Origin of the sequence: Flavobacterium sp., assembly GCF_049240005.1 — a bacterium.
In the GTDB taxonomy this organism is placed as follows: domain Bacteria; phylum Bacteroidota; class Bacteroidia; order Flavobacteriales; family Flavobacteriaceae; genus Flavobacterium.
The window spans coordinates 22,898-80,568 of sequence record NZ_JBMLTK010000074.1 but is presented as its reverse complement, the minus strand read 5'-3'; the positions used below and the strand labels follow the sequence as shown (position 1 = coordinate 80,568).

48 protein-coding genes (1 of these 48 cut by a window edge) are annotated in these 57,671 nt (G+C 38.3%); 43 read left to right on the top strand and 5 right to left on the bottom strand.

Annotation, left to right across the window (positions count from 1 at the left end; all coding sequences use genetic code 11):
- The 7 genes from ACOVQQ_RS08125 to ACOVQQ_RS08095 all read left to right on the top strand — a co-directional run.
- A protein-coding gene (locus ACOVQQ_RS08125; protein ID WP_421817754.1) for a SusC/RagA family TonB-linked outer membrane protein crosses the window boundary here: on the top strand, nucleotides 1-2,833 show its 3' portion. The gene continues 338 nt to the left of window position 1, outside the view; only the last 2,833 of its 3,171 coding nucleotides appear in the window; its start codon lies off the left edge, out of view; its stop codon occupies nucleotides 2,831-2,833.
- A 12-nt stretch (nucleotides 2,834-2,845) separates the two neighbouring features.
- Nucleotides 2,846-4,435 carry a RagB/SusD family nutrient uptake outer membrane protein gene (locus tag ACOVQQ_RS08120; RefSeq protein ID WP_421817753.1) on the top strand — a complete coding sequence of 530 codons (1,590 nt, stop codon included), beginning with the start codon at nucleotides 2,846-2,848 and terminating at the stop codon, nucleotides 4,433-4,435.
- Nucleotides 4,436-4,449: 14 nt separating this feature from the next.
- Nucleotides 4,450-5,499, top strand: coding sequence for an IPT/TIG domain-containing protein (locus ACOVQQ_RS08115; protein WP_421817752.1), 1,050 nt, complete (start codon nucleotides 4,450-4,452; stop codon nucleotides 5,497-5,499).
- Between the two features lie 86 nt (nucleotides 5,500-5,585).
- Nucleotides 5,586-6,791 (top strand): glycoside hydrolase family 27 protein, encoded by a 1,206-nt coding sequence (locus ACOVQQ_RS08110; RefSeq protein ID WP_421817751.1) that lies wholly within the window; start codon nucleotides 5,586-5,588, stop codon nucleotides 6,789-6,791.
- 3 nt (nucleotides 6,792-6,794) lie between these two features.
- Complete coding sequence (locus tag ACOVQQ_RS08105) at nucleotides 6,795-7,742, top strand: glycoside hydrolase family 5 protein (protein WP_421817750.1); 948 nt, start codon at nucleotides 6,795-6,797, stop codon at nucleotides 7,740-7,742.
- Nucleotides 7,743-8,463: 721 nt separating this feature from the next.
- Nucleotides 8,464-8,691 carry a hypothetical protein gene (locus ACOVQQ_RS08100; protein WP_094484831.1) on the top strand — a complete coding sequence of 76 codons (228 nt, stop codon included), beginning with the start codon at nucleotides 8,464-8,466 and terminating at the stop codon, nucleotides 8,689-8,691.
- 2 nt (nucleotides 8,692-8,693) lie between these two features.
- Nucleotides 8,694-9,005: a type II toxin-antitoxin system RelE/ParE family toxin gene (locus tag ACOVQQ_RS08095; RefSeq protein ID WP_094484832.1), complete on the top strand. Its 312-nt coding sequence runs from the start codon at nucleotides 8,694-8,696 to the stop codon at nucleotides 9,003-9,005.
- Nucleotides 9,006-9,275: 270 nt separating this feature from the next.
- Here the strand turns inward: ACOVQQ_RS08095 and ACOVQQ_RS08090 are convergent, their stop codons facing one another.
- On the bottom strand, nucleotides 9,276-10,775 hold the full coding sequence (locus ACOVQQ_RS08090; RefSeq protein ID WP_421817749.1) for a sodium:solute symporter: 1,500 nt from the start codon (nucleotides 10,773-10,775) through the stop codon (nucleotides 9,276-9,278).
- Between the two features lie 87 nt (nucleotides 10,776-10,862).
- Here ACOVQQ_RS08090 and recR point away from each other — a divergent pair, with 87 nt between their 5' ends.
- The 34 genes from recR to ACOVQQ_RS07920 all read left to right on the top strand — a co-directional run bounded on the left by recR (nucleotide 10,863) and on the right by ACOVQQ_RS07920 (nucleotide 49,532).
- Nucleotides 10,863-11,480 (top strand): recombination mediator RecR, encoded by a 618-nt coding sequence (gene recR / locus ACOVQQ_RS08085; protein WP_421817748.1) that lies wholly within the window; start codon nucleotides 10,863-10,865, stop codon nucleotides 11,478-11,480.
- A gap of 114 nt (nucleotides 11,481-11,594) precedes the next feature.
- Entirely contained in the window at nucleotides 11,595-12,377 is a 783-nt protein-coding gene (locus tag ACOVQQ_RS08080) for a polysaccharide biosynthesis/export family protein (protein WP_421817747.1), read from the top strand.
- 1 nt (nucleotide 12,378) lies between these two features.
- Nucleotides 12,379-14,856, top strand: coding sequence for a polysaccharide biosynthesis tyrosine autokinase (locus tag ACOVQQ_RS08075; RefSeq protein WP_421817746.1), 2,478 nt, complete (start codon nucleotides 12,379-12,381; stop codon nucleotides 14,854-14,856).
- A gap of 65 nt (nucleotides 14,857-14,921) precedes the next feature.
- Nucleotides 14,922-15,902 carry an SDR family oxidoreductase gene (locus ACOVQQ_RS08070; RefSeq protein WP_421817745.1) on the top strand — a complete coding sequence of 327 codons (981 nt, stop codon included), beginning with the start codon at nucleotides 14,922-14,924 and terminating at the stop codon, nucleotides 15,900-15,902.
- A gap of 1 nt (nucleotide 15,903) precedes the next feature.
- Nucleotides 15,904-17,175: a nucleotide sugar dehydrogenase gene (locus ACOVQQ_RS08065; RefSeq protein ID WP_421817744.1), complete on the top strand. Its 1,272-nt coding sequence runs from the start codon at nucleotides 15,904-15,906 to the stop codon at nucleotides 17,173-17,175.
- Nucleotide 17,176: 1 nt separating this feature from the next.
- Complete coding sequence (locus ACOVQQ_RS08060; RefSeq protein WP_421817743.1) at nucleotides 17,177-18,571, top strand: nucleotide sugar dehydrogenase; 1,395 nt, start codon at nucleotides 17,177-17,179, stop codon at nucleotides 18,569-18,571.
- Nucleotides 18,561-19,589, top strand: a complete 1,029-nt coding sequence (gene rfbB, locus ACOVQQ_RS08055; RefSeq protein ID WP_421817742.1) for a dTDP-glucose 4,6-dehydratase — start codon at nucleotides 18,561-18,563, stop codon at nucleotides 19,587-19,589. Before ACOVQQ_RS08060 ends, rfbB begins: the two co-directional genes overlap by 11 nt.
- A gap of 19 nt (nucleotides 19,590-19,608) precedes the next feature.
- On the top strand, nucleotides 19,609-21,411 hold the full coding sequence (locus ACOVQQ_RS08050) for an ABC transporter ATP-binding protein (RefSeq protein WP_421817741.1): 1,803 nt from the start codon (nucleotides 19,609-19,611) through the stop codon (nucleotides 21,409-21,411).
- Nucleotides 21,411-21,956: an acyltransferase gene (locus ACOVQQ_RS08045; RefSeq protein WP_298148586.1), complete on the top strand. Its 546-nt coding sequence runs from the start codon at nucleotides 21,411-21,413 to the stop codon at nucleotides 21,954-21,956. The genes ACOVQQ_RS08050 and ACOVQQ_RS08045 overlap by 1 nt, the downstream gene beginning before the upstream one ends.
- Complete coding sequence (locus ACOVQQ_RS08040) at nucleotides 21,949-22,635, top strand: cytidylyltransferase domain-containing protein (protein WP_421817740.1); 687 nt, start codon at nucleotides 21,949-21,951, stop codon at nucleotides 22,633-22,635. Before ACOVQQ_RS08045 ends, ACOVQQ_RS08040 begins: the two co-directional genes overlap by 8 nt.
- Complete coding sequence (locus ACOVQQ_RS08035) at nucleotides 22,632-23,675, top strand: polysialyltransferase family glycosyltransferase (protein ID WP_421817739.1); 1,044 nt, start codon at nucleotides 22,632-22,634, stop codon at nucleotides 23,673-23,675. Before ACOVQQ_RS08040 ends, ACOVQQ_RS08035 begins: the two co-directional genes overlap by 4 nt.
- Nucleotides 23,676-23,680: 5 nt before the next feature.
- Nucleotides 23,681-24,694, top strand: coding sequence for an N-acetylneuraminate synthase family protein (locus ACOVQQ_RS08030; RefSeq protein WP_421817738.1), 1,014 nt, complete (start codon nucleotides 23,681-23,683; stop codon nucleotides 24,692-24,694).
- On the top strand, nucleotides 24,676-25,938 hold the full coding sequence (locus ACOVQQ_RS08025) for an EpsG family protein (RefSeq protein WP_421817737.1): 1,263 nt from the start codon (nucleotides 24,676-24,678) through the stop codon (nucleotides 25,936-25,938). The genes ACOVQQ_RS08030 and ACOVQQ_RS08025 overlap by 19 nt, the downstream gene beginning before the upstream one ends.
- Nucleotides 25,939-25,943: 5 nt before the next feature.
- Entirely contained in the window at nucleotides 25,944-27,344 is a 1,401-nt protein-coding gene (locus ACOVQQ_RS08020) for a glycosyltransferase (protein ID WP_421817736.1), read from the top strand.
- Nucleotides 27,334-28,443, top strand: coding sequence for a hypothetical protein (locus tag ACOVQQ_RS08015; protein ID WP_421817735.1), 1,110 nt, complete (start codon nucleotides 27,334-27,336; stop codon nucleotides 28,441-28,443). The genes ACOVQQ_RS08020 and ACOVQQ_RS08015 overlap by 11 nt, the downstream gene beginning before the upstream one ends.
- On the top strand, nucleotides 28,443-29,462 hold the full coding sequence (locus ACOVQQ_RS08010) for an NAD-dependent epimerase/dehydratase family protein (RefSeq protein ID WP_421817734.1): 1,020 nt from the start codon (nucleotides 28,443-28,445) through the stop codon (nucleotides 29,460-29,462). The genes ACOVQQ_RS08015 and ACOVQQ_RS08010 overlap by 1 nt, the downstream gene beginning before the upstream one ends.
- The gene (locus ACOVQQ_RS08005) at nucleotides 29,459-30,556 is read left to right on the top strand and encodes a glycosyltransferase (protein ID WP_421817733.1); all 1,098 of its coding nucleotides are present in this window, start codon (nucleotides 29,459-29,461) and stop codon (nucleotides 30,554-30,556) included. The genes ACOVQQ_RS08010 and ACOVQQ_RS08005 overlap by 4 nt, the downstream gene beginning before the upstream one ends.
- Nucleotides 30,557-31,744 carry a glycosyltransferase family 4 protein gene (locus ACOVQQ_RS08000; RefSeq protein WP_421817732.1) on the top strand — a complete coding sequence of 396 codons (1,188 nt, stop codon included), beginning with the start codon at nucleotides 30,557-30,559 and terminating at the stop codon, nucleotides 31,742-31,744. It abuts the gene before it with no gap.
- Between the two features lies 1 nt (nucleotide 31,745).
- Nucleotides 31,746-33,092, top strand: a complete 1,347-nt coding sequence (locus tag ACOVQQ_RS07995; protein WP_421817731.1) for a polysaccharide pyruvyl transferase family protein — start codon at nucleotides 31,746-31,748, stop codon at nucleotides 33,090-33,092.
- A gap of 1 nt (nucleotide 33,093) precedes the next feature.
- Complete coding sequence (locus tag ACOVQQ_RS07990; RefSeq protein ID WP_421817730.1) at nucleotides 33,094-34,209, top strand: glycosyltransferase; 1,116 nt, start codon at nucleotides 33,094-33,096, stop codon at nucleotides 34,207-34,209.
- Nucleotides 34,210-34,214: 5 nt separating this feature from the next.
- A complete protein-coding gene (locus tag ACOVQQ_RS07985) occupies nucleotides 34,215-34,730 on the top strand; it encodes an acyltransferase (RefSeq protein ID WP_421817729.1) in 516 nt (171 codons plus the stop codon).
- Nucleotides 34,731-34,833: 103 nt separating this feature from the next.
- Nucleotides 34,834-35,838: a hypothetical protein gene (locus tag ACOVQQ_RS07980; RefSeq protein WP_421817728.1), complete on the top strand. Its 1,005-nt coding sequence runs from the start codon at nucleotides 34,834-34,836 to the stop codon at nucleotides 35,836-35,838.
- A gap of 19 nt (nucleotides 35,839-35,857) precedes the next feature.
- Nucleotides 35,858-36,436: a sugar transferase gene (locus ACOVQQ_RS07975; RefSeq protein ID WP_421817727.1), complete on the top strand. Its 579-nt coding sequence runs from the start codon at nucleotides 35,858-35,860 to the stop codon at nucleotides 36,434-36,436.
- Nucleotides 36,436-37,734, top strand: a complete 1,299-nt coding sequence (locus ACOVQQ_RS07970) for a CoF synthetase (RefSeq protein WP_421817726.1) — start codon at nucleotides 36,436-36,438, stop codon at nucleotides 37,732-37,734. Before ACOVQQ_RS07975 ends, ACOVQQ_RS07970 begins: the two co-directional genes overlap by 1 nt.
- Nucleotides 37,731-38,798, top strand: coding sequence for a hypothetical protein (locus ACOVQQ_RS07965; protein WP_421817725.1), 1,068 nt, complete (start codon nucleotides 37,731-37,733; stop codon nucleotides 38,796-38,798). Before ACOVQQ_RS07970 ends, ACOVQQ_RS07965 begins: the two co-directional genes overlap by 4 nt.
- A 3-nt stretch (nucleotides 38,799-38,801) precedes the next feature.
- Nucleotides 38,802-40,238 (top strand): MBOAT family O-acyltransferase, encoded by a 1,437-nt coding sequence (locus tag ACOVQQ_RS07960; protein ID WP_298148602.1) that lies wholly within the window; start codon nucleotides 38,802-38,804, stop codon nucleotides 40,236-40,238.
- 3 nt (nucleotides 40,239-40,241) lie between these two features.
- Nucleotides 40,242-41,138 (top strand): DUF1574 family protein, encoded by an 897-nt coding sequence (locus ACOVQQ_RS07955; RefSeq protein ID WP_421817724.1) that lies wholly within the window; start codon nucleotides 40,242-40,244, stop codon nucleotides 41,136-41,138.
- On the top strand, nucleotides 41,135-41,827 hold the full coding sequence (locus tag ACOVQQ_RS07950; RefSeq protein WP_421817723.1) for a copper homeostasis protein CutC: 693 nt from the start codon (nucleotides 41,135-41,137) through the stop codon (nucleotides 41,825-41,827). The genes ACOVQQ_RS07955 and ACOVQQ_RS07950 overlap by 4 nt, the downstream gene beginning before the upstream one ends.
- Nucleotides 41,828-41,830: 3 nt before the next feature.
- Nucleotides 41,831-42,565 (top strand): YdcF family protein, encoded by a 735-nt coding sequence (locus tag ACOVQQ_RS07945; protein WP_421817722.1) that lies wholly within the window; start codon nucleotides 41,831-41,833, stop codon nucleotides 42,563-42,565.
- On the top strand, nucleotides 42,562-43,176 hold the full coding sequence (locus ACOVQQ_RS07940) for a sugar transferase (RefSeq protein ID WP_421817721.1): 615 nt from the start codon (nucleotides 42,562-42,564) through the stop codon (nucleotides 43,174-43,176). The genes ACOVQQ_RS07945 and ACOVQQ_RS07940 overlap by 4 nt, the downstream gene beginning before the upstream one ends.
- Before the next feature lie 28 nt (nucleotides 43,177-43,204).
- Nucleotides 43,205-44,344 carry a DegT/DnrJ/EryC1/StrS family aminotransferase gene (locus ACOVQQ_RS07935; protein WP_421817720.1) on the top strand — a complete coding sequence of 380 codons (1,140 nt, stop codon included), beginning with the start codon at nucleotides 43,205-43,207 and terminating at the stop codon, nucleotides 44,342-44,344.
- 18 nt (nucleotides 44,345-44,362) lie between these two features.
- Nucleotides 44,363-46,294 (top strand): polysaccharide biosynthesis protein, encoded by a 1,932-nt coding sequence (locus ACOVQQ_RS07930; RefSeq protein ID WP_421817719.1) that lies wholly within the window; start codon nucleotides 44,363-44,365, stop codon nucleotides 46,292-46,294.
- Nucleotides 46,295-46,428: 134 nt separating this feature from the next.
- Nucleotides 46,429-47,121: a polysaccharide biosynthesis/export family protein gene (locus tag ACOVQQ_RS07925; protein ID WP_421817718.1), complete on the top strand. Its 693-nt coding sequence runs from the start codon at nucleotides 46,429-46,431 to the stop codon at nucleotides 47,119-47,121.
- A gap of 5 nt (nucleotides 47,122-47,126) precedes the next feature.
- Entirely contained in the window at nucleotides 47,127-49,532 is a 2,406-nt protein-coding gene (locus ACOVQQ_RS07920) for a GumC family protein (RefSeq protein WP_421817717.1), read from the top strand.
- 71 nt (nucleotides 49,533-49,603) lie between these two features.
- Here the strand turns inward: ACOVQQ_RS07920 and ACOVQQ_RS07915 are convergent, their stop codons facing one another.
- From ACOVQQ_RS07915 to ACOVQQ_RS07905, 3 genes are all read right to left on the bottom strand, one after another.
- Nucleotides 49,604-50,311, bottom strand: a complete 708-nt coding sequence (locus ACOVQQ_RS07915; RefSeq protein ID WP_421817716.1) for a tyrosine-protein phosphatase — start codon at nucleotides 50,309-50,311, stop codon at nucleotides 49,604-49,606.
- Nucleotides 50,312-50,400: 89 nt separating this feature from the next.
- Nucleotides 50,401-50,610, bottom strand: coding sequence for a hypothetical protein (locus tag ACOVQQ_RS07910; RefSeq protein ID WP_421817715.1), 210 nt, complete (start codon nucleotides 50,608-50,610; stop codon nucleotides 50,401-50,403).
- A gap of 205 nt (nucleotides 50,611-50,815) precedes the next feature.
- Nucleotides 50,816-52,402 (bottom strand): peptide chain release factor 3, encoded by a 1,587-nt coding sequence (locus tag ACOVQQ_RS07905; protein ID WP_421817714.1) that lies wholly within the window; start codon nucleotides 52,400-52,402, stop codon nucleotides 50,816-50,818.
- Between the two features lie 128 nt (nucleotides 52,403-52,530).
- Between ACOVQQ_RS07905 and ACOVQQ_RS07900 the strand changes: the two genes are divergently transcribed.
- A complete protein-coding gene (locus ACOVQQ_RS07900) occupies nucleotides 52,531-53,169 on the top strand; it encodes a response regulator (protein WP_421817713.1) in 639 nt (212 codons plus the stop codon).
- 11 nt (nucleotides 53,170-53,180) lie between these two features.
- Here the strand turns inward: ACOVQQ_RS07900 and ACOVQQ_RS07895 are convergent, their stop codons facing one another.
- On the bottom strand, nucleotides 53,181-56,195 hold the full coding sequence (locus tag ACOVQQ_RS07895) for a sensor histidine kinase (RefSeq protein WP_421817712.1): 3,015 nt from the start codon (nucleotides 56,193-56,195) through the stop codon (nucleotides 53,181-53,183).
- Nucleotides 56,196-56,508: 313 nt separating this feature from the next.
- Here ACOVQQ_RS07895 and ACOVQQ_RS07890 point away from each other — a divergent pair.
- A partial coding sequence (locus ACOVQQ_RS07890; protein WP_421817711.1) for an Ig-like domain-containing protein occupies nucleotides 56,509-57,671 on the top strand: 1,163 nt, incomplete at its 3' end.

Here is a 57,671-nt window from a genome sequence, read left to right as displayed (position 1 = left end):
AGTAGTACTAATTGGGTATGGTTCTGTGAAGAGAAACGATGTCAATTCTTCGATTTCTTCCATAAAAGGAAAAGATATCGCAAATCTTCGCCAAACTTCAGTAGATCAAATGCTACAAGGAAAGCTCGCTGGAGTTTCTGTAACAAATGGTAGCGGTCAGCCTGGTGCTGCAGCGAACGTTCGTGTTCGCGGGGTAACTTCAATTTCAGGAACGAACGAGCCTCTTTATATTATAGATGGAGTTCAAATTTCAGGCGATGCAACGGGTAGAGCTACTAGTGGACGACCAATCGCTGGAAACGATTTTACCTCTAGCGGCGGTTCTGGAGCGGTAGCGGCCAGCCCATTGTCGCTTATTAATCCTAGTGATATTGAGTCCATTGATGTTTTAAAAGACGCATCTGCAACAGCAATTTACGGATCGAGAGGTGCAAACGGTGTTATAATTATAACAACGAAGTCTGGAAAAAAAGGAACTGGAAAGATCTCTTATGAAGGTTCATCTTGGGTAACTTCAGTTGCAAAGAAACTAGATGTTCTAAATCTCAGACAATATGCGGAGCACCAAAATGCATTGGCAGGAGTCTTTCAGGTTCCTACTCGCGCGGAATTTGCTTTTCCAGAACTATTAGGTAATGGGACTAATTGGCAAGACGAAGTGTATCAAACAGCACAGGTTACCAGTCATAATCTCTCTTTCTCTGGCGGTAAAGATGGTACATCGTACTATATGTCTGGTGGGTATATAAATCAAGAAGGTATAATTATTGGATCAGGATATAAGCGATACACAGCGCGAGTTAACGTAGATTCTAGAGTTAAAGATTGGCTAAAAGTGGGTGCCAACGTAAACGCAGGTATCTCAAATGAGCGCATTACGGTGAACCAAAGCTACGTTGGTTTGATATCTAACACTTTACTCCAGGCTCCAGACATTCCTGTAAGAACACTTTCAGGAGATTTTGCCGCGCCGCCAGCAGGTCAAAACGTTGCTTATTTTAATCCAGTTGCTGAAGCACTAATAAAAGACAATAAATTAATTCGCAAAAATTTCTTAGGTAGCGCTTTCGCAGAAGCGACCCTTTTTAAAGGTTTGCGATACAGATTGGAAGGTAATGCCAATACTGAATTCTCTGAAAATACCGAATTTACGCCTTCATACGATCGCGGTTCTCAAGTTAATTTAACGGCAGATTTAGTAGAGCGCAGACAAAATTGGTATTCAACGAATATCACAAACACGCTAACGTACGACTTTTCAATTCGCGATCATAAATTTACTGTTTTAGCAGGTCATGAAGCAAACGATTCGCACTGGGAAGGTATTCTCGCTAATGCAGAAGGTTTTCAAACAAACGATATTTATGGTTTGAATTTATCTGATCCGGATCTGCGTCAAGTAACCAGTTATAAAGGTAGCCAGTCGCTTTTCTCATATTTTGGACGGATCATGTACGACTTTAAAGACCGCTACAGTATTTCTGTATCGATTAGACAAGATCAAAGTTCCAAGTTTGACCCAACAACAGATAATCAAAAAGGGTATTTCCCTGCCTTCTCCTTTGGTTGGAAAGTTTCGAATGAAAAGTTCATGGAATCAATAAAACCTTACGTAGATAATGTAAAATTCCGTCTTGGTTATGGAGAAACGGGAAATCAGCAAATACCTAACAACGCTTATTCCGCGCAATTGGCTCCCCAATCGGATAGCTTCTTACCTTCAAATTTCCCAAATCCAAATTTAGTTTGGGAATCAATGAAACAAACAAATGTTGGTTTAGATTTTACCACTTTAAAAAGTAAGCTCTCTGTCGGGATGGACTATTACAGAAAAGTATCTGACGGCTTCTTATTCCGAGTTCCTTTGCCAGATTATTTAACAGGCGGTTCTTCATTTTATGGAGGTATTGATGCACCATTTTCAAATTTGGGAGAAGTTCAAAACGTAGGTTTTGATCTTACTGTAAACTTTGATTTAAAATCTAATTCCAACTTCAATTGGACATCCAACGTAGTTCTTTCAACCTACAGAAACCGCGTAAATGCGATTACTGATGGTTTACCATTAACGCAAGGTGTAAATACAAATGGTTTCTTACCGGTAGATGTAACCAATACTGTTGTTGGGAATCCGATCGGGATGTTCTGGGGCTATAAAACCGACGGTTTATTTACGTCGGAAGATCAATTTGTTGGTGCTCCTCCGCAATTCGGACAAACATTTGGAAGCGCTCCAGGACAAACTTATTTAGGTGATGTAAGATATGTCGATGTAAATGGTGACGGCGAAATAAACGATCGTGACAAAACATTTATCGGTAATCCACATCCAGATTTCACTTTCGGATTTACCAACAATTTTACCTACAAAAATTTCGATTTATCGGTTTTTTGCCAAGGTTCTGTTGGAAACGACATCATGAATTTAACCTACAGAAATGGTACTGCTAACAACCAGTTGTATCAGAATGTTTTAACCGACGCATTGAATTTTTATTCGGCTGATAACACCAATACCAATATTCCTCGACCAATTAACTCCTTAGCAAATCCAAACCAAGAAATATCGGATCGCTTCATTGAAGATGGGTCATATTTGAGAATTCAAAACGTTACCTTGGGTTATAATCTGCCTACTAGTATCCTTTCTAAAGTAAAGCTTACCAGACTTAGAGTTTTTGCTTCGGCACAAAACCTCTATACATTCACAAAATACAGTGGCTACGATCCAGAAATAGGTTCGTTTAATCAAAATGTATTGCTTAGCAATATCGACAACGGGCGTTATCCTTCGCCGAGAACTTATTCAATCGGTGTTAATCTTGAATTTTAAATTATTACTTGTATGAATCCATTATATTCTATCAAAAAACAGTTCTTGCCGATTCTAGCAATAGCTTTATTTCTAGGAGCGTGTAGCAATGATTTTACCAATAGACCCTCGGAGGATACGATTCTATTAGATTCGTATTACGCTACGGATCAACAGGTTTCAACAGCTACAAATGCTATGTATAACCGAACTTGGTTTCAATTTCACAATAAGTTTTTCTTTGCGATCGCCGAGATTGGTTCGGGTAACATGATGTCGTATTCGTCGGATGTGAATGCCATGCGAAACTTCTCAATCACGGGAAGTGATGCCGAATTGTTGGCTGGATGGCAATCTTTATGGGCCAATGTGGCTCAAGCCAATTCTATTATCAACTATTTGGAACAACGTGTGGGTCCGAATGTGAGCGAAGATGTTTTGCAAAACACTATCGGAGAAGCCTATTTTATGCGTGCAACAGCCTATTTCTATTTAGTTAGATTGTGGGGGCCTGTGCCAATCATCGAAAACAATGTAAATTTTGCAAGTGCTCCATTAATTAATACCAATAGAGTTGAAGATATATACCAGCTCATTGAGCGAGATTACCAACAAGCTATCGATCGCTTGTATGATCGTGTACGTACTGGAAACTATACTGATAATGCAAAAGTGACCAAGGGTTCTGCTAAATCGATGCTTGCTAAAGTGTACTTATATCAGCAAAAATATTCAGATGCTAGAGCCATGGCAGAAGATGTGATCAGCTCTGGTGAATTTAAATTATTAGGCGGTTCACAATTGCCGGGCAAATCTTTTGCTGATCTTTTTACGTATCCAAACAACAATAATGAAGAGTCTATTTTTGCTCTACAGTGGAAAAATGTTGGTGTGTATGGAAACGCCAGTAACTGCAACACCCAATTCGGAATCAGCAACGGAACTGTAAGCACTTCTAATGCGTCCTACGGTGGGGTTTTCGGACCTTCCCAAGATATCCTTACACTATACACAACTGATGACTTGCGCAGAAGAGAAACCATCATGTTTCCAGGTGCTACATATCCAAACGTATTAGCAAAAATCGGTTCTGCTTTCGGTCCGCTTGTTGTGCCACCTGCCGATCAAATTGGAGGTCAAAATGCTGGAGCAGCAATCAAAAAATACTGTATTGGTATCGTAAATGGTGCTGCGACGGGTAGCGCTGATCCATGGGCTATGATGGAAAACAATACCTACATCATGCGCTATGCCGAACTTCTTTTAATTCATGCAGAAGCCATCCTAGCCGGCGGTGGTAGTACTTCTGATGCTTCTGCACTTAGCTCGTTCAACGCCGTAAGAACCCGTGCAGGTTTATCACCTGTTACTTCAATAACGTTCAACGATATTTTCACCGAGCGCAGAAAAGAGCTTGCTTTCGAAGGTGATTACTGGTTCGATCTTGGACGAATCCCTCGTGCACAAGCTATTGCAATCATGGCGGCACAAAACCGTGGGGATCGTCTTACCGCACAATCTTTCACTCCAGAAGAAAGCGATTTTATCTTGCCTTACCCAACGAATGAATTGGCTAAAAATCCAAAACTAGCCGAGCCACCAGTTCCTTATACTTTTAATTAAATTTTCTAATTATCATGAAGAAATCAATTTTTAAATTTTTGAGTTGGATGCTTGTTTTTGGAGTGCTTTTCCAAAATGCATCCTGCTCGTCGGACGACTCGTCAAGCTCTGCGGCGCCAGTGATCGAAAAAGTTAGTGCAGCAGTAGATGAAGACGGAAATCCAACGAACCTTGAACCTACTAATGTCGGATTTGCAAATAACGTTTACGTAATCCAAGGAAAAGGATTTACCGGTTTGCAAAAAGTGTTTTTCAACGATTTTGAAGCGGCGTTTAACCCCACTTTAGTTACTGACACAACAATCTTTGTTACCGTTCCACTAACCACGCCATATCAAGATCAGAGCAATAAACTCCGAATTGAGACAGCTAACGGTTCTGCTGAGTACGATTTTACCATCGCACCGCCTGCACCACAAGTAACAAGCATCAATCCCGTAAATGCGCAAACAGGCGATACTGTAACCGTTTATGGATCTTTCTTTATCAATCCAGAAGTTACCGTTGGAGGTATACCTGCAACAATTGTATCAGTTGCATTCGACAGAATTACTTTCACGCTTCCTCCGAACTCACAATTCAAACAAGTTACTGTAACAACTCTTTCTGGCGACGGAACTGCACCGCAAGTTATAGGAACCGCAATCTACGATGACGCTCCAGCATCTTTTGTAGAGAACTGGCTAGGCCCGTGGGACGGTAGCGGTTTTACCGCCAGTACTGCCGAAAAAAGCCAAGGCGAATCTTCTATCGAAGCCAATTATGGCGGTTACGTAGGATTCAAATTCCCAATGTTCGCAGCTCCAGCAAGCACTGCAGGTTTTGCAGGTTTGAGAGTTTCGCTCAAAAGCACTCTAGAAACCGGTAAATTCAAAGTTGTTGTAAACGGAAACTACGGCGCAGGTAAAGAAATATCGTTTAATAATCTAGGCTGGACAACCTTCAACATTCCATGGTCGGAAATAGGGGGGAATCCAGGAACCATCAACGAAATCGTGTTCCAAGAGTTTAACAACGGTGGCGGCGATAAATTATATATCGATGATCTTGGTTTTTACCAATAAGTATAAATTCATTTCATTTTAGGTTGAAATTTTTTATTGAGTTAGTTTTTTGAAACCCTGTTCTACAGGGTTTTTTTCTTGAAATTATGAATAAACTATTTAGAATATTTGTTTGCTGCTGTTCGATATCCATCTTCGCACAGAAACCCGCTGGTTTAGCTAAAACACCTCCGATGGGATGGAATTCTTGGAACACCTTCGAAACCAACATCAACGAAGAGCTAGTTAAGAAAACCGCCGACGCCCTCGTCGCTTCAGGAATGAAAGACGCTGGTTACCAATACCTTGTCCTCGACGACGGATGGATGGCCAAAGAACGCGACGAAAACGGAAATCTAGTTCCCGACCCAGTGAAATTTCCAAGCGGACTACCAGCGCTCATCGATTACGTGCATAAAAAAGGCCTGAAGTTTGGTTTATACAACTGTGCCGGAACAAAAACCTGCGCCGGTTATCCGGGAACACGTGGCTACGAATATCAAGATGCCCGTTTTTACGCCAAACTCGGAATCGATTTTCTTAAATACGATTGGTGTAATACCGAAGGCATTCAAGCTAAAGAAGCCTATACCACCATGCGAAATGCACTCGCAGCAACCAAAAAACCAATTATTTTTAGCTTATGCGAATGGGGCGACAATCAGCCGTGGCTTTGGGCAACAGATATCGGACAAATGTGGCGAATCTCTGGCGACATCTACCCGTGTTTTGATTGCGAATACAACCACGGAACTTGGTCGTCCTGGGGCGTATTACGAATTTTAGAAATGCGCAAAGACATACGGAAATACGCCGGTCCGGATCATTTCAATGATTTCGATATGCTCGAAGTGGGCAACGGGATGACAGCAGCCGAAGACCGATCGCACTTTGCACTTTGGTGTATGATGGCTTCTCCGCTTATTGCTGGAAACGACATCACTAAAATGAACCAACAAACACGCGATTTACTCACTAACCGCGACCTGATTGCTATTAATCAAGACGAACTCGGATTGCAAGGCTTTAAGTTTCATTCTGAAAATGGAATCGACTATTGGGCCAAACCGCTCGCCAATAACGAATGGGCTTTTGCGTTTCTTAACAGAAGTGAGTCGGCCGCAGAACTAAACTTCGATTTCTCGAAATGGCAAATAACCGATCCGGATTTCGGACACCAATTCAATGCAAAACAACAGGTTTACGAGTTCAAATTCCTATTCGAAAATAAAACGGCAAATACAAAACGAAATCTCAAAACTAAAATCGAAGCGCACGATATTTGTGTGATACGCTTGCGCGAAAAAAAGTAAATCATGAAAAAATATCTTTTCCTAGCTCTAATGCTCTGCAATTTGTGTCAGGCACAAGTTGTGAAGAAGCACAAATCCTTACAAGTTATCGGCACACAATTGTGTAATCAGGCAGGAGAGCCTATACAATTGCGAGGCATGAGCTTTGGCTGGCACAATTACTGGCCGCGTTTTTACAACCAAAAAGCAGTAAAAACACTGGTAACCGACTGGAAATGCAACGTTGTGCGCGCCGCTATGGGTATTGAAGGGAACGAGTTTACCTACACGCAAAATCCGCAGTACGCTACCGAGAAATTAGAAACGGTGGTAAAAGCCGCAATTAAAAACGACATTTATGTTATTGCCGATTGGCATAGCCATAACCTCAATCTTAAAGAAGCACTAGTGTTTTTCGATTGGTTGTCGAAGAAATACGGACACACGCCCAATCTGATTTATGAAATTGTAAACGAACCCGACGAAGAAACTTGGCCGGAAGTAAAAGCCTACGCCGAGCAAGTTATTGCCGTAATTCGCAAAAACGATCCCGATAACATCATTTTGGTGGGATCTCCACGCTGGGATCAAGACGTACATTTACCTGCCGCCGATCCGATTACCAGCAGTTCTAACCTGATGTACACCATGCACTTCTATGCCGGCACACACGAAAAATGGCTGCGCGATCGAACCGACGAAGCGTTGAAAAAGAATCTACCGATTTTTGTGTCCGAATCGGCAGGTATGGAAGCCACCGGCGACGGTCCGCTCAACGAACAAGCTTGGCAAGAGTATATCGATTGGATGGAAGCCCGAAAAATAAGCTGGATTGTCTGGTCGGTTTCCAACAAAGAAGAAACCTGCTCGGTCTTAAAAGGCGATGTCTCCGACGGCGGACCGTGGAAAGAATCAGAACTTAAGCCGTCAGGCGTCAAAGCCCGCAATTACATTCGCAGTTTAAATAAATAGTTGTTGAAGGTGGTTTGACTGTAAAAATTGAAGATACAAATCATCCAATTGGTTAGCATATAGCTGTTCGCGGGTTCAGGCGGCCATAACGATACGTCAAGTGGTGAACGTCACGATTCCGATAGCTATCTGAACTCGTTTTCCGCTTCTCGTTATTAGCTTTCGAGGGTTCGGGCGGGCAAAGCGATACGTCAAGTGGTGAGCGTTACTAAGTCTATTCCGATAGCTATCGGAACTCGTTTCTCGCCTCTCGCTTCTTTCTAATGCAGCCACTCCCGTCTTCCGCTATAGTCCTCAAAAAATACGCTGTTTTCACACGCACTGCGGCGGGCTTCTGGCGTCGCCACCACAGTTGCGGTTCAAACAAGCGTCTTTTTCTCCGGGCTGCCGCTGCAACCGGGGCTGGGAAATACGTTACTAAACCACCAATCGCCTCTTTGCGCACATTCCACTCGCTCTCCGAAGTCTCCCGACTTCGGAGTATTCTTCTAAAACTTAAAAAATAAGCTAGATAAATCCTTGCGTGATTGCGCTATCTTATAAGTAAACAATCAGAAAATTTCGCAATTCACTTTTTCAAGCATACCTTAAATTCGGGATACTTTGCAAAGCGCGAGTTCGAGCCATAACAAGCTAAGATGAGAATGCTTTTGAAAAATCTGCTCACAATCAACAATTGCCAAAAGTTAATTTGTAATTTTGATAAAAAGTGAAATAGATTATGGATTTGCAAACACGAAAAGTAGCTTTTATTCAAGAGTTCCTCAAAATTCAAAGTGAAGAAGCTATTAGCCAATTTGAAAAACTTTTGAAAACGAGCACAAGTTTCAAGAACAATACTATCACGCCAATGACGATAGAAGAACTGAACGAGAGGATAGATAAATCAGAAGCAGATTTCAAAGCCAATCGTTGTAAACCAAGTTGTGAGATTTTATCAAAGTATTGAAAATGAAATACGTGGTTGTTTGGTCTGCGTTTTCTCAAGAAAAACTAGATGAAATATTTGAATATCACAAATTTAAAGTGAGTTACAAAGTTGCTAAGCAAATCATCACAAAATTAATTAAAGGAGCAAATATTCTGGAAACGAATCCGTTCGCAGGGCCGATTGAGCTTCTACTCGCCAATAGAAAAGAAAAGTATTATTATTTGGTTTGCGGTAACTACAAAGTGATTTACTCGGTCGATTCAACAAACAAGCAGGTCAAAATTGCCGACGTTTTTGACACTAGACAGAATCCAACCAAAATGGGAAAATAGAAATAAAACCAATGTTATTCTCGTGACGATTTCAAGAAGCACTTTTCCTTAAAGACCTTCAAACTACTGTAGTAAATAAGTCGTCTCTTTGCGTACATTCCCCGCGTTAGGGGTTGCAGCGGAAATCTTGTTTTTTGATCAACGTCGGGCAAAAAACCCCGATAGCTATCGGGGCAGCGAAAGACCCGACGGCGCCTGAAACAGCTTTCCAGCACTGAGGCGCCGGAACGCCCAAATAAAAAAGAAGATTTAGTTAGTCACACCCTCAAATTAGTGCGTAATTGCCTCACCTTTTCTCGGTTTACTTACCGCAACTAAGCCCAAAAGTGTCAGCAAACCGTTAACGATAATGAGTTCTTCGGCAAACTCGTAAGCGCCGAATAAAAGCCGACTGTTGGCTGAAATCACATACGTAGCCACCACCGCTAAAACGCACACTACCGGCGTAAGCTTATCGGTTACTACACGATTTTTTACGAAAAGTCCGAAACTGTAAAGGCCCAATAACGGACCGTAAGTGTACGCTGCAATTTTGAAGATAAGGCTCACCACCGAATCGTCGTTGTAGCTGTAAATGAACAAAATAACCACAAACATGAGCAATGAAAATCCGATGTGTACGCCGTGTCGGGTAGCCACACTGTTTTTTCCGGCAACCGTTTTATCCATGTTTAAAAAGTCGATACAAAACGAGGTTGTAAGTGCAGTTAAAGCCGAATCGGTCGTGGCAAAGGTGGCAGCGGTGAGTCCGAGTAAAAACACAATCGCCGGAACTATACTCAAATGGTTAAAAGCAATTTCCGGGAAAAGTAGGTCGGTTCGCGTTTTTCCCGTAGCTAAATCGACAGGTATGCTCACGCCATTCTTCTCGGCATACAAGTATAAAAGTGCGCCAACACTCAGAAAGAACAGATTTATACAAACGAAAATCGCCGTAAAGGTGAACATGTTTTTTTGTGCTTCGCCGATGTTCTTACACGATAAATTCTTTTGCATTAAATCTTGATCGAGCCCGACCATAGCAAGCGTTACAAAGATGCCACCGATAATTTGCTTGAGGAAGAATGTAGATTTTAACCAATCTTCAAAGAAGAAAATTTTGGAATAGCTGCTGTTTTTAACGGTTTCGAATGCTTCGGTTGCCGATAAGTTTAAACTCTGACAGATAAAAATAATCGTAAGGATAACCGAAGAAACCAAGAATAAGGTTTGAAGCGTGTCGGTTAAGATGATGGTTTTTAAACCTCCGCGGTAGGTGTACGCGAAAATAAGTAAAAGCGAACCCAAGACCGTTGCGGCAAACGGAATACCAAAAGCATCGAACACATAGCGTTGCAGGACCAAAACGACCAAATAAAGTCGGGCAGCCGAACCAATAGTGCGACTAATCAGAAAAAACGAGGCAGCTGTTTTGTAAGAAACTGTTCCGAGTTGCTGTTCGATGTAACTGTAAATAGAAACCACTCGCAAACGATAGTACAACGGCAATAAAAGCTTTGCGATGATGATAAAACCGATGGCGTTTCCTAAAACAAATTGAAAATACTTGAATTGAATATCGGGATTTCCTACTTGGCCCGGAACGCTGATGAACGTAACGCCGGAAAGCGCGGTACCTATCATTCCGAAAGCTACTAAATACCATTTTGAGTTGCGGTTGGCGGTAAAGAAACTGTCGTTGCTTTGGTCGTTTTTGCTCACAAAGTACGAAATGGCAAATAAGAGTCCGAAGTAAACGGTTATTAGAAGTAAAATGGTGGTTGGTGTCATGACTTTCTCTAAAATAGTTACAAGTATCGGTTTTTTTGTGGAATTACAGGCTGCTAAAAATGTAGTTTATTGGCTTATTTTTGCCCTATGGAATTTTCTTCGAAGTTGTTGGAACAAGCCGTTAACGAAATGGCGGGTTTACCCGGAATTGGCAAACGTACCGCACTGCGGTTGGTGTTGCATTTATTACGCAGACCCGAAGAAGAAACCACTGCTCTTACCGCAGCATTGCAGCGTTTGCGCACGGAAGTTAAGTTGTGCGAAAGTTGCCATAACATTTCCGACCAGCTGTTGTGTCAGATTTGTGCAAACCCGAAGCGCAACCACGAATTGATTTGCGTTGTAGAAGACATACGCGATGTGATGGCCATTGAAAATACGGGTCAGTTTCAAGGAATCTACCACGTTTTGGGTGGGAAAATTTCTCCGATGGATGGTGTGGGGCCGAGTCAGCTCAAAATTTCCACTTTGGTAGAAAAAGTACGTTCGGGTTTGGTTAGCGAACTCATTTTTGCCTTAAGTGCCACGATGGAAGGCGATACTACGAATTTCTACATTTACAACCAGGTTAAAAATTTCAATTTGAAAACCTCGACGATCGCGCGCGGGATTTCTGTAGGCGACCAGCTCGAATTTGCCGATGAGGTAACCTTAGGACGAAGTATTTTACACCGCGTGCCGTTTGAGGATAGTTTGCGCACCTAAGTTTGAAGCATAAAACCTATTTTGAGTTTTATTCGTATCCTACGTAAAAGCTTCGGAGGGAATAATTTTTAATCTGTCTTATTCCTTTTATATTTGTTCGCTAAAGACTCATTCATGCGCATTTTCCTAGTTTTTGTTCTGATGTTGTGTTTGCAATCGTGTATTTCTGTAAAGGATATGGTTTATCTGCAGAAAACCGACAATTCGATTGTAAACCCTGTTAATCAAATTAACGACAAGGCTTATAGGCTGCAGAGCAACGACATATTGATGATTAACATCAAGGCGGTAAATCCAGAATTGGTTGCTATTTTTCAACAAAACGATGGTAGTTCGGGCGTTGCCACGCAAAGTGAACAAGGCGTTTACTTTAATGGTTTTCCGGTAGATCAGCAGGGAAATATCCGGATACCCATAGTGGGAAATGTGAATGTTATTGGTTTGACTTTAGACGAAGCACGTTTAAAGATTGAACAAGAATTGTTAGACAAGTATTTTACTGAGCGAGCGAATATCTTCGTGACTGTAAAGTTAGCGGGTTTGCGAATTACCGTGAATGGCGAAGTAGGTTCGCCGGGAACTGTAGTGCTTTTTCAGGAAAAGGCAAATATTTTAGAAGCTTTAGCTAATGCAGGAGATATTGCTACTACCGGTGATCGCAAAAATGTTATCGTTATGCGCCAGTATCCTACAGGTATGGAGTTGCATACGATCGATTTAACAGACATCAATGCGCTCCAGTCGCCGTATTTTTATTTGCAGCCTAACGATTATATTTATGTAAAGCCCCTACCTCAGAAGTCCTGGGGAACGGGAAAAACAGGTATAGAATCCTTGACATCGATTTTTACTGTCTTAACATTGTTAACAACGGTATTTATTTTAGCGCGAAATTAAAATGATAGATCAGTCCGATTTTAACTCCTCTGAATCGCAAATCAGTTTCGATTTTAAGGGATTCCTTATTAAAACGCTCAGCTATTGGAAGTGGTTTTTGCTAAGCTGGGCGATTGCTTTTACGTGGGCTTACCAAGTCAATATACGAAAGGAGAAAATCTATGCGGTTGACACTACGATTTCTGTGAAAGAAGAGAGTAATCCCTTTTTTACGGCCAACACCAGTTTAGTTTTTAATTGGGGAGGAACTAGCGATCAGGTGCAAACTATTATTTCATTGTTAAAATCGCGTTCGCACAACGAATTGGTTGTAGACGAGTTGGAATTCTACATTCAATACCTCGAGCAGGGTAAATACAATAAAATTGACGTATACGGCAGCGCACCTTTTAAAGTGAACATCGATAAAGACAAACCGCAATTAGCCGATAGAGAAATCAAAATTAAGTTTGTTGATGCTAATTCGTACGTACTTACAATACCGTTTGAATCCAACACGGCAGGAGCATATTTGTACAGCAACAAATCGCGAACAGATGTGGCGGTTCCTCAAGGAACGTTTGTAAGGCGTTATCGCGTGGGCAGCAAAGTAGTTTTGCCCTTTTTGTCTTGGACGCTCGATATTACCGACATGTCTGGAAAGCAGGTAGGAAAGGAGTACTTTGTGAGCTTTTCGAATTTTGATGGCGTTGTGGGAAGCTACCAAGGCATTAATGCCGAGCCGGATGCTAAAGGCGGATCAATTTTAAAATTGAGTTTGCAAGGTCACAATAAAGCGCGAATGGTAGATTATTTAAATACGACTGTTCGGATTTTAAAGGAAACACAACTAGCTGCAAAAAATCAGTTCGCAACGAATACCATTAACTTTATTGATAGTACGATGCGTGCTATGGAAGAATCGTTGCGCAAAACAACCGATGAATTAAAGAGTTTTAGTCGGGATAAAAACGTAAGCGCTTTAGAACAAGGCGGAGAAGCAATCAGCACCAAACTCACCGAATTGGATGGTGAGAAAGATCGCATTCAGCGAAAAATCGCTTATTTGAATAATTTGGCTTCTTATCTAAAAAAGAGCGTCGATTATTCGAAACTACCTTCGCCATCGGTTGTAGGCATTGAAGATCCGAATATCTTAGTAAATGTTTCTAAGCTAATAACGCTATCGACGCGGCGAGCTCAAATGCAGTTTTCCGTAAAAAGCGAGAAGTTATACAGCGATTTTGACGTGGAAATCTCGGCAATTAAAAGTGTTTTGTTAGAGAATATTATGACGGCGCGTTCGGGTTTAAATTACGATTTGAATATGGTAAATGCGAAGTTAAATGCAGCCGAATCGGAACTAAAGCAAATACCAGAAGACAAGCAAGATTACCTAAAAATTCAGCGCAAGTTTGATTTAGGGAATGAAATTTACACCACCTTTTTGCAAAAACGAACCGAAGCCAATATTGTTAAAGCGGCAAATGTCTCGGATATTCGATTCATAGACAATGCTAAAGATGTTGGAGGCGGTTTGATTGGTCCAAAAACCAGCGTAAACTATATTCTTGCGCTGTTTTTAGGTTTTATCATTCCGCTTCTTGGTGTTTTCGGATTGTTTTTCGTGAATAATTCGATTCAGAACACCGACGATGTAGCTAAACTTACGTCTATTCCCTTAATTGGTGTAATCGGAAAAAAGAAAACAGAGAGTAATTTGAGCGTATTTGAACGACCGAAGTCGGCATTGTCGGAATCGTTCCGTGCGATACGTTCATCCTTACAATTCCTTTACAAGCGTCAGAATTTAGCAGGAGCAAAAACACTGATGATAACTTCTTCCATTAGTGGAGAAGGAAAAACGTTTTGCTCTATAAATATTGCTACTGTTTTCGCCTTGAGTGAAAAGAAAACTCTAATTGTTGGTTTGGATTTACGCAAACCTAAACTCTTTAACGATTTTAAAGTTTCAAACGACGTTGGTGCTGTTGATTATCTTGTTGGCTTAAAGTCTTTAGATGAGGTGATTCAAAAAACAAATATTGCGCACTTGGATGTAATTCCGTCGGGCCCCAATCCGCCCAATCCGGCAGAATTAATCATGAGCGATGCGATGACCACGATGCTTGTGGAGTTGAAGTCGCGCTACGACTATATAATTTTGGATACACCTCCAGTTGGTTTAGTTTCTGATGCACTAGAACTTTCACCACTTGCAGATGTTACTTTGTATGTAGTGCGCCAGAATTTTACCAAAAAGGATATGATTACATTACTGAACAACCGTCAGAAACGCGGAGAACTGTCAAATGTTAGTATCGTTCTAAACGGATTTGAAAGCAAAGCCAAGTACGGCTACGGTTACGGCTACAATTACGGTTATGGATATGGGTACGGAAATTACTCGAGCGGATACCATGAAGATGATAAGCCAGAGGGTGTTTTTGCTTGGATTCAGAACGTCATAAAGCTAATAAAATCAAAAATCAAGAAATAAGTTAAAACCTTCTTAATTTTAATAGATTATATTTGCGCTGAAAAAAAAATTAAAATCCGAAATCTATGTCTACTAACCTACCAAAAATTTTGGTTACGGGTGGAGCTGGTTTTATAGGCTCCAATTTATGCGAATATTTTTTGTCTAAAGGATATTCTGTGGTTTGCCTCGATAATTTGGCAACGGGACACAAAAAAAATCTTGATGGATTTATAGAAAATCCAAATTTTGAATTTATCGAAGGCGACATAAGAAACCTCGAAGAGTGCCGAAAAGCAGTTTTAGGTTGCGAATTTGTATTGCATCAAGCCGCTCTTGGCTCGGTTCCGCGTTCAATAAATGATCCAATTACAAGTAATGATGTAAATGTAGGTGGCTTTGTAAACATGCTAGTTGCTTCGCGCGACGCCGGTGTTAAGCGATTTGTTTACGCGGCGAGCTCGTCGACTTACGGTGATTCGGAAGCGCTACCTAAAGTTGAAGATAAAATAGGTAAGCCGCTTTCTCCGTATGCAATAACTAAGTATGTAAATGAGCTTTATGCCGATATTTTTAGTAGAACTTATGGAATTGAAACCATTGGTTTGCGGTATTTCAACGTGTTTGGTCGCCGACAAGATCCGAATGGAGCTTATGCTGCGGTGATTCCAAAGTTTGTTATGCAGTTTATGAAGCACGAAAGTCCAGTAATTAACGGCGATGGTAATTTTAGTCGCGATTTTACTTACGTAGACAATGTGGTTCAGATGAATGAATTAGCTATAACTACAAATAACCCTGAGGCTGTAAACACGGTGTATAACACAGCTTTTGGCGATAGAACAACACTCAACGATTTAGTACGTTACCTCAAGGAGGCTTTAGCAAAAAAAGACGCTAAAATAGGAAACGTTGAAGTGATTCATGGACCAAATCGGGCGGGTGATATACCTCATTCCCTCGCTAGTATCGATAAAGCAAAACAATTATTAAACTACAACCCCAAGTATTCGCTGCAACAAGGACTTGAGATCGCCGTGGATTGGTATTGGGAAAACTTAAAGTAATATGAAAATAGCAGTAATCGGATTGGGCTATGTGGGTTTACCATTAGCCAGACTTTTTGCCACGAAGTACAACGTCGTAGGATTCGACATCAATAAAGCTCGTATAGCAGAGTTAAACTCGGGAGTAGATAAAACTTTAGAAGTGGAGTCGGATTTGCTAAAGGCGGTATTAGTACCAAAGAGCCACCAAGGTCAAGGTCTTTATTGTTCGGCAGATTTAGACGATATAAAAGATTGCACCATTTTCGTAGTTACAGTTCCAACGCCCGTTGATAAAAACAATCGTCCAGACTTAACGCCGCTTTATAAATCATCTGAAACAGTAGGTAAAGTTCTGAAAAAAGGCGATATCGTAATTTACGAATCGACCGTTTATCCAGGAGTTACCGAAGACGAATGTGTTCCAGTTTTGGAACGCGTAAGTGGATTGAAATTTAATTCCGATTTTTACGCGGGTTACAGTCCGGAGCGCATAAATCCAGGTGATAAAGAGCACACGGTTGAGAAAATTCTAAAAGTTACCGCTGGCTCTACACCAGAGGTAGGAACTATAGTCGATAATCTGTACAAAAGCGTTATTGTAGCTGGAACACATTTAGCTCCGACAATCAAAGTTGCCGAAGCTGCGAAAGTTATCGAGAATTCGCAACGAGATATCAATATTGCTTTTGTGAATGAATTGTCTAAGATTTTTAACTTAATGGGTATTAATACTCATGATGTTTTGGCTGCCGCTGGAACAAAATGGAACTTCCTTCCTTTTAAGCCAGGTTTGGTAGGTGGTCACTGTATCGGTGTAGATCCATACTATCTGGCTCAAAAAGCACAAGAGCTAGGATATCACCCTGAGATCATACTTGCTGGTCGTCGGTTAAACGATAGTATGGGCGAGTACGTAGCTTCTCAAGCAGTTAAGCTTATGATAAAGAATGGGATTACCGTCAATTCAGCAAAAGTGCTGATGTTGGGAGTAACCTTCAAAGAAAACTGCCCAGATGTTAGAAATACAAAAATCGTTGACGTTATCGCTGCCTTGGAAGATTACGGAATCACGGTCGACATATACGATCCGTGGGCATCGCCAGCTGAAGTAGCGCATGAGTATAATTATTCAGTTACCAACGAATTACCAAAAGGGAAATATGATGCCGTGATTTTAGGTGTTGCCCATAAAGAATTTGCTAATCTCGACCTTGAGTTATTTAAAACAGAAAAGGGCATCATTTACGATGTTAAAGGAATTCTAGGCGCTAAAGCCGACGGTTGTTTGTAATATGACTAAAATTAAAAATATCTGTTGTATCGGTGCTGGCTACGTTGGCGGTCCTACTATGGCTGTCATCGCTGCTAAATGTCCGGATATAACAGTTACGGTTGTTGATATGAATCCTGATCGAATCCAAGCTTGGAACGATCCGGACTTGTCGAAACTTCCAGTATATGAACCCGGGTTAGCTGAAATAGTTGGTGTTGCTCGAGGCAGAAATCTGTTTTTCTCTACAAGTGTAGATCAAGCCATTGATCAGGCAGAAATGATTTTCATTTCGGTAAATACACCTACAAAAACATATGGTTCTGGAAAAGGTCAGGCTGCCGATTTGAAATATATCGAGCTTTGTGCACGACAGATTGCCTCAGTTAGCAAAACAAACAAAATAGTTGTCGAGAAGTCGACGCTTCCGGTACGAACTGCCGAGGCCATAAAGAGTATTCTCGACAATACGGGAAATGGAGCGAAATTTCAAGTTTTGTCTAATCCCGAATTTCTTGCTGAAGGAACGGCGGTTACCGATTTATTGCAACCCGATCGTGTTTTGATAGGAGGAGAACAAACGCTTGAAGGAAATGCTGCTATTCAGTCATTAGTAAAAATCTATTCAAGTTGGGTGCCTGAAGATAAGATCCTCACTACCAATTTGTGGTCTTCCGAGCTTTCAAAGTTAACAGCTAATGCATTCTTGGCTCAAAGAGTTTCTTCGATAAACTCCATATCTGAGTTGTGTGAAAAAACAGGCGCTGATGTGGCCGAGGTAGCTCGCGCCATCGGTATGGATTCCCGTATCGGACCAAAATTTTTAAATGCTTCGGTCGGATTCGGTGGATCTTGTTTCCAAAAAGATATTCTAAATTTAGTCTACATCGCTCGTTCGTACGGATTAACAGAAGTAGCCGATTACTGGGAACAAGTAATCATAATGAACGACCACCAAAAAAGTCGGTTTGCTCAAAAAATTGTTCGGGAATTGTACAATACCATCTCTGGTAAAAAAATTGTTTTTCTGGGATGGGCCTTTAAAAAGGACACAAATGATACTCGAGAATCGGCAGCTATTTATGTAGCAAATTTATTGCTTCAAGAACAAGCCGAGGTAGCCATATACGATCCGCAAGTATCGAAAAAACAGATTGTATCGGATTTGACTTTGTACACGGATCTAAGTGCAGAAGTAATTCAGAAGCGTGTTGAGGTTTATTCGAACACTGATACTCTATTTGATGCGGCACACGCCATCGCTGTTTTAACAGAATGGGACGAATTTAAATCGTACGACTGGAATAAAATTTATAAACAAGTGACCAAACCTGCATTTGTTTTTGACGGCAGAAATATCCTTCCAAAACAAGAATTAATCAATTTTGGTTTTAAATATTATGGAATTGGAAGCTAAGAAAAGGAACATACTAATTACCGGAGGATGCGGCTTTATCGGTTCGCATGTGGTTCGATTATTCGTGACGAAATATCCCAATTACAACATTTTTAACCTAGATGCTTTAACCTACGCGGGTAATCCGGCAAACTTAGCGGATATCGAAACAGCACCAAATTACAAACTAGTAGTTGCAGATATCCGAGATGCGGCAGTTTTGGAAGACTTATTTGCCGAGTTTAATTTCGATTCGGTAATCCACTTGGCAGCCGAATCGCACGTAGACCGGTCAATTACGGATCCATTGGCTTTCGTAACAACAAACGTTGTAGGTACAGTAAATCTTTTGCATACAGCGAAAAAACACTGGAGTTCCGATTTTAAGGATAAGTTATTTTATCACATCAGTACTGATGAGGTTTATGGCACTTTAGGCGAAGAAGGTTTCTTTACGGAAGAAACTGCTTACGACCCAAACTCACCATATTCAGCGTCGAAGGCCAGTTCAGACCATTTTGTAAGAGCTTACGGAGAAACGTACAAGTTGCCGTTTGTAATTTCAAACTGTTCCAATAATTACGGACCAAATCAATTTCCAGAAAAGCTAATTCCACTTTTCATCCAAAATTGTCTCGACAAAAAAAGTTTACCTGTTTATGGTGACGGCAATTATACGCGTGATTGGCTTTTTGTAATAGATCATGCTGCAGCCATCGATACAATTTTTCATAAAGGGAAAGTAGGAGAAACCTATAATATAGGCGGATTTAATGAATGGAAGAACATTGATTTAGTACGCGTATTGTGCCAACAAATAGATCAAAAATTGGGCAATCCTGAAGGTACATCAGCAGAATTAATCACTTTTGTTACAGATCGTCCCGGACATGATTTTCGTTACGCCATCGATGCTTCCAAAATAAACCAAGAATTAGGGTGGAAGCCGTCGGTAACATTTGAAGAAGGTTTAAGCAAAACAATTGACTGGTATTTGCAAAATAAACAATGGCTAGAGCAGCTAAGAGCTAAGAACTGATAGGTAATATCGAATCAAAATGCAAAAAATAAAAGCTATACTGGCAAAAAACTTTGAGAGCTTCGCGTATTTCTACCGCTACTTAAGGTACAGGATTTTTATTTCGATTATTTTAAGTATCGTTGTTGGTTTTCTTGATGGTTTGGGCTTATCGATGTTTTTACCTTTATTTCAGGTGCTTGATCCTAGTGCTCCAAAAACCGAAAATGCCCTATCAGGCCCAGTAGCTTTTCTTCCTAAGTTATTAGATTATTTTTCGATTAATTTCGATATCTACTCTGTCTTAGTAATTCTGTGTTTATTCTTTTGTTTAAAAGGTGTGGCTCAATACATAAGAACCTCATACCAAGTAGTTTTACAACAAAGCTTCATCAAACAAATCAGATTAACATTAATTGCCTGCTTAAATAAGATCGGTTATAAGTATTTTGTTGGATCCGATGTTGGAAGAATTCAGAATACATTAAGCGCTGAGGTTGATAGAGTTGCAAGAGCTTATCAAACCTATTTCACCGCATTGCAGTTCAGTGTTTTTGTTTTAGTATATATGGGATTTGCATTTTTTGTAGATTTTAAGTTTGCATTAGTAGTATCTGTTGGAGGATTACTAACAAACCTGCTATACAAAAAGCTATATGCAAGAACTAAGGGCGCAAGTAAAGAGCTAACGCTGAGTAATCATTTGTTTCAAAGTCTAATCATTCAACGTGTAGCCAATTTCAAGTATTTAAAAGCAACAGGTTCCGACGAACGGTTTTCCAAGAAATTGATCAATACAACAATTGACATAGAAAAGGATAATCGCAAAATTGGAATTCTCTCAAGTATTTTAACGGCTACTCGAGAACCATTGTTGATTTTTGTGGTTGTGCTGGTTATTTTTATACAGGTAGCTGTTTTAAAAGGCGGGTTGTCTACGATTATTGTAAGCTTGATTTTTTTCTATAAAGCATTAAATGCCTTGATGTTTGTTCAAACACAAACGAATTTATTTCTTGCTGTATCGGGTTCATTGAATAATATGAGTGAATTCACAGACGAGCTCCAGTCCAATGAAGAAAAAGATGGTACAATAGTTACAACAGGAATTAATACGGGAATTCGATTTGAAAATGTATCATTTGCATACAATAACGAACGTATCATTTTAGGAAATATAAATCTAACTTTCCCTAAAAATCAAACCATCGCTTTAGTAGGAGAAAGCGGAAGTGGTAAAACAACGCTGGTAAATTTGCTTGTAGGATTAATTCAGCCCACTTCAGGAAAAATCCTTTTGGACGAACTTTCGCTTTCTGAAATTAACAAACACGCCTTTCAACAAAAAGTTGGTTACATAACACAAGACCCCGTAATTTTTAACGATACTATTTTCAATAACGTCACATTTTGGGATCCGCCAACAGAACAAAATAAAGAACGATTTTATAGAGCACTTGAACAATCTTCAGCAGCCGATTTCGTAGCGTCTTTGCCTGGAAAAGAAAATGAAATGCTCGGAAATGCAGGTATCAATCTCAGTGGCGGACAAAAACAGCGATTAAGCATTGCTAGAGAACTGTATAAAGATATCAATTTGTTGGTTTTAGATGAAGCTACATCGGCTCTCGACTCTGAAACAGAACAAAATATACAAAAAAATATTGATGCATTGAAAGGTAAATATACCGTAGTAATCATTGCACATCGCTTGTCAACAGTTCGTTCAGCAGATATCGTGTGCTTTCTAAAGAATGGAAAAATTGAAGCAACAGGCAGTTTTGAAGAGCTAACAAATACCAACGCTGATTTTCAGCGAATGGTTAAAATGCAGGAAATATAATGTCACAGCTTCGTAAACATCTAAAATTTACTTGGCGCAACAAATGGCGATATTTCAGAGCCAGCCAAAAGTTAGCCTTTTTAGGCAAGAACGTACACATTGACAAGTCTGTCGAATTTATGCGCTTTCCTCATAATATCTCCATTGGCGACGATGTGGTTATTAAAGAAGGTGCCCGAATTTGCAGCTGTAACCAATCTGCAATGATCAAAATTGGAAACCGAACCACTATCGGTTATCATAATTTCATATTCTCTTCCGAGAACATTGAAATTGGAGCAGATTGTTTGATAGCGCCATTTGTTTACATAGTAGATAGTAATCACAGTGCAGCGCGCGATCTACTGATTAATCAGCAGCCTAATGTTACCGCACCCATACAAATTGGCAATGGTGTCTGGATTGCAAGTAATGTTACAATTTTAAAAGGGGTAACAATAGGAGATGGCGCTGTGATCGCAGCAAATTCAGTAGTAAATAAAGATGTTCCTCCTTTTGAAATATGGGCAGGAACACCGGCTAAAAAAATAAGTACTCGTGAATAAATTTGGTGCAATCGTACTTTCGAGATATAACTCGTCTCGCTTGCCGGGTAAGGCTTTAATGACCATACACGGGAAAGAGGTGTTGCAAATTATTATAGAACGTTTATCAATAGTGATACCACTTGAGCGTATAGTTATTGCAACTTCTTCCGAGGCAAGTGATGATCCGATTGCAGAATTTGCCAAAGTTCGTGGTTATAATTGTTTTCGCGGAAGCTTGGACAATGTTGCACTACGTTTTTACGAAGCAGCGAAGCACTACAATTTTGAATATGCCGCCCGCATTAATGGTGATAATGTTTTTGTCGACACACTTGTTCTGGAATCGATGATTAAGCAAATTTCTCACAGCTACGATTTCATTACAAACGTTCATAAACGAACCTATCCGAAGGGGATGAGTATTGAAATTGTGAAGTTAAGTTCGTACAGAAATGCGCTAAGTGAAATTTCAACAGATAAAAAGTACTTTGAACATGTAACCTCGTATTGGTACGAACACTTGCCCGAGAAGGTTTTTTTTCAGTATAATACGGAATTACCAGAAGCTGCAGGTTTGCAATTTGCATTAGACACTCCTGAAGATTTTGAAATAATCTCAAGGATATTCAATAATTTTAAGGAACAACATCAAAATTATAATCTCAAAAGTCTACTTCCCTTATATCTACAGAAATGAGACAATCCGACGTATTTAATAATGTCTTCCTGTTATCGACTGAATACCAAATCATGTTGGCGTTATCTGTTATCGAAGAGTTTTTTTCCGACGGTAGCTTTCGCAATCAACTCGTACTTACTGGGAGAAGAGGGGGAGGGCTTGATGTTGAAAAGTTGCCTCCATTTGTAACCGCAACTCGGATGGGATTTTCAGACGCCGATTTTACAGATCGGGTAAAGCAAGAAATTTTTAATAAGCCTATTACAAATTTGTTTACCGCTCATGCATATCGGCCTTTCGAGACATTCGTTTTATCAAACGCGAAAAAAGGTACGCAGATACACCAGTTACAAGATGGAGCCTTGTTTTATCACAGGCAAGAAATTTCGTTATGGAAAGGCAGAATTAAAGAAAATTTTAATATTTACTACCACCTATTTAAAAGAGGAGTTATCCTAAAAGATTTCATTTGGTTTGGTCGACACATGCATAGAAGCGGCTATATTAAAAAGTTGTGGATGACCCATCCAGATTTGTTTATAGATAAAGCTTGTGGTAAACCAATTCAAAAGATAAGTCTTTTCCCAACTGCAAATAGCGTTAAGATTGCGAATAGCTGTTTTGTAAGTGACGAAGATTCAGATTTTACGAATTTGCAAAATTGTGTAATTTACTTAGCTCCAATTATTTTAGATGAATCGCTATTTGCTGCTGAAATAGAAGAGATTTCAAAAATTATGAAAGTCTTGGGCAAAGAACAGTTGCGCATTAAGATTCATCCTGGGTATTCGCAGCCTCAAAGAAAAAAGATGATGGAAGATGCCTTCGGAAAAGTTGTAATCCAAAACTACGTTCCAGCTGAATTGTACATCGCAAATTCGGTTAATTCGTGCGTGGTTTCTACAGCTTCTACCGCCTTGTTTTACGAACAAACTCATTGCCCGAGATTTGCGTTGAAAAATTATTACCAGCGGATCGGACTCTATGCGAAATGGAAAAATGTAAATTTACCGAAAGCAGTAAAACTCATTGACGAGATTGAAGATTTTACAAAATAAAAATTATGGGAAATTTTATCGGAAAATACGGACCACTTTTGATAGCAGAAATTGGAGGTAATCATGAAGGCGATTTTGAGTACGCTAAACGATTGGCACAACTAGCTATAGACAGCGGTGTTGATTATGTCAAGTTTCAAGTTTATACTGGTGATACCTTAGTTTCTCAGGTTGAAAGCCCAGATCGAAATAAACACTTTAAAAAGTTTGAGCTTTCACAAGAACAACATATAGAGCTGGCTGAAATGGTTTTGGCGGCAGGGGTCAAATATACCTCGTCTGTATGGGATTTAGATGCCATGGTTTGGCTCGATAAGTACATTTCTTTGTACAAAATAGGTAGTGGGGATTTAACTGCTTACCCAGTTTTAAGAAAGACAGCAGAACTAGGCAAGCCTATAATAATCTCAACGGGATTATCTACCGAAGCAGAAGTGCTCGAGGCTATTTCTTTTATTCAAAGCGTGAATGATATCTACAAAGACCCGAATTACCTGGCTGTACTTCAATGTACGAGTATGTATCCTATACCAAACGCGGATGCCAACCTAAGCGTAATGTCGCGATTAAAAGAACTTACAGGTCTTACCATAGGCTATTCTGATCACACTGAAGGTTCAAAAGCTTTGATGTATAGTGTTGCCATGGGAGCGGAAGTTTTGGAATTCCATTTTACCGATTCCAGAGAAGGAAAGGTCTTCAGAGACCACAAGGTTTCTTTGACAAATCCAGAAATCAAGGAGTTAATTGCCGAAATTCAAGAAATTAAGGGCTTGAAGGGATCAAACACCAAACAGCCTGTAGCTATTGAAATCGAAAACGGACACGTGCAAAGCTTCAGACGAGCCGTCTATCCCGCTAGAGATATTGAGGCAGGGGAAATATTTACTACAGAGAATTTAACAGTACTCCGCCCAAACGTTGGTATCGATGCTAGAGATTATGAAAAGTTGCTCGGAAAATCGTGTACTACTTCACTTAAAAAACATCAAAAATTAGATTGGAATCTGATCTCTTAATAAGGGCAAAAGTAAATCAGGAAAGGTCTAACAAAGGCTTGAAACTGATTTTTCTAATCTGGCCATTTTTAGCCGGTTGCATAGCTGTGCGAAATTTCGGCTTGAAAAGTAGCCGAAAAATTTTACTCTTTGTTTTTACGTATTTTGGATACACCATTAATTTTGCCAGAGAATCAATGGACGGATTTGCTCATAAAGAAAAATTTGAACTCTTTGCAAAATTAGATTCGAGTAGCTTTTTTGCTTTAATTCAAGCCATTTTACTGCGAAAATCTAATTCGGGCGAACTCGACCTTTATTCGGTTGTGGTGAACTTTTTAGTATCTCGCTTTACAGATTCCTACCAGGTTATGTTTATGGTTCATTCCTTTGTCTTTTCTTACTTTATGCTAAAAGTAATTGAAGTCATTTTTGATGATGTTGAAGGAATCAAATCGTTTAACGTTAAAGTTTTTTTTATTCTCTTGTGGTTCTTGATTCCAATCAATAACGTTCAAGCGATCCGTTTTCCAATCGCATCCTGGATTTATATCTATGGCGTTATTATGTATTTAAAGTCAGAAAATAAACGATTTTTATTTTTTTGTTTCCTGTCTTGTCTTGTTCATTTTAGCTTCGCTTTAGCAACAGTAGTTGTTTTAGCTTACAGTTTTTTAGGGAATCGCAATCTTTTGTATCTATCTTTCTTAGCACTTTCTTTTATTTTGCCAAATTTATTCTATAGTTTTTTGAGTAATTTCGATAGTTCTCAACTAGGTGAAGGAGTAGAAGATAAGATTCAAGGTTATTCTAGGGAAGATTACATCAAAATGAGAAATCAAAACTTAGAAAACCGAAATTGGTATTCCAGATTAAGAATACCATTTCTTCAATATGGATTTTATATCGCTTTGTTCTATAATGCATATCTTAAAAGATTTAGTTTAAAGTCTGATAAGTTTCAAGATAACCTAGTTTCTTTTATGATTTTATTTTTGGCCTTTATCCAATTTGGATTCGCATTCGACTCGCTGGGCAGGAGATTTCTTATTATATGGTTTGTGTTGGCGTCGATTTATTTTATAAGAAGTTATAGTCTGAACGCTTCTAGTGAATTAAAGTTACCAACTGCAATTTTATTTTTTCCAGTAGCTCTATGGTCAATTGTCCAATTAAGAATATCTCTTGATGTAACCACTTGGATGTTTTACATTGGAAATCCAGTGGTTGCAACATTTATCAAACTTGAAACTATATTAAAATAATAGGTATGCTTCCAAATAAAAATCCCTTGATCACGGTTTATGTTACTAATTACAACTACGGACGTTTTATTGGTGACTGCATCGAGAGTTTGTTACACCAAACCTGCCAGGATTTTGAAGTTATAATTATCGACGACGGTTCAACTGATAATTCTAAAGAAATCATCGAATCTTACAGACATGTTGAGAAAATCTCTATTATATATCAACAGAACAAAGGTCTGAACATTACCAATAATATTGCTATGCGCGCCGCCCAAGGAAAATACATAATGCGCTTAGATGCCGACGATTTTCTGGAGCCCAACGCACTGGAACTCATGTCGGCCAAATTGGAACAAGATGATAAATTAGGATTAGTTTTTCCTGACTATTATTACGTTGACCGAGATGGAAATAGAATAGGGGAAGAAAAGAGACACAACTTTGATGAGAATGTGTCACTTTACGATCAACCAGCCCACGGAGCTTGCACGATGATTCGATTGGAATATTTACGCAAACTTGGCGGTTATAACGAATCGTTTACCTGCCAAGATGGCTACGATTTATGGATAAAATTCATTACACATTACCCCGTTTCTAATATACGATTTCCACTCTTTTCTTATCGTCAGCATGGAAATAATCTAACATCTAACGAGTTGAGAATCCTTTCAACCAGACAAAAAATCAAGGATTTACATATCGAAACTTTTGGTGTACAGTTACCAACAACAATAGCGATTATTCCCCTTCGTAGAACCGTTATTGCGGGAATTGATTGGCTTCTTTTTCCTACTAATGAAAATGATACGGTTTTAAGTAATCTGCTAAGAACGGTTGCCGAATCTAAGAAAGTAGAGAAGATTGTTGTAACTACTTCAGATGTTGAATTGATACAATATTGTAGACAATTCGAAACGATTTTTTCAAATTTACTTGTGGTGGAGCGGCCTTCAGCTTTTGAAGAATTACACGAAACACTTTCTAAAACGATACATCTAGTTTTAAATCAGCCAGAAATTATTGATTTAATTCCGAAAGCTATCTTAACTATTGCCGCCGACTTTCCCTTTCTAACAACAGAAATCATAGATGATGCTATAAATACTTTGTCAATCTTTCAAGCTGATTCGCTTTTGAGTGTTCGTCCGGATAATAGGATGTACTACCAACACACAGGGCACGGAATGCAACCCCTTTTAGATCAGTATAAATTTACAAAACTAGAACGTGAAGCACTTTTTTCGGGTATGGGAGGAATCGTAGCCGCGACCGTTGATAGCTTTAAAAAGAGCGATCGAATGGTTGCAGGTAAAGTCGGACATATCGTCGTCGATCAAAAAGCAGCGCTTGGAGTTTTTTCTCCTTTTGATTTGGAAATTTTTAAGTCACTACAAAATACTATAAAACATGGAGTTTAAAAAGTATTTAAAAAGTCACTTTTATAATTCTCGAGGCTATTATACCGCAGATCCAATTGTTGTAATCGAAAGCGACGATTGGGGAAGTCAGCGCGTTGCGTCTAAACAAATTCAAGATGAGCTTTTAAAAAAAGGGCTTTTGAAAAACAATGCCTACAATAAATATGATAGCCTCGAAACCGCGATCGATATAGAGAATTTATGTGATGTATTGTCTAGCATAAAAAATGCAGCAGGTAAATCTCCTGTGTTTACAGCGAATTTTATCATGGAAAATCCCGACTATGATAAAATTAGAGCAAATCAATTTTCAAAGTTTGAATCAGAGAATTTTGAAAAATCTTACCTGCGTTTAGAAAGTCAATCAAAAACTAAATATTTTATCGATAAAGCTGTCGATGAGCAATTGATTTTTCCTCAATTCCACGGGCTAATTCACCTGCAGCGATTTCGTTGGCTTTCCGATCTTCAAAAAAATAATCCTAAACTTCGGAAAGCTTTTGATTTAGAATTCTATGGTTTTGGGAAAAATGAGTTAAATCCAAGAGGATATTTAGCGGCCTTTGATGCCGATTCTAAGTCAGAATTGTTTGAAATTGCGGAAGACATTCAAAATGGAGCAGAAACCTTCAAACAACACTTTAATTTTTATTCCGGTACTATTATTCCTCCTCAGAATACGTTACATACTAGCTTAAAATTAAAATTATCAAGCAGTAATTTCTTCGGAATTCAAGGTGCACGAGTAGTCAAAATGAAGCCATTGAATCCTAAAGAACCCACCCAAATAAAAAGATTTTCGGGTATTGATAAACAGAGTGGACTGGTAAATGTTGTCCGTAACGTAACATTTGAACCTTCCAGCGATCCGATCAACGGGATTGATCAAGCCATGAGCGAAATCAAGATCGCTTTTCAATGGAACAGACCTGCGGTAATCTGTACACACCGTGTGAATTACATAAGCAGATTGGATCCTAAAAATGGTTCTAGGGGGCTAGGCATGCTTAAAGAGTTGCTAGACAGAGTGGTGGCCAGCTATCCAGAGGTTAGATTCATGTCTTCGCAAGAATTAGCAACATTAATTATGAAAAGCTAATGGAAAAAATTCTTGTCACCGGTGCCGCCGGTTTTATAGGATACCACCTTTGCAAGTCACTTCTTGATAGAGGTTTTCATGTGGTTGGATTAGATAATTGTAACGATTATTATACACCGAAATTGAAATACAGTCGACTTGAGGAGCTAGGTATTTTAAATGCCGAGCACGTAAAGTTCGATCAAGCGCAACCTTCTACCAAATTCCCTGAATTCGAATTTTTCAAAAGTGATATTACCAATCAACAGATACTTCATGAGATATTTGAGAAATATCGTTTTAAAAAAGTTATTCATCTTGCTGCGCAAGCTGGTGTTCGGTATTCAATCGAAAATCCATCCGCATATTATCAGTCAAATATCATCGGTTTTGGTAACATATTAGAAGTTTCAGCCCGATTTGGAGTTGAAAAGTTAATTTATGCTTCTAGCTTTTCAATCTACGGAAATCAGAAAAAAGTACCCTTTGCAGAATCAGATGCCGTTGATAAGCCCATAAGCGTTTATGCGGCAACAAAGAAAAGCAATGAGTTAATGGCCCATGTATACTCGAGTTTGTACGGAATGGAAACCATAGGACTCCGTTTTTTTACAGTTTATGGCCCTTGGGGCAGACCCGACATGGCTCCTTATCTCTTTACGAATGCCATACTCCACAATAAGCCGATACAGGTTTTTAATAACGGAGATCTAAAGCGCGATTTTACTTACATCGATGATATTGTATCGGGTATAATATCTGTAAGTTTATCTTCTTATAAAGCAGGAAATTACGAGATTTTAAATATTGGAAACAATCAACCCGAACAGTTACTCGATTTTATTTCCTATTTAGAAAGCGCTATTGGGAAAAAAGCAATAAAAGATTTTCTCCCCATGCAGCCTGGCGATGTTTATCAAACTTTTGCCGACCTGAGTGAAATTGAAATGAAATACGGTTACAAGCCCGTAACGCGACTGAAAGAAGGCATACCTAAATTTGTAGATTGGTTTGTTTCATATCATAATCCAGCAAAATGATGAAAAAAAAGAAATGTGTTTTTCTAGTGTCATCGCTTGATGCTGGTGGTGCTGAAACGTATTTGTTACGGTTTCTCGCTTTCTCGGAATCTACAATCGATCCCATTGTTATTACAAAGGCGGGTAAAAAAGGAGCGCTATTGTCAGAATATGAAAAATACACTTCAAAAATCCTAACAGTTAATTCTGGCTATTTAAGTCTTATCGCTTGGTTTGAGCTATTTAAAATAATTAAGAAGGAAAAGCCCTCTTCTATATGCGACTTTACCGGCAATTTCGCGGGAATTCCATTGTTGATCGGAAGGCTCTTAAAAGTCCCCACTAGAATTGCTTTTTATAGAAGATCAAGCAATGCATTTAAAGAAACAGTGTTCAATCTTGCGTACAATTCGCTTATGAATAGATTGGTATTATATTCAGCTACTCGAATTTTAGCAAATTCTTATGCAGGTCTAAGTTTTTTCTTTAAAGAAAAGCAGAATGATTCACGAATGCAAGTAATTCGAAATGGTATTGATATTGAACTATTCAAAGCTCGAGCTACGAAAGAAGAACTCAGAGCACATTTTCAAATTCGAAGTGATTGTTTTGTTATAGGCCATACTGGAAGACTTAACAGTGCAAAAAACCATGAAACACTTATTGCAGTAGCCGCAGAGTTGAAAAAAGCAGGTTTCGATTTTCAGCTTGTGTTGTGTGGAAAAGATACAGATAAGCTTCTAGATAATTTACCTGATTCACTCACTAAATCTGATGTTATTAGTCTAGGATATCAAACCGTTATCCCAGACGTCTTAAAAACTTTCGATTTTTACTTTTTTCCTTCTGTGACCGAAGGCATGCCCAACGCTTTAATGGAAGCTATGGTCTCCGGACTTCCTTTTGTAGCTTCAAATATCGCTTCAATTAAAGAGATTGTTCCTGTCCAAAATCACAGTCAACTTTTTGAACCAACTGACGTACAGGCTTTTTCTACTTTTTTTAAGGGTATTTTCCTAAACAATGACAGTATTCAAAGTATGAGCTGTGAAAGCTTTGCTAAAGAGCAATATAATAACGAATTGCAGTTTTCTGCTTTTCTTAGAGAAATTTAGATGGACTTAATTTTTGCAACGAACGCCCGTTTTACAAAAACTCCCGATGGTAAGATATATGGGTATCATACCGCGCTAAATCGCAAAACTTTCGAACACTACCTTTTGAAGTTCGATAATGTAAAGATCATCGCAAGAGTTGAAAGGCACAAGGATGAAGTTCTAGATGATTCTATTCGTGTTGATTCGGATCGAATTTCAATTCTTGAAGTACCATATTTCATTGGTCCTTTGCAGTACTTGAAAAAAGCCAAAGCGGTGCGATCTGCGATTCGGAGTTTTATATCAAATGACGATGCGCTAATCTGCAGAGTGCCAGGAACTCTTGGTAGAATTGCAGCTTACGAAGCTATGAAGATAAAGAGAAAATATGGTGTGGAAGTCGCGGCTGATCCGTATGATGTTTTTGCACCGGGTTCTTTCAAGCATCCATTACGACGATTTTTGAGAATCATCGGAACATACCAGCTTAGAAGAGTCGTTAAGAATGCTTCAGCTGCTATATATGTTACGAAATACCAATTACAAAAACGGTATCCTGTTTCCTCAGGGATATTTCAAACGTATGCTTCCAATGTAATTTTAAAGTCAGAGTTTTTGGCTCATGCGCCTAAAAGTTTTACGAGAAAGACAATCTATGACTTAATTAGTGTAGGTAGTTTAGATCAGCTGTACAAGGCTCCTGATGTGCTTATTCAGGCTGTAGAGATCATCAATAACAAAGGATTGGATTTTAAAGTCCGCTTAACTTTTTTAGGAAGTGGAAAATACAGAAATTCACTTATTAGTGCTAAAAACTCCGGTTCTTCATCAGACCTTATAGATTTTCCTGGTGCCGTTAAACCCTTTTCTAAAGTAGTTGAGTATTTGGATAATGCTGACTTGTTCTTACTTGTTTCAAGAACCGAAGGCCTACCACGAGCTCTTGTAGAGGGAATGGGAAGGGGCTTGCCTGCAATTGGTACTCTAATTGGTGGGATACCCGAATTACTAGAAGAGCGGGTGTTGGTGCCCATAAATAATCCAACAGAAGTTGCAAACAAGGTTATCTCTATTCTTCAAAGCCCAGATTTATACAATAAACTGGCCGAAAGAAATTTGGAGTTTTCAAAGGATTTTGTTTGGGATAAACTAAATGAACGGCGATTTAGATTCTACGACGAGGTTATAAATTTTAAATCAAATTAGTATGAAAGAGATTATTATAATACCTGGATGTACAGACTTAAATAGAGGCGACCAAGCCCTAGTGTGGGAAACTGCAGAATTGATTAAAGCTGTAAATTCAGATACCAATTTTACTGTTTTGGAAAGCGGAACAAATCCAGAAGATATAGAATTGCAATCGCGACAAACGAAAAAACTAGGATACACTATTTTACCTAAGATTTTACGTCATCCTTCGCGAATTTCTAATACTAAAACCAAAAAGTCGATAAAATATACTAAAGTCGATTACGTGCTTTGGGGTTTTCAATCGGTTGTTGATTTAGTGTATACTTCAGCCTTATTAAGCCAATTTTCAGTAATTAATAATTTCGGCAAACTATTTCTTTCTGCTTCCCAAAAAGAGTCGCTCAAGCGGTTTCAAGAAGCTGAGTTAATAGCGGTAAAAGGCGGAGGTTTTATTCACGCCTACGGACGTGCAAGCGATTTTTATACCATGTACTTTTCGCTCTATCACATCCTGCTTGCACACCGTTATAAAAAAAATGTAATCGTATTTCCAAATTCGATAGGTCCTGTAAAAGGGTACTTTACCCGAAAGTTGGTGAAATACGTTTTAGGCAATTGTAAATTAGTAACCGTTCGCGAGCAAGTGTCGTTGAATTATGTACAAGAGAATTTAAAAATTAAAGCTAAGCTTTATCCCGATTTGGGATTTTATTTAAAAAATACAGCTACAGAAGGAAGAAAGTACTTGCTTGACAAACAGGTGCCATTGGATTCCAAAAAAACGGTCGGAATAACTCTTCGTCCGTATAGGTTCCCAAATTCTCAAGATCCTGAGCAGAGGTACAATGAGTATATTGCAGAAATACAGGAGTTTGTAAAGCTAGCAATAGAAAATAATTATCACCCTATTTTTTTCGCACACACCTTAGGTCCGGGCAGCCACGAGGATGACCGTCTAGCAATTGCTGATGTGAGAAAAAGACTAGATCAAAATTTACTTCAAAATACCAGCTACATAGAAGATTTTGATTTGAATTGTGTCAATATAATGGATTTATACTCACAACTAGATTTTATGGTAGGTACCCGTTTTCATTCGGTCATATTTGCCTTAAATGTAAATGTGCCAAGTATTGCAATAGCCTACGGAGGAAACAAGAGTTTTGGAATCATGAACGATATGAAACTTCCAGAATTTGTATACCCAATAGAAAAATTCTCTGGAAAAACACTTTATAGTTTAATGGAAAGTGGGATCGAAAACAAACAAATTTATCTCAATAAAATCAAAGATTATAGAGTTTATTTAGATGCGATATATAGCGAGTTTATTGAGGATGTAAGAAGAATACAGGAGTAAAATGAAAAAAATCTTATACACAGCAACAACACATATTCATTTACTTAACTTTCATTTACCCTATTTACGATGGTTTAAAGAGCAAGGTTACGAAGTTCATGTTGCTTGCAACGGAACGGAACAAATGCCCTTTGCAGACGTTGTTCATGTCGTGCCATTCGGTCGGATGCCCTTCGATAAAGGAAATCAGCAGGCCTATAAACAACTTAAGCAGATCATTGATTCTACACATTACGATCTTATTCACTGCCATACACCAATGGGCGGAATCGTAACAAGACTTGCCGCAAGACGAGCTCGAAAACGAGGAACAAAAGTATTTTACACCGCACACGGATTTCATTTTTACAAAGGAGCATCGTTGAAAAATTGGCTGGTGTTCTTCCCAATCGAGTGGCTGTTTGCGAGCTTTACCGACGCAATTATTACCATTAATAACGAAGATTTTCGCGCATTAAGCAATTTCAGCTTTCCCGTAAAGGGGAAATTTAAAACGGATGGCATAGGTATCAATCCAGATAGAATCGATTTATCTCCCTATAACAAAGAAGATGTAAAGCAAGAATTAGGAATACCCGAAAATCATCAGGTTGTCTTGTATATAGCAGAGTTTATTCCCCGAAAAAATCATCGCTTCATCTTTAATAACATCAAAGAAGTACTAGCTAAAAATCCAAATCTTACATTTGTTTTCACAGGTGGACAAGCCAAATTAGGTAGTGTTATGAGTGATTTCGCACAGCAAAACGGCTTTCAGTCGAACGTAAAAATTATGGGTTATCAAACAGAAATAGCCAAGTTCATAGCTGTTGCCGATTTTGGAATCTCAAGCAGTTTTGCCGAGGGCTTGCCCATTGGAATTGCCGAGCAAATGTCGGTCGGATTGCCGGTTGTCATCTCCAATATTCGAGGACATAATGAATTGGTCGAAGATTCTGTCAATGGTTTTATCTTTAATTTATCCGATAATGTTAAATTTGTTAACAGTTTAGTGGCGATTTCCCAAGACGAAACACTTCGTAACCGTTTAGGCGAAGCTGGAAAGAAATCGGTAAAAAAGTTCTTTATTGAAAAAGCACTCGAAGCCACAACCGAAATTTATAAACGCTTTTTGTGAAATCTATGATAAGCAAACTAATTCAACTTTATCGAAAAACGTTTTGGCCACCGCAAAGATTAGCCGCTTTCCAAGGAGTAAAATTTGGAAAAGGATGTAAAATTTATTCCAGGAATTTTGGATCCGAACCGTATCTTATCACAATTGGAGATTATGTTCAGATAACTGCAGGAGTAAGATTTGCCAATCACGGTGCGGCTTGGGTTTATCGTAGAACCGAACCCGATTTTGATTTTTTTGGAAAAATTAAGGTAGGAAATAATGTTTATATTGGAAATGCAGCAATTATTCTTCCTGGTGTGACCATTGGCGATAACGTGATTGTAGCTGCCGGTTCGGTGGTAACAAAGTCTATTCCAAACGATAGTATTGTTGGCGGTAACCCCGCGAGGATTCTTGGTAATGTTTGGGAGCTTAAAACACGAATAGATAATTTTAACGTAAATTCAAAAAGCTTATCTGAAAAGGAAAAGCGGATTTTTCTTTCAAGTTTAGCAGAAGATAAATTTCTAAAAAAGTAAGTAATTGAAAACACGGCTTGTAAACTTTTTGAAAAATATTCCCGGTTATAGAACTAATCGAAGGTTACTTGCTTTTGCAGTCGATGACTATGGAAATCTACGTGTGAAAGATAAAGCATCACAAATAGAATTCCACAATGCAGGAATGCCCGAAAGGTCTATATTTGACAAGCTTGACACACTAGAGACGGCAGACGACCTTTCAGCCCTTTTTGACGTGCTAGAATCTTTTAGAGATATCAACAGCAATCCCGTCTGCTTCACACCTTATGCACTTTGCTGTAATCCCAATTACCAAGAAATGGCTCGTAGCGATTTTGCAGAGTATAAAAATGAATTGCTTACCGAAACCTTTTCAAAAGTACCCGGTGGCATGCAATCGTGGGAAGCTTGGCAATATGGAATTAAATCGCGCTTGTTTGTGCCTGCCTTTCACGGGCGAGAACATTTGAATGTTAGATTAGTTTCGGATGCTTTAAAGCACAAAGACCCTAAAATACGCATCGCCTTTCAGCTGGGTTCCTTTTCAAATGTTGAGCAAAAAAAGTATCCATCCTTTTATGCCGCCTTCGATCAAGTCGACTCTTCAGATACGGCGCTTCATAAAGATATAATATTAGACGGACTTCAAAAGTTTGAAGAGGTTTTCGGATTTAGAGCCATTAACTTCAATGCGCCAGGCGGTCGCGAATCACATGATTTGCATCAAACTTTAATAGATAATGGCATTGAGTTCATAGATAGCGGATTTGAAAAATTGATTACACTTCCACAAGGAAAAGTACAGAAGGAGTATATGTGGATGGGCAAAAAAACAGCAACTGGGTTACGCGTTGTATTGCGAAACGGAGTTTTCGAACCAGCTAGTAACTCAAAAGCTTTGGAAAGCGCATTTTCCCAAATAGCCACCGCTTTTCGCTTAGGAAAACCCGCTGTTGTAAGTTCACATCGGTTTAATTTCTCTGGCTCTATTGACGAAAACAATCGGAAAAAAAGTCTGGCCGATTTAAAAAAGCTGCTTAGTTTAGTTCAAAAAGTATATCCAGATGTAGAATTTGTAAGTACAGCAGAGCTAGGTAATATAATGAAAGGAAAAGATTATGTATAGAAAGTACTTTAAAAGACCAATGGACTGTTTTTTTGCACTTGCAGCCCTGATACTTTTATCGCCGGTGGTGGTAATTAGTGCGTTTATTCTTCTCTTTCAAAACAAGGGAAAAGTGTTTTTCTTACAACCACGCCCTGGTCGAAATCAAAAATCGTTTAACATCATTAAATTTAAGTCGATGACCGACGCTCGGGATGCTAGCGGCAATTTACTTCCTGATAACAAAAGAATTACACGATTTGGTTCCTTTATCAGGAAAACATCGATCGACGAACTGCCTCAACTATTTAATATCGTTTTTGGCGATATGAGTTTCGTGGGACCACGTCCATTACTTTTTAAGTACATCCCGCTTTATAATGAACGACAAATTCGCCGACATGAAGAACGCCCGGGTATTACGGGTTTAGCGCAGATAATGGGCAGAAATTCAATTAGTTGGATGCAAAAGTTCGAATATGACATTCAATACATAGAAAATATCACACTTTGGGGAGATATGAAAATTTTCTTTACAACCATGAGTCATGTTGTTAAACGAAAAGACGTGAACCAAAGCGACAGTCGGCCAATGGAACCTTTTAACGGAAGTAATTAATGGGAGTATCAAAAAACTTTTCGAATCTGCGAGCAGCTGCTTTTTGGGCTAAAGATCTATTAGCAGGTTCACGCGTAAAATTTCATTACAATGAAATAGAAAGCAGTTTTGCCAATAACCATCGTAATAAGGAAAGTAAACTTAAAGCACTACTCAAACACGCCGCGGAAACAACCTCATTTTATGCAAATTTTAAATCGGCAACTTTGAGTGATTTTCCGCTGGTAAATAAACTCCAACTTCGCAACAACGCGGCCGATTTTATTTCCAGCTCATTCGATCAAAGCAAATTAGTAAAACAGGTTACCAGCGGCAGTACCGGAACACCGCTAGCTATATATTCAGATGCTGAAAAAAGACTCAGGAATAATGCCGATACACTGTTTTTTGCGAATAAAGCAGGATATAAATTAGGCGAACGGCTTGTGAATCTTAAAATTTGGAGTACCGCAAATCAAAAGTCAAGCCGATTAATGAAAATGCAAAACCTCATACCTATTGATGTATTGCGGCTCGACGACAACCTACTGGAAGCGTTTTGTAAAACACTAGTAGCAAACAAGCAGCCTACACATCTGGTGGGCTATGCATCGGCTTTAGAGCTACTTGCTAAATACATAGACAAAAAGAACTATTCAAATAACGATCTCCAGATTAGAAGTGTAATTGGAATTTCTGAAGGAATGACCGCAGTAACCAAAGATATCTTCCAAAAACAACTTGGCATTTGTGCTTTATCCCGTTACTCAAACATCGAAAATGGTATTATTGCTCAACAACAAACCAATGGAAAGCCAACGTTTGAGATTAACAGCGCAAGTTTTATTGTGGAAATTTTTAAGATGGATGAGGATGTTTTAGCACACCCCGGCGAATTAGGACGCATAGTTATAACAGATTTATACAACTATGCCATGCCTTTAATTCGTTATGATACAGGTGATATCGGAGCGCTTAATCCAAATAACCACTTCGAATTGGAAACGATTGAAGGACGGAAATTGGATCTCATTTACGATGCCAAAGGGAATCTGATTTCGTCGTATATCGTTTACAAGAATATGTTTCAATACACCGAAATTTTGCAATATCAGTTCGTACAAACCGGAGCGAAAGAGTATACTTTTAAAATAAACACAGAGCAACCATTTGCTAGGGAACAACAGTTGAGAGCCGAATTTTTGAAATATTTGGGAGATGAAGCAAATTTTTCTATCGAATATGTAGACGAAATTCCTCTCTTAGCTTCCGGAAAACGAAAAAAAATAGTAAACACTTACCACAACAAGCAATCATGAAAAGAATCTTAATTACTGGAGTCGGCGGACCAACACCGAGGAGTTTCGCCATATCACTCAAGAAATACAGTAAATTCTCCGATGTTAAACTTTTTGCAACCGATGTTAATCCGCTTGCTATTGGACTTTATCAAAGAGATTTGTTTGAAAAGTCTTTTGTGGTGCCCTTGGCAAAAGCATCAAACTATTGGAACGAGATTGAAAAAATTGTAAATGAAAATCAGATTGATTTTGCGGTAATTTTACCTGAAGCCGAGGTAATGGAATGGTGTAAAAAAGAACGCAATTCGAAATTGCCTTGTCCGGCTTTTTTACCATCTGTAGAAATGGCGGAATTACTCATAGATAAATCGCGAATGACGGAAGTATTAAATGACTCAGGCCTGGTTCCGAAGTCGGTTACCTTCGACCGAAATATCTCCGATTTTTCCGAAATTTTCACCGTTTTAAAAGGGAACTTCTGGGTGCGCAGTTCAAGCGGTACAAGTGGTTTAGGTTCACTTAAAGTAGAAGATGAAGAAGCACTCCGAAACTGGATTCAGATTAATCCTAATGTGCAAACTTTCTTGGCGTCTGAGTTTTTATCCGGAAGAAATTTAGCATGTAAATTACTTTACGAAAATGGCAAACTTTTGCGCGCTGCCTGTGCCGAACGTGTAAATTACATTATGGCAAAAGTAGCTCCTTCAGGAATTACAGGCAATACTTCATTTGGAAGGTTACTGAACGAACCTGAACTAGTTGATGTAGCAACTAAGGCTATGGACTTGTTGTTTGAAGCTACAAATTCGGCCAAACACGGTTTTTTTACCGTTGATTTTAAGGAAGATGCTGATGGCAGACCTTACATAACCGAAGTTAACGTTCGACACGTAGCTTTTACGCAGTGCTTTGCAGCCGGAGGAGCTAATTTTGCTGAGGCTACTATTAGCTTACTAACTTCAGATCAGGAGTTCGATAAATCGTTCAAGATGTACGAGTTTGAAAAGGATTTGATTTTTCTTCGAGATGTAGATAATCTTCCGATAATAATGAAAGAAACCGATTTATACACTAAATCCTAAATCATGCTGTTTAATTCCCTTTCCTACGCGCTGTTCTTGCCAATAGTTTTTTGGCTGTACTGGTTTGTTACCAATAAGAGCTTGAAGTGGCAAAATATCATGTTGTTGACGGCAAGTTACTTTTTTTACGGTTGCTGGGATTGGCGATTCGTGTTTTTGCTGGCTTTCAGTACCTTACTAGATTACTATTCCGGCTTGGTCATCGGAAATGCAACCTCACAAACGAAGAAAAAGTTCTGGTTGATTCTGAGCGTAGGAATAAACTTGGGTTTTTTGGCCGTTTTTAAGTATTATAACTTCTTTATTTCTTCCTTTGCAGAATTACTAGGAACTTTCGGCTTTAAAGCCCATTTCGCGACCTTGCAAGTAATCTTGCCAGTAGGTATTTCATTCTATACATTCCACGGACTTTCCTACGTTTTCGATATTTATAACAATCGAATTAAACCTACTACAAATCTGGTAAATTACACCTTATTTGTGAGCTTTTTCCCCTTACTCGTTGCCGGACCTATCGAGCGTGCTACGCACTTGCTGCCACAAATTGAAAAGACGAGGGCTTTTAATCGAACTAAAGCAGTCGACGGCTTAAGACAAATTCTATGGGGACTGTTTAAAAAGATTGTTATCGCCGATAACTGCGCCACTTACGCAAATATGATATTTAATAATTCAGAGGACTACAGCGGTGGCGGACTTTTTCTAGGAGCTCTCTTTTTTACTTTTCAAATATATGGTGATTTCTCTGGATATTCCGATATAGCACTTGGTTCAGCTAGATTAATGGGATTTGAACTACTTAAGAATTTTAACTATCCCTACTTTTCCCGAGACATGGCGGAATTTTGGAGAAGGTGGCACATCTCATTGTCGTCTTGGTTCAAAGATTATGTTTATATACCACTTGGAGGAAGCGCAGGTGGAAATTGGATGCGCTGTCGAAATACCTTTATAATATTTTTGGTAAGTGGTTTTTGGCACGGTGCTAATTGGACATTTATAATTTGGGGATTGCTAAATGCTCTCTTCATAATGCCTTCTATTTTATTGAGATCTAATCGATCAAATATGGATATTATAGCAAAAGGTCGAATTTTTCCAGATCCAATAGACTTTGCTAAAATGTTGCTTACTTTCGTTCTCGCTGTCTTTGCTTGGATCTTTTTCCGAGCAGCATCGGTAACTGAAGCTGTAGATTTTACTATGCGTATTTTTGATTTTGGAGCCGCAAGTAAAGCAGTTGATGCCCCCATTTACTTGTATTTATTGATTTCATTTTTTATGATTATTGAATGGATAGGACGGGAAAACGACTTTGCTATTCAGAAACTAGGACTTAAATGGACTGCTGCTCCTAGATGGCTGTTTTACTACAGCTTGTTGTTTCTAATTTACCTTTTCTTTGGGAAAGACGAACAATTTATTTACTTCCAATTTTAAGAAATGAAAGAGTTTATCATAAAAACAATAAAGTTTGGAATAGTACCTGCAATCTTCTATGTGCTGTTTTGCTTATTTGCCGTACCCAAGCTACTCGAGGTTAAAATGGGGCCAAATATTCAACAGCAGCTGCAGTTTTCTTTTCAAAAGGCAAAAGAGCGCGAGTATAAACAGCTAGTACTGGGAAATTCACGTATGTTTTGCGGCGTTAATCCAGACCTGTTTTCAACAAAGACTTTTAATTTCTCACACAACAACGATTCGTATAATCAACTGTATTATAAGCTTTTATATGTTGAAAAACAAGGTAAAAAAGTTAATTCGGTAGTTCTAGGAGTCGATTATTTTCAATTCGGGATTTTTTCAGATACACGTAATTACGTATATGGCGATTTCTTGGGCACCGATTATCTTAAAGATTATAAGCCAAAAAATTACAAACTCTGGTACTATGTCGATTTACTTCATCCCAGCAAAATCAGAAAATTGATTTTTGACGATAAAGAAAAACACGGTCTGAAAGAAAACGGACAGTACATCCGTTTAGGAACGCCAGAAAAAGAAGGTTTTGAAAAGCGGGAATTTAAAATCGATGAAAGACAATTGATGTATTTCAATAAAATCTTGCAATACTGCAAAGAAAAATCAATAACCGTTTACCTGGCAATGCCTCCTTTACGTGATGTTGAATATAAGCTTTACACTAAAAATGAGCTAGAACAATTTGATGAAATTATTCAAAATGCAGTGGACAATAAAACGGTGTTTTACTTTGATTTTTCTCGTTCGCCCGACTACAATGTAAATGATTTTATCGACTTCACGCACCTTAATCAGATCGCAGCAGACCGATTCTCAAAAGCTGTCAATGAACAGATTAATCAAACCAAAAACAAATGATTTTTGAAGTTGTATTAGAGACGCTAGACGAACTAAAGGCTGTGGAATCCTTTCCCGTAAAGCGGGTAGAACTTTGTGCTGCTCTTGAAGTAGGCGGACTTACCCCTAGCTTACGGCTCGCAGAAACAGTGATCCAAAATTCGTCGAAAGAAATTCACGTAATGCTACGGATTCGGGCAGGCGATTTCGACTATTCCGATCGCGAAATCGATGTGATGATTAAAGACTTGGAAGATTTTGCGAGGGTGGGAGCAAAGGGGGTTGTGTTTGGATTTCTTTCTGATAATAATGTCAATATCACTGCTTCAAGAAAACTGATCGAGAGAGCGAATTTTTTCGGATTAGAAACCACCTTTCACAGGGCCCTTGATGGTTGTACGGACTATCTAGTTGGTTTGGAAGATGTAATAGAACTAGGATGTACCCGAATTTTAACCTCCGGCGGTTTTGGAAATGTTAGTGAAGGAAAGGAAGCCTTGGTTAAATTGGAAAATTCTGTAGGTTCTCGTATTCAGGTAATGCCAGGAGGTGGTGTTACTCCTGAGTTGGCAAGGTATTTCTATGAGAATAACCTAAATCACCTTCATTTTAATATAAAAAAGCCAATTGAGGTTGGAAACCATACTGCATTTGGAAACAAGTACACTATTGATGTTGAAAAACTTACTGAAATCTGCAGATTAAAATAGCAATTGATACTTCTAAGTTCCATATCAATTCTTCTAGTAATCGCCATTTTAGGCTTAGTTTTCCATTATAAAAAAAAGAGAAAGTCAAGTTTTTTTTGTTTCGGATTTCTCGCCTTTTACTTTTTCATAGTTGCCGTATCGCCCATTCCACAACTATTAATTCATAGTATTGAGAAACCTTTTTACAATTCAGATATAGACTTTGCCAAAGCAAAATATATCTTGGTTTTGGGTGCTGGTTATACAGACGATGCAAAGTTGAATGATTTACAAAAGTTATCTTCTGCGGGTGCTGCAAGGCTTACCCAAGCCGTTCTTTTGAAAAGTAAAAACCCTCATTTAAAACTAATACTTTCCGGAAAGTCAAAAAATCAGCAATACAGCGTGGCCGAAGCGATGGCGAGGGCCGCAATTAAATTTGGAATCCCCTCAAAGGATATCATAAAGTTTCATCAAACTAAAAACACCTACGAAGAGGCACTACAGTATAAATCATATTTTAAGGACAAGGAGGTTATCGTTGTTAGTAGTGCAAGCCATCTTAAAAGAGCAAATGAGATTTTTACCTATCTAAAAGTTAATCATCAAGTTTATGCAGCCGATTTTTCCGTTAAGGAAAGTCCCGACTTATCCAACTACAATTTCAAACCTTCAAGCAGCAAAATGGAATTGATGGATTGTTATGTGCACGAATTGCTTGGAACCTTGTATTTTCGTTATTTCCTTAAGCAATCATGAAGCGATTTTTTGATCTTGTAATTTCTATAGTAGCAATTATCACCCTTGCTCCAGTATTACTTGTGATTGCTCTTTGGATTGTGGTGGATAGCGGACTTCCTTTTTATTTTAAACACAGGAGAATCGGCAAAAATGGTGTGTCTTTCAATATGTATAAGTTTCGAACTATGTACAACAATAGTGAAGATGTGAAAGGAATCACTTTAGGGAAAATTGATCAACGAATTACATTTATTGGTCGATATCTTCGCAGATATAAACTCGACGAGCTTCCTCAATTGATTAATATTTTGAGGAATGAAATGTCGTTGGTTGGTTATCGCCCTCAAGTTCCATACTATGTAGAAAAATTTAAAGAATTATATACGCCTTTGCTGCAGCACAAGCCAGGTATTGTAAGTACTGCCGCAATTCAGTATCGGAACGAAGAAAATTTGTTAGCAGAACAGCAAAATCCAGAGTTGTACTTCGAAAAAGTACTTATTCCTAAAAAGTGTGAGCTAGATAAATTAGATATGGAAAGGCTTACAGTTAAGAAGTATTTATCGCTTCTTATCTATTTCTTTTTTTCATATTTCTTAACACCGAAGGAAAATCAAAAACATTTTTAGTACATTGTCAAAAAAAAGCCACAAAACTATGCAGTCAAAAATTTGGTTATCTTCTCCTCATATGGGTGGAAATGAAATTAGTTATGTTAACCATGCATTTGAAACGAATTGGATCGCGCCATTAGGGCCACATGTAGTTGGCTTTGAAAGAGATATAAAAGATTTTTTACAGACTAATAAAGAAGTTGCAGCATTGAGCTCGGGTACTGCTGCGATACATCTGGCATTGGTAATGTTGGGGGTAAGCGCCGGAGATGAAGTTATTTGTCAGAGTATGACGTTTTCTGCCTCAGCAAATCCAATTCTATATCAGGGAGCTACCCCTGTATTTGTTGATAGTGAGCCCCAAACCTGGAATATATGTCCAGAAGAAACGCTCAGAGCTATTGAAGATGGAATAAAACGAAACAAAAAACCAAAGGCGATTATTGCTGTGCATTTGTATGGTGTTCCATTTCAGGTGGATAGGCTTCGAGAAATATCCAATCACTACAATATTCCGATTATTGAAGACAGCGCCGAAGCACTTGGGAGTACTTATAAAGGCTTGCAGTGTGGAACATTTGGCGACTTTGGCGTGCTGTCATTCAATGGAAATAAAATTATAACAACTTCTGGAGGCGGCGCATTGGTGTGCCCTTCGGTTGAAGCTAAAGAAAAGGTCGTTTTCTATGCAACACAATCTAGAGATCCTCAGCCGCATTATCAGCACTCGCATATTGGTTACAACTACCGGCTAAGTAACGTTAGTGCTGGAATAGGAAGAGGGCAGATGGAAGTTTTGGCAGATCGGGTTGCAGCCCGTCGTGCAATGCATGAGTTTTATGTAGACCTTTTTAAAGATATTCCTGGTGTAACTGTCTTTTCCGCAGACGAATCCGTTTCAGTACCAAACTATTGGCTCTCTTCAATTCTAATCGATGCTGATAAAACGGGTGGTAAAACACGCGAAGATCTTCGGTTGTTTCTAGATGCATTACAAATTGAGTCGCGTCCGCTTTGGAAACCCATGCATTTACAACCTATTTTTGCCTCTTATTCGTTTTTTGGTTCGGGTGTTTCAGAAAAATTGTTTGAAGATGGTCTTTGTCTACCATCAGGTTCAAACCTTAGTGATGAAGAGAAAGGACGTATTTCAGCCGCGATTACTACATTCTTTTCAAACTAAAATAGATAAGCAAGTTATATGAAAAAGCATTTTTTTGATAGGCTGTTGTCTATGCAACGATTACGAGATTTAAGCTATCTCCCACGTTGGATTGTTCTCTTGTTAGATATGCTTATCGTATTAGTGTCGGCAGCTTTTACCTACATTATGCTCATTAAAATGGAGCGTAATTATGTACACCAAGCCTTTCTTCCGGTGATTGTATTGGGGTTTTTACTGCTAAATTTGTTTTTCTTTTGGATCTTCAGAACATATTCCGGGATAATACGGCACTCTTCTTTTATTGATGCAGTAAAACTATTTATAGCTCTGTTTTTGACTTTAGTTACTCTAGTAGTTTTAAATATTTTTTGCGATATAGTTTTTGGACAAAAAATCTTCATGAATGCCGGATTGTTTATAAACTTTATATTCACTTTTTCGGGACTTTTACTTTATCGCATAATAGTAAAACAAACTTTCGAGTTGTACTTGTCGGAAACTAAAGAAGGCGACTTAACCAAGACTGTGATTTTCGGCGCCGACGCTAATGCACTAAGTGTTGCAGCAGCTTTGCGTTATGAAAAACCACAGCGGTTTCGAGTGGTTGCATTTATCGATAAAGAGGATAGCAATAGCTCTAAGCGTATCATGAACCTGCCCATTATTAGTTTGAATAGAAAAATCACTACAATCATGAGATCATTGGATGTAGAAGGGCTAATTCTTGCTGATAAAGGGCTTACCAAAGATGAAAAAATAGCTATCGTTGATGAATGTTTAGATTATAATTATAAAGTCTTTACAATGCCAGCTATTTCAGATTGGGAAGACAAAAAAGAGATTTCTAAAAAAATTAAAAGCCTTCAGATTCAAGATTTGCTTGAAAGAAAGCCAATAGTTCTCGATTCGGAGAAAATTGCAAACCAACTTGCAGGAAAATGTGTCTTGATTACGGGAGCAGCGGGGTCTATTGGAAGTGAAATTACGCGACAGGTACTAAAGTTTGCTCCCAAAAAAGTTATACTTCTCGATCAAGCTGAAACGCCTTTACATAATTTAAGCCTTGAATTACGAGGAATTGAAGGTTCCGATGATATATTTTGTGCTATTGCCGATGTTCGAGATCAAAAAGCGATGCTTCGGATTTTTCAAAGCCACCAACCCGATGTTGTTTACCATGCGGCAGCTTACAAGCACGTACCTCTGATGGAAGGAAATCCCTCGCAGGCAATTATGGTAAATGTGCTGGGAACCAAAAACGTTGCCGATTTATGTGTTGAGTTTAACATTGAATCTATGGTAATGGTTTCCACAGACAAAGCCGTAAATCCGAGTAATGTAATGGGTGCAAGTAAACGCATAGCCGAGATGTATGTTCAGTCGTTGTACAATTCGATTTATCAAAATAGTGATCGTAGAAAAGTACGTTTCATAACTACAAGATTTGGAAATGTTTTAGGAAGTAATGGTTCTGTTGTGCCATTATTTACTAGCCAAATTGAACAAGGTGGTCCGATAACAATTACCCACCCAGATATTATCCGTTATTTCATGACAATTCCAGAAGCTTGCCAACTCGTTTTGGAAGCTGGAGCTATGGGGAACGGTGGTGAGATTTTCATCTTCGATATGGGGAAACCCGTCAAAATTATTGATTTAGCACGAAAAATGATAAGACTAGCAGGCTACGTGCCTGACGAAGATATAAAGATTAAAATAGTTGGACTTCGTCCGGGAGAAAAGCTGTACGAAGAACTTCTAAATGATGGATCAAAAACGCTGCCTACACATCATGAGAAAATAATGGTAGCTTCCGAAACAACGTCTGATTTTGAGAAATTAGAAAGCCACATAAGTGAATTGGTTAATCTTTCTATATTTTCCGAAAGAAATGAAATTGTGAAAAAAATGAAGTTAATTGTGCCTGAATTTAAGAGTATGAATTCGGAATACAAGGCGCTTGATTAACTATTCAATTTAAAACTTCTTAAATAATTAAGCTTATATTTGTCCCAAGTTTACTGACTATGAAGAGATTTTTTGTTCTAATTTGCGGTCTTTTAATTGCAACATCGTGCGCTCCCAAAAAAAACCTGATATATATGCAGAATATAGATCAGACCTTGTCACAACAACAGAACTCAGATTTCCAGCCAGTTATACAGCCTGACGACCTGCTTTTAATAATTATTTCTGGTGATAATCCTGAAACGTCAGCTCCTTTCAACTTAACGACTTATGCAGGTATCGATAACTCTTCCGAAACTGCGCAGGGAGGTATTCGATTTCAATCCTACTTAGTAAATGCAGAAGGGGCAATAGATATGCCGATATTAGGGCGAGTTGTTTTAGGAGGCCTAAATAAGTTACAAGCAATCGAAAAAATCAAATCCTTACTCAAGGAATATATTACAAATCCCATTATTAATTTCAGAATAATAAATTATAAAGTCTCTGTTTTGGGTGAAGTGGCCAGTCCTGGAACTTATCAATTACAAACTGAACGGATTACACTACCAGAAGCTATAAGTCGTGCGGGTGACTTAACTATTTACGGAGATCGTAAAAACGTGCTCGTTATTCGAGAAGAAAATGGTAAGAAAGTTTACAAGTACATAGATTTAACAAACGCAGACTTCATAAACTCACCCTATTACTACTTAGATCAGAACGATGTGGTTTACGTTAATCCAAATAAGACAAAAATTAATTCATCGGTAATCGGGCCTAATGTAACTGTCGGAATTTCCGCTGTGTCCTTGTTAATCACTATAATAGCGCTTCTATCTAGATAAATTGTATGCAAATCAGCAAAGAAAACTTAAATAATCAAGCTCAACAAAAACTGAAAGAGCAAATCTTCAGGTACGTTTTCCATTGGAAATGGTTTGTACTAACCGCAATAATTGGTTTTTTTATTGCATACGCTATTTTGCGTTATTCAGTCCCAGTATATAAAGTAGAAGCAACCTTGTTAATTAAAGACGATAAGAAAGGCGGCGTATTATCAGAAGCATTATCTTTTAGTGACTTAGGGCTAGGAATCGCTAAAAGCAATGTGGATAATGAGATTGAAGTTCTGAAATCTAGAACGATAATCGGAAGTGTTATCGATAAACTTTCTTTCAATGTTCGGTATTTTAACGAAGGAAATTTAAAAACGGCTGAAGTTTATGAAAATCCAGCATTTTCAATCACATTTTTGGATAAATCAGCAGCATTTCAAGAAATTGATTCCGTTTTTACAATTAACGAAGTATCTAACGGAAAGTTTGAATTGTTTGATTCAGAAGAGATAAAGAAAGGAAAATATAGCTTTGGACAAATTGTAAATTCAAATTTTGGAAAATTCGTAGTTACAAGAAATTTAGCAAATAGAGAGAGCTCTATTAAGCGAGTAATTGTAAAGTTAACTTCAAGAGAAAAGTGCATTGATATTTATCAAAGTAAGTTAAAGGTTGAACTAGCAAATGATATGGCAAGTTCGGTTTTAAAACTTTCTACGAGTGAATCGATAAAGAAAAAAGGAATCGACTTTCTAAATGAAATTATAAAACAATATCAGCTCGATGCTATCGAAGATAAGAACTTGGTGAGCAGAAGAACACAAGCTTTCATAAACGAAAGATTGAAGAATATCTCGAAAGAACTTGATACTGTAGAAACCGATTTTGAGAGTTTTAAGAGTTCAAATAAAATTCTAGACATGACTTCAGAGGCTCTAGTATTCGCGCAAAAAGCTTCTGAATATGAAAAGCAACTCGTCGAAAACGCTACACAAATCAACATCGTTGATTACCTACTTTCGTACGTAAACAAAATCTCTCCTTCGGATGTAATCCCAACAAATTTACTTCTCGATCAATCTGCATCCGTTTTAATACTTACTTACAATGAAAAACAAAATACTTTAAGTAAACTCAAAAACGGAAGTACAGAGAAAAACATCGCGATCACCAATCGCGAAAAGGAATTAGAGAATTTGAGATTAAGTATTGTAAAGACATTAAAAAATCTAAAAAGCACACTTCAGATACAACAAAAAAATATCGAAGCTCAAACTTCTTTAATCGACAACAGAATTAGTAAGTATCCGAAGCAAGAGAAGGAGTCGAGGAGTATATCTAGAAAGCAACAAATAAAAGAAACACTCTATCTTTATTTATTGCAGAAAAGAGAAGAGAATGCAATTTCATTGGCGGTTACTGCTTCAAATTCAAAGATTATAGATAATGCATTTGCAAATCCAATTCCAATTTCTCCAAAGCGACAAATGGTATATTTTATTGGAATTGCAATAGGTCTTATCATTCCATTTTTAGTTCTTTACATCAAAGATTTCTTGTACGATAAAGTGCGAGATAGACGAGATATCGAATCTGCTGTCGCCGCACCATTCATCGGTGATGTGCCAAATACAGAAAGCAACCAAGAGATTTTAACTCTAGAAAGTCGTTCAAGTACCGCCGAAGCATTTAGGATTGTCCGAACTAATTTAGATTTTATTCTAGCGACGGTTGAAGGCGAAAATAAAGCAAAGACAATTTTTGTTACCTCCACTTTTCCAAAAGAAGGTAAAACATTTATCTCGGTAAATTTAGCAAGCGCTTTTGCACTAGTCGGTAAACGTGTTTTGCTTATTGGTCTGGACATTCGAAATCCTAAGTTAGAAAATTATGTACCAGTTGTCTCTTCTAAGGGAATAACATCTTATTTGTCTGGGAAGACGAAGGATATTGATGAGCTGATCACGAAAATTCCGGGTTATACTTCTTTCGACATTCTACCTGCCGGGGCTGTTCCCCCAAATCCTGCGGAACTTTTGCTAGGCGATCGAACTGAGCAGCTATTTGCGCATCTCAAAGGAATGTATGATTATATAATCGTAGATACTGCCCCTGTTAGCTTAGTTACAGACACCCTACTAATTGCAAAGCATGCGGATACTTTTATATATGTTGTTAGAGCAAATTATCTAGACAAACGAATGCTTCGTATTGCTCAGCTAATGTATGAAGAAGATAAGCTTCCTAAAATGTCTATATTACTTAACGATACCGCCGCAGTTAAAGGGTATGGCTATGGCTACGGTTACGGCTATGGTTACGGCTATGGTTACGGCTATGGTTATGGATACGGATATGGAGTAGAAGAGGTGAAACCAACACTGTGGAAGCGTGTACTAGCTTTCTTTAGGCTTAGCTAGAAGCAAAGTAACAGCCGCCAATGTAATTTTTGATACTGTGAAATAAGCAACTTTAATTTACGCAGTAGTTTCTAAAAACTGAAAAAAGTGTTTGCTTGAATCAAAGGTTTTAAGATTTCACTCTTTTTAACGATGATTTTTCCTTTTAACGCACTTGTGTGTCGCACGTGATGCGCATCTGTGCCTACATAATCGTACAATTGCGCCGATAATAGTTCTTCTGAAGCCATTTTTGGTCCAAATCCATAATAGCCAGTTAGGGCAATTAGGTTTAATTGAAAGAGACAGCCGACTTGCTTTAGCTTTTTATATTCTTTCATGTTACCATGTAAAAAGTTGTAGCGTTCGGGATGTGCAAGGATGGGCGTATAGCCGTAGTTTTGAATATCAAAAATTAGTTCATACAAGTTTAAGGGAGCAGCGAAATAAGACATTTCAACAAGTAAGTAGCGTTCCTTGATGGGCACAACCTTTTTATTTTCGAGTAAGTCTGAAAGTCGTTTGTCAAGCATGTATTCTGACGATGCTTTGATGTCAGTTTCTATTAGGGGAAAATCCTTCTCATTCACTAAGTTTTGCAGGCTATTATTAACTTTCTCAGGATCATTCTCCCAGACGCCTTCAATGTTATGAGGAGTAGCGATAAATTTAGAAATATTTAGCTCCTTTAGTTGCGTTATGAGCTCTATCGAGTCTAATGAGCTAGCTGCGCCGTCATCAATTCCTGGCAAGATATGATTGTGTATATCAACAAAATCATCCGGTATAATATCGGCCAAAAAAATACCCTTATTTCGATTAAAGATCCACATAGTGCAAAAAAAAACACCAACAAAATTGCTGGTGTTTGTTATGTTTGAGTATATTTTTAAGCTTTTGCTGCTTTTGATCTTCTCATGTAGAAGAATGCAAAAGCTACAGCAACTAAAGCTAGGTAAATAATCTTGCTATTTATTGGTGCTGGTGGGTCTTCTCCTCCAGTTCCTGGCCCATCCGGATCTGGTAACTGAGCAAATGAAGCAAAACTTACCGCAAACAGCATTAAAGTAAGTATAAATTTATTGTAGTTGATTCTCATAACACGCTACTTTTAGATTTTAAATTTTTTGTAAATGTATAACTATTTTTTAAATATCAATCAGGTGCTGAAATATTTTTTTAACTTATTTTAAGTAAATAAAAGTCCTTTGATTGAAAACAACTATGGATTGTTTATTAAAACGGCTCTAAAATATCTAATTTATTGTTGTTTGTTTATTTTTTTAACATCTTTTTTTAGGGGATTAAAATTCCGATGTGAAATGTAACTTTACCTTGGGATACTTTTGTGCAGCCATTTGAATACTAAATTCAGAATCAGCAAGAAAGACCTCCTTGCCGCTTTTGTCTTTAGCCAGAAACTTCTGCTTTACACGTTTGAATTCTAAGTATTGCTCCTCTCGTGGGTCTGAGGTTTCAATCCAACAAGCTTTGTAAGCAGGAAAGTTCTCATAACTGCATTTTGCCCCGTATTCGTGCTCCAAGCGGTATTGTATAACTTCGTATTGTAAGGCTCCAACGGTTCCAATTACTTTTCTTCCGTTCAAGTCTAAAGTAAAAAGTTGCGCTACTCCTTCGTCCATTAGTTGGTCGATTCCTTTTTCCAACTGTTTACTTTTTAAAGGATCAGCGTTATTAACATATCTAAAGTGCTCTGGTGAAAAGCTCGGAATTCCTTTAAATTTTAAATGTTCGCCTTCGGTTAGGGTGTCGCCAATTTTAAAATTTCCGGTGTCGTGGAGGCCAACGATGTCACCTGCAAAAGAAACGTCAACAATCTCCTTCTTTTCTGCAAAGAAAGCATTGGGACTAGAAAATTTGAAGGTCTTCTGAAGTCGCGTGTGTAAGTAAGATTTGTTGCGTTCGAAAGTTCCGGAAACGATCTTTATAAAAGCTAATCTGTCTCGATGTTTCGGATCCATATTGGCATGGATTTTAAAAACGAAGCCAGTCATTTTTGGTTCCTCAGGTAAGACAACGCGTTGTTCGGTTTCTTTTGGAGTAGGTGGTGGCGCAATATCTAAAAAGCAATCTAGTAGTTCGCGAACGCCAAAATTGTTTAGGGCCGAACCAAATAAAACCGGCTGCTGTTCGCTTAATAAATAGGCTTCACGATCAAACGCTGGGTAAACTTCTCGAATCAACTCCAACTCTTCCCGTAGTTTATTCGACGCACTTTTTCCTACCAACTGATCCAATTCAGCACTATTCAAATCATCGATAGCAATAGTATCTTCTATATTTTTTTTACTGTCTGAAGTAAATAAATTAACATTTTTCTCCCAGATATTGTAAATTCCTTTAAAGTCGTATCCCATTCCAATAGGAAAACTAAGAGGAGTTACTTTAAGCCCCAGTTTTTGCTCAACTTCGTCCATCAAGTCAAAGGCGTCTTTTCCTTCGCGATCGAGCTTATTGATGAAAACAATCATCGGGATTTTGCGCAATCGACAAACAGCAACTAATTTTTCCGTTTGTTCTTCGACCCCTTTCGCAACATCGATGACTACTATTACACTATCCACTGCGGTTAACGTTCGAAATGTGTCTTCCGCAAAATCTTTGTGACCTGGTGTATCTAGAATATTTATTTTTTTTGATTTGTAATTGAACGCTAATACCGATGTTGAAACCGAGATTCCGCGCTGTCGTTCAATTTCCATAAAATCGGATGTGGCACCTTTCTTAATTTTATTGCTTTTTACGGCACCGGCCTCTTGAATGGCGCCTCCGAAAAGAAGAAGCTTTTCTGTTAAGGTTGTTTTTCCAGCATCAGGGTGACTGATAATTCCAAATGTGCGTCGTCTGGCTATTTCTAATTGCGTATCCATATCTTATTTAATGGCTGCAAAAATAACCAAAGAAAGGGGATACTTACTATGGGATTTTTCTGATTAAATTCATTTGTTGCACAATTATCATTTTTTCTATCTTTACAAGGCTACTTACTCGAATATTTATGACTAAAGATTATAAAATATTAATTGCAGACGACCATAGTGTTATAAGGCAAGGAATATCATTAATCCTCAAACAAATTGGTTTCGATTCTCAGGTTGATCACGTTAATTCTTTTCCTTCGATGATTAACCAAATTAAATCGAATTCATATGAACTTATCGTTTTAGATATCTCCATACCCGAGGGTAGGGGAGTTCAGATGATTGAATTGATCAGACAATACATTCCTGAGGTTAAGATTTTGATATTTTCAGCACATCCTGAAGAACTCTATGCAGTTAAGTATTTGCGGGCTGGCGCCGACGGTTATCTCAATAAAATGACTTCCGAAGAAGAATTGCAATTTGCTTTTCGCGAAATGATTCAGACCGGAAGATTCATTTCTCAAACCACCCAATTTCAATTAGATAAAGCAGATTTAAATCCGACCTCTACTAATCCGTTCTTTTCACTTTCTGCTCGAGAACTCGAAATCGCAAAACTTTTAGTCAAAGGCGAGGGGAATCTGGAGATTGCTAATAAATTAGATTTGCAAAATAGTACGGTAAGTACCTATAAAAACAGAATTTTTGAAAAGCTATCTATAAAGAGTACGGTAGCATTAGCTAATATGTTCGAAACTTACGGAGCTATTTAAAATTCCTAAGACTACTTTTCAAATACAAGTGAAACGACTGTTCGGTTGGATGAACTGTTGAATTCAATTTTTGCTCCAAGGACCACCATTAGTTCAATTACAATCTTTAGCCCGAGACCTGTTCCTACATTATCGGTTCGGTTGTTAAAATCCCTGCTAAGCGACTTATAATATTCCAACGTTTCGGTGTTCATACCAACTCCAGTGTCAATAACGGCAATAACTTTATGGGTTTCATGTTCGCTAGCAGAGAAAATGATTGTTTTTCCAGCCGAGTATTTCAATGCATTATCTAGCAAATTATGAACGATAATTCGTAAAAGCACTGGATTACCATTTATGGTAAAGTCGCTCGGAATCTGATTGAATATCTTTGTCTTTTGATTCATCGCGATGGGTTTAAACAGATTGATCTTTGATATAACAATATCATACACCCACGTTCGTTCTCTTTTTTCTAACTGAGATAAATTCAATTTACTGTAGTCAAGTAAATTTTCGACAAAGCCATACATCTGATTCGAAGATTGATAAATCGCCAGAAAACTCTCGCTAAGCTGTTCTTGGTTTTTGTCCGGGTCTTCAATTAAATCGCGCGAGAGCATTGCCATAAATCTTAAAGGAGATTTTAAATCGTGCGTGATGTACTGAATAATTTTTCGGTTTCCAGTAGTTTGCGCATTGAGCCTGTTTGTAGTTTCGCGCAACGTGGTAATGATGTCTTGTAATTTAGAAGTTTTTTCGGCAATTTTAAGTTCCAAAAGTTCGTTCCTTTTATTCACGTAGAATATCCGAACGACATAGATTCCAAAAAGTAAACTAAGTACTACTAAAACCATTAAAGCCTTGAATAGAGTGGTGTCGTAGTAGGCTTGCTTTACGCAGAAATCAAGAGTGAGGTATTTGTAGTCGTTTTCAGAAGCTATACGTTTTCTGACTACTAGTTTGTGCTTGCCGGGCGCTAATTTCGTATAGGCAATTTTGCCTGATTCGTGTACTCGTGTCCAACTACTGTTTTCGCCATCGAATAATTTTGCTTCCAATATCAGATTCTCCCTAATGCCATAATAGGGAGCGACGATTTTTATTACAACTCGCTCGAAATTTCTTGGCAGCATTGAATTATTCCGGATGTCTATTGTTTGATCGTCAACTATAGCTTCCTCTACATAGACGTTCTCAGCAGATGTTTTTGGTTGTAGCTGTTCAGGATTGAAGCATACAATTCCATTTAGAGATGGTAACCAGATATTTCCGTCTTGTGTAATTAGGCTATTTGGATATCCGCCGCCGTTAAATTCATTACTGTAAAATCCAGAGTCTTTTTTAAAAAGGAAGTAATTTACTTTTTTGGTATGCCCGTTGGCATAATTTAGAAGGTCATTTCGCTTCACGCGAAAAAGCCCTTTGTTTGTAGGAATCCAAAAGTTGCCGAGCTTGTCGGGAACTACTGTATGAGCCGTTAGTAAACTTTGATTGTCGTCAAGTGGAAATTTGAAAATCTTATTATCTTTCAATAAACGAAAACCTTTGCCATAACTAAAGAACCAAATTTCGTTTTCATTAAGTATTACAGCGTTTCTAACAGCCAGATTTTTAGTGGCCTCAAATTTCACAATTTTTTTTGTTGCCTTAAAATACTTGAATAAGCCAACAGCAGTGCATAAGAGAAGTGATTCAGAATTTAGGCTACGTATTTGATTAACTTTTGCTGGAATCTTCGCAATTTCTTCGAATTTGAATCCATTTTCTTTAGTCTTTATAAATAATGAGGACGTATTGCTATATCGGTCGTTTACAGCTGCAAAAAACGCGTCGTTGTTGTCATAAAAGAGAGCGGAGCAGTCATCATCTGTGTGAAGCACTTTGATTTTTTCGGTGTAATTACTTTTAGAAGTAAAACAAAAAATGGAGGTGTAGCCTGTGACCCACACGTTTTTTTCTTTGTCTATAATCAGCTTGGAACGGTCGCGAGTAAAATTGTACTTCTTTTCCATCTTGCCGTTCTTTATTACGTAACCAGCTGCAGTTAAAACTACGTTTGGCTCTAGTTCATTCACAGAGTAAAAAACTTGACTACGGGTAGATAGTAGTACATCGGGTTTGTAAGTCTTAAAGCGCTTTACTTCAAATTTTCCTAATCCGTCTGTAGCACTCCCGGCAAATAATATGGAGTTAGCTTCATCATAGTAAAAAGAAGACAAATTAGACGGGTCTAGTTTACTGCCGTGGTAAAGTTTTTTTAAATTTAGAGACCCGGATTTAATTTTCTTGAGTTGATAAATTTCGACATTGCTGATGATGAAAACTTGATCGTTTGAAGCGTTCCAGAAGTAACTACGTTCTTTTGGTAATTTTCCAATGAGTTCGTTTGATTGTGAAATTCCTTTCTCTGTACATTCCCAGTAAACACCCTTAGGATCAATGTAGCCTAAAGTGCTTCCGAGCATAAAAACACTGTTGGTATCTGTGTATTCAAAATGCTTTTCCCAGAGTTTTTTTCCGTACTTAGTATGAAATGAAATTCGTTTGTTTAAAAGCAGGAAGTATTTTCCATCACTCCTAAAATAGCGTACCGGACGTGTGCCATAGTCGAGATAAACATTGGGAATACATTGTGCGTAGAACTCTCCGAATAACCCATCGACATAAATCGGAGTTTTGTACGCATGTTTTTTATTAAATCGTTTCGGCTGTCCTTTATGAATAAGAATAATGTCGTTCTGTCCGTCGGTATTGGTGAAAAGTGAGTCGATCTCTTTTTTTCCAGCGATATACAGAAACCGATTGTTTGAGAAATTTTGATTTTCAGAGTTAAAAGTCTTAAACTCTTGCCCGTCATAACGAACCAGTCCGTTTTCTGTCGTTAACCATAAAAATCCGTATTTGTCTGGAACAATACTCTTAATACTATTTTGAGGGAGTCCTGCTTCATCATCAAGCCAGGTAAACGAATCGAGTTGCGCAGATACATTTGCCGACAAAAGCAAGATAGCGAGCTGTATTATCCTAATGTTATGTTTCACTTTCAAATGTACTGTGTAGATAAAAAACTACAAATTCAAAATTGTTAAAAAAATTAAGAAAAGTAATTTTGTTAACTGAAACTAAGGTAATCAACTTTTTTGTAATACACTAGCTTGTTTCGTTTATTTTATATTGTATTGACGCGGTTTTCCGAGAGGTTGTCATAAGGTCTTCGGAAGCTAAATCTGAGCTAGAGTAGGAGAAAAGTTAAAATTGTTAAGAACTGTTTGATGTGAGTTTTAAACGGTCTTGAAACATGATTTAAAACTTGGTTATTTTGTTTTGATAAGCTGATCTTTACAAGGTGGTTTATTGAATATTAATAATTGGATGTCAGGTTTTTACAGCTTGGTGTCCACACTTTTTATCTTTATGATAAAGAGTTTTTTACGAACTGAAGGACAATATTATTTGATACATATGTACAAATTTTTACAATCTACAAAGGCGTTAATTTTTATTTCGGTAATTGCATCTGGCTTGCAGTCGCAAACTACCTATTCTCAAGTTGTTGCTAACGACGACAGCGGAACAACACCACAAGGTAGACCACTTGCTTTAAATGTGCTTGCTAATGATACAGGTAACATTAATCCGGCATCAATCGTTATTACCTCATTCCCAGTAGGTGGTATCTTGCAGATATCTCCTTCTGGTATTATCACGTATTTGCCTAACGGTAATTACACGGGTAATGACTCGTTCAGCTATCAAGTTTGTGATTTTACAACACCTGTGCCTCTTTGCGATGAAGCAGACGTTTCTGTTGTAGTAAATGCGTCATTTATTGACCCTTGTTTTGAAGCCAACAGAGCTAAAACCTTCTATATGCCATTCCCTGAAAGAGATTTGTGGGATGCATTAAGAAGATCTGCTAGTGACACAGGCGACAATCTTTTAACTAATACCGTAAGAAACGTAACAAGTATTAAGAGTCCATACCCTAATGTAATAATTACTTACGATCACTGGGAAGATGGATATGAGTCAAATATTTCACTCCCAACACAAGCATCGACTTTGGTTTGGGGGGATGGAAATTTAAACAACGGCGTTGCTCCCGGGCATCCAACGGATATACTACCAGCAGGTGCAAGTGTTGTATTGGATAATGCTTTCGCTTATGATGCTTCGCGAGGAACAGTTGCGCCAATTGCTGATATACACTTCGACGGACGCGATAAGTTATATTCTTCAAACGATATTGCAGTTTCTAAAGTAACAGGTGACAACACAAATTTTGGATTTCAATCAGCTAAGACTGATGTTTACGATACAACGCGATTTGGAAATTTATTTGTGATTGGCTTCGGTGAAGATCTCGCTTCACCAACGCCTACAAGTCTCGCTTTTCGTTATACAGCCGCATTTATTCGCGCGCAATTTAACAATACAACAGTCTCACTTGATTATGACGGAAATGGTACAGTAGATGTAACTCGAGTTTTAAACGAAGGTGAAGTTTGGTTCTATGA

What these genes read in the sequence shown, in the direction of transcription:
- ACOVQQ_RS07995 (WP_421817731.1), top strand. Translation starts at nt 31,746, where the DNA reads ATGAAAGAGATTATTATAATACCTGGATGTACAGACTTAAATAGAGGC.
- ACOVQQ_RS08090 (WP_421817749.1), bottom strand. Translation starts at nt 10,775, where the DNA reads ATGACACCAACCACCATTTTACTTCTAATAACCGTTTACTTCGGACTC.
- ACOVQQ_RS08015 (WP_421817735.1), top strand. Translation starts at nt 27,334, where the DNA reads ATGGAGTTTAAAAAGTATTTAAAAAGTCACTTTTATAATTCTCGAGGC.
- ACOVQQ_RS07950 (WP_421817723.1), top strand. Translation starts at nt 41,135, where the DNA reads ATGATTTTTGAAGTTGTATTAGAGACGCTAGACGAACTAAAGGCTGTG.
- ACOVQQ_RS07965 (WP_421817725.1), top strand. Translation starts at nt 37,731, where the DNA reads ATGAAAAGAATCTTAATTACTGGAGTCGGCGGACCAACACCGAGGAGT.
- ACOVQQ_RS07910 (WP_421817715.1), bottom strand. Translation starts at nt 50,610, where the DNA reads ATGAGAATCAACTACAATAAATTTATACTTACTTTAATGCTGTTTGCG.
- ACOVQQ_RS07935 (WP_421817720.1), top strand. Translation starts at nt 43,205, where the DNA reads ATGCAGTCAAAAATTTGGTTATCTTCTCCTCATATGGGTGGAAATGAA.
- ACOVQQ_RS07985 (WP_421817729.1), top strand. Translation starts at nt 34,215, where the DNA reads ATGATAAGCAAACTAATTCAACTTTATCGAAAAACGTTTTGGCCACCG.
- ACOVQQ_RS08095 (WP_094484832.1), top strand. Translation starts at nt 8,694, where the DNA reads ATGAAATACGTGGTTGTTTGGTCTGCGTTTTCTCAAGAAAAACTAGAT.
- ACOVQQ_RS07930 (WP_421817719.1), top strand. Translation starts at nt 44,363, where the DNA reads ATGAAAAAGCATTTTTTTGATAGGCTGTTGTCTATGCAACGATTACGA.
- ACOVQQ_RS08070 (WP_421817745.1), top strand. Translation starts at nt 14,922, where the DNA reads ATGTCTACTAACCTACCAAAAATTTTGGTTACGGGTGGAGCTGGTTTT.
- ACOVQQ_RS07925 (WP_421817718.1), top strand. Translation starts at nt 46,429, where the DNA reads ATGCAGAATATAGATCAGACCTTGTCACAACAACAGAACTCAGATTTC.
- ACOVQQ_RS08065 (WP_421817744.1), top strand. Translation starts at nt 15,904, where the DNA reads ATGAAAATAGCAGTAATCGGATTGGGCTATGTGGGTTTACCATTAGCC.
- ACOVQQ_RS08080 (WP_421817747.1), top strand. Translation starts at nt 11,595, where the DNA reads ATGCGCATTTTCCTAGTTTTTGTTCTGATGTTGTGTTTGCAATCGTGT.
- ACOVQQ_RS08045 (WP_298148586.1), top strand. Translation starts at nt 21,411, where the DNA reads ATGTCACAGCTTCGTAAACATCTAAAATTTACTTGGCGCAACAAATGG.
- ACOVQQ_RS08005 (WP_421817733.1), top strand. Translation starts at nt 29,459, where the DNA reads ATGATGAAAAAAAAGAAATGTGTTTTTCTAGTGTCATCGCTTGATGCT.
- ACOVQQ_RS08020 (WP_421817736.1), top strand. Translation starts at nt 25,944, where the DNA reads ATGCTTCCAAATAAAAATCCCTTGATCACGGTTTATGTTACTAATTAC.
- ACOVQQ_RS07990 (WP_421817730.1), top strand. Translation starts at nt 33,094, where the DNA reads ATGAAAAAAATCTTATACACAGCAACAACACATATTCATTTACTTAAC.
- ACOVQQ_RS08030 (WP_421817738.1), top strand. Translation starts at nt 23,681, where the DNA reads ATGGGAAATTTTATCGGAAAATACGGACCACTTTTGATAGCAGAAATT.
- ACOVQQ_RS08060 (WP_421817743.1), top strand. Translation starts at nt 17,177, where the DNA reads ATGACTAAAATTAAAAATATCTGTTGTATCGGTGCTGGCTACGTTGGC.
- ACOVQQ_RS08120 (WP_421817753.1), top strand. Translation starts at nt 2,846, where the DNA reads ATGAATCCATTATATTCTATCAAAAAACAGTTCTTGCCGATTCTAGCA.
- ACOVQQ_RS07920 (WP_421817717.1), top strand. Translation starts at nt 47,127, where the DNA reads ATGCAAATCAGCAAAGAAAACTTAAATAATCAAGCTCAACAAAAACTG.
- ACOVQQ_RS07905 (WP_421817714.1), bottom strand. Translation starts at nt 52,402, where the DNA reads ATGGATACGCAATTAGAAATAGCCAGACGACGCACATTTGGAATTATC.
- ACOVQQ_RS08050 (WP_421817741.1), top strand. Translation starts at nt 19,609, where the DNA reads ATGCAAAAAATAAAAGCTATACTGGCAAAAAACTTTGAGAGCTTCGCG.
- ACOVQQ_RS07940 (WP_421817721.1), top strand. Translation starts at nt 42,562, where the DNA reads ATGAAGCGATTTTTTGATCTTGTAATTTCTATAGTAGCAATTATCACC.
- recR (WP_421817748.1), top strand. Translation starts at nt 10,863, where the DNA reads ATGGAATTTTCTTCGAAGTTGTTGGAACAAGCCGTTAACGAAATGGCG.
- ACOVQQ_RS08110 (WP_421817751.1), top strand. Translation starts at nt 5,586, where the DNA reads ATGAATAAACTATTTAGAATATTTGTTTGCTGCTGTTCGATATCCATC.
- ACOVQQ_RS07900 (WP_421817713.1), top strand. Translation starts at nt 52,531, where the DNA reads ATGACTAAAGATTATAAAATATTAATTGCAGACGACCATAGTGTTATA.
- ACOVQQ_RS07970 (WP_421817726.1), top strand. Translation starts at nt 36,436, where the DNA reads ATGGGAGTATCAAAAAACTTTTCGAATCTGCGAGCAGCTGCTTTTTGG.
- ACOVQQ_RS08115 (WP_421817752.1), top strand. Translation starts at nt 4,450, where the DNA reads ATGAAGAAATCAATTTTTAAATTTTTGAGTTGGATGCTTGTTTTTGGA.
- ACOVQQ_RS07960 (WP_298148602.1), top strand. Translation starts at nt 38,802, where the DNA reads ATGCTGTTTAATTCCCTTTCCTACGCGCTGTTCTTGCCAATAGTTTTT.
- ACOVQQ_RS08035 (WP_421817739.1), top strand. Translation starts at nt 22,632, where the DNA reads ATGAGACAATCCGACGTATTTAATAATGTCTTCCTGTTATCGACTGAA.
- ACOVQQ_RS08010 (WP_421817734.1), top strand. Translation starts at nt 28,443, where the DNA reads ATGGAAAAAATTCTTGTCACCGGTGCCGCCGGTTTTATAGGATACCAC.
- ACOVQQ_RS08105 (WP_421817750.1), top strand. Translation starts at nt 6,795, where the DNA reads ATGAAAAAATATCTTTTCCTAGCTCTAATGCTCTGCAATTTGTGTCAG.
- ACOVQQ_RS08000 (WP_421817732.1), top strand. Translation starts at nt 30,557, where the DNA reads ATGGACTTAATTTTTGCAACGAACGCCCGTTTTACAAAAACTCCCGAT.
- ACOVQQ_RS07955 (WP_421817724.1), top strand. Translation starts at nt 40,242, where the DNA reads ATGAAAGAGTTTATCATAAAAACAATAAAGTTTGGAATAGTACCTGCA.
- ACOVQQ_RS07975 (WP_421817727.1), top strand. Translation starts at nt 35,858, where the DNA reads ATGGACTGTTTTTTTGCACTTGCAGCCCTGATACTTTTATCGCCGGTG.
- ACOVQQ_RS08075 (WP_421817746.1), top strand. Translation starts at nt 12,379, where the DNA reads ATGATAGATCAGTCCGATTTTAACTCCTCTGAATCGCAAATCAGTTTC.
- ACOVQQ_RS08100 (WP_094484831.1), top strand. Translation starts at nt 8,464, where the DNA reads ATGGATTTGCAAACACGAAAAGTAGCTTTTATTCAAGAGTTCCTCAAA.